Genomic DNA, 57,671 nt, shown 5'->3' on the forward strand with positions numbered 1-57,671 from the left:
TTCACCCTTCGGGAAGATTACCCGTAAAATATGGCTTTCGCCCCTTCTAAAACCTCAGGTGCGGCTAATTCCTCAAAGTTTGCAAAGGTTTTCCAATATTTCCTATTATTCCTTCCTGTTTGTCCCCCGAAAGTCCTTATATTTAAGTTTTTATCGGTAGAAGAAATATCAGTGACCTCTTTGATTGAGCTACTTTATTCATATGACTAATAATGTAATCCGCAACTGTTGGCTCTTCCGATGATTCAATTTGATCCCATTGTTCTATGATAATGTCAGCGAGACTTTTCGAGTAATACCCTGTGCTTTCCGCTACCCCTTCGCGTCTTCCGCCTCTAGTCATGTTCCGCCCTCTTTATGAAATATAATGTTTGAGTGAATCAAGTTACAGATTCATATGAGTGGTACGTAAACGATTGTTTATGAAACACTTTTTAAGTTACCGTATTTAACGTAATTATAGGTTAATATACGGTACGAAACTCATTCCAAAAACATATTTACGAAAAGGTTCGTTTATGATACCATGCTATAAGGATACATACCGAAAGGAACGATAGGAATGAGAATTGCATACGCACGGGTTTCGACAGCAGACCAGTCCCTTGATTTACAAATGGACGCTCTAAAGAAGTTCGGATATGACCGAATTTATATGGAGAAAGCCAGCGGCGGCAAGGATGATCGTCCCGAGTTAAAGAGGGCATTGGAAATGTTACGCGATGGGGATACTTTTATTGTTTACAAGCTTGACCGTTTAGCTCGTTCAACATTAAAGCTAATTGAGACTCTTGACCTGCTGAATAAAAAGGGTATTGAGTTCGTGAGCCTGTCCGATAACATTGATACGTCTACGGCGGCAGGAAAGGCTATGTTCGGTATGATGGCAGTCTTTGCGGAGTTTGAGAGGTCAATCATACGTGAACGTACCAAAGCAGGGTTGGAAGCGGCTAGAGCCCGTGGACGCATGGGGGGTCGTCCCATGACAGATAAAAAGAAGCTTGACAAAGCAATTAAGCTATACGAGAGTGGAGAATTTACAGTAACACAAATAGAAGAAATGACAGAAGTAAGCAAGGGTTCGCTTTACCGTGAACTTAACAGGAGGAAACAAGAAGTTTTCAAGGAATAATACGCTATTAATAAATAGACCCCTCCGGGTGTCGAATGAAATGTATATAGCTGAAGCAGCCCAGTTTACCGATATATTACCTGCATCAAATTTTTGTGAGTTCGTTGTACGCACAACTCATTTTATTTTTATGCGAATATATGTTCTGTTTATGATATAATTTTAGTGATTTTGATAGAGTATGAGGAGACAGATATTATGGCTAAAAAGATTAAAGAATATAATAGAATTCCTGACAAGATGAAAAAAATTATTAAGCCTCTGAATAATTTAAGTGGGTCTGAATGGACACAGTTAAGTAAAAGTGTAAATGTTTATGGAGGCAGCATTGCTCAAAAAAGAAAGGATCACGGAGCTGCGTTCCCACTTGAACTAGCAAAGCATTATATCAAAATATACACAAACGAGCATGATACGGTATTTGATCCATTTATGGGTGTTGGTACAACAGCAGATGCATGTAGTTTATTAAATCGAAATTGTGTTGGCTTTGAATTAAATCCAGATTATTTTTCCCATGCTACTCAAGGAATAGATCCGGTAGATTCAAAAGGAAATTTAATCTACGACATTAATAAGCAAATTTATAATGATAATTGCCTTAACCTTGATAATTACTTACAAGGGGAATGTATTGATCTAACGGTTACTAGCCCACCATATGCTGATCTATTGCACAAAGTAGCTCATAGTTTTGCAGGTTATAGTTATGATAAAAATATCTATAACGATCAAGGTAGAGACTTAGCAAAGCCCTATTCGGAAAATGAAGAGGACTTTGGGAATCTTTCTTTTGAAGAATATCAACACAAAATAACAGAACTAATGGGGAAAATTTATTCTGTAACTAATGAAGGTGGATACAACGTTTGGGTTGTAAAAGACTATAGAGATGTAGAAAATCATATTCCATATGTAAATTTGCATTCCAAGATAATTGACGCGGCTATTCGCAGTAATTGGATTTTAGTTGATGTAGTTATTTGGGATCAATCAGCACAGAGGAAACTAGTTAAGTTGGGTGGAATAAAATCGAGAAGATTTTATTTTAATATAGGCCACTCTTTCATTCTTGTATTTAGGAAAAATATAAAAGGAGAAAAATTCACTAATGAATAATACAATTCTAAACATTCCATATACGCACAGTTTCTTTCCATACCCCGCGAAGTTCCCGGCAGAGCCAATACGAGAACTTATTCTAAAATATAGTTCTATTGGTGATGTTATTTTAGATCCGTTTTGTGGTTCTGGTACTGTGTTAGTTGAGTCTATGCTTAATAATAGAAATGCAATTGGTATAGAACTTAATCCAGTATCAGCATTAGTATCTAAAGCAAAATCAAACAATTATAAAGAAGAAGATTTGTTAGAAGTTCAATCAATAATTAATGAGCTAATTAAAATAGAAAACAATCGAGACAATTGGCTTACAGAAACATTATTAAGTGCTGATGAAATTCCAACTTATAAGAATATTGATCATTGGTTTAAAGAAAATATGTTACATGAACTAACCGCATTAAGAAAAACGTTTATTTTTAATTATAAATATACCAACAAGTGCTTAGAAGATTTAGTATGGATGGCTTTTTTGAAAATTATCGTATCTGTTTCAAACCAAGATAATGACACGAGGTATGCAGCAGTTAATAAGCCAGAACTTATTAATGGTTTTGCTATTAAAAAATTTCGTGAGGTATTAGTAGACTATAATAAGCAGTTGATGAACAGCTCGAAATATATCTACGGGATCAATAGCAAAATCGAGGTTATTGAAGGTGATGTGACTGTTAAGTTTCATGAAATTGAAGATAACTCTGTTGATATGATAATCACTTCACCACCATATATAAACACATTTGATTACTACTTATATCATAAGCATAGAATTTTTTGGATGGATAAAGATCCTCAGATTATTCGAAGAAAAGAAATTGGATGTCATCACAGAATAGATACAATGTCTTTTGAAAAAGCAAAAAATGAATATTACACTTCTATGGACACCTTATTTAGTGTTGCAAAGGACAAACTAAAAAAAGGAAAGTATTTTGTGATGTTAATAGGAGATGGGATTGTTAAAGACGAAGTAGTAAAGGCTGACGAGCTAATAGAAGAAATTGCACTTCAAAATGGCTTTGTCGTTGAGGAACTTAATACAATTAACCTGAGGGAAGTATCGAAGGGATTTATTAAAGGTAGGTCATTAGATAGAAAAAATCATCACTCAATTGTGCTAAAGAGGTGCTAAAATGCCCAGACCAAATGAAAAAAAGATCCCAGATTATGAGTACTGGAGTTTTGTACAGAAAGATTGTACCCCAAACGATCTAGCAAATTTAGCTTCTAATATATGCAGCTTTGATAGCCAAGATTACAATGCTAATAAAGAAAACATTCTTTCGTTCTTACCCGGTAGCGCGGCGGATAAAGTAAAAGCATGGAGCGATTATTGGGTTACAATCATGCAGACTCTTGCGCTTGCCTACATTACACCTAGAGACAACTTACTCCATAAAACTGCACTTGCTCAGCATATAACGGATGGTAATCCGGTGGATGGTTTTTATTATTACTGGGCGCTTAGATTTCAATTTCCGTTTGCTCAAAGCAAACACAAAGGGTATAAAGAAAATCAGATTGTTGTTCAGCCAATAATATCCATTTTAGAGCATTTGGTTGGATTATTTGAAAAAGCAGTTGCTCTTAAATTAAATCCGTATGATCATTCATATCTTACATTTGAAGAGATAGTTTTAGTCTTAATGAAATCAGAGAGTAATAGCATCTATGAAGTGAAAAGAAATGTGAATAAAATACATCAAAATAGAGCTATCGGCTATACATATGATGATCTTAAAATAGATGGCTTCAACGAGATAATGAATAATTTCTCTTCAAGAGCGAGATTGTACTTTGAAAAATTCAATCTACTAATTTTTGATAGACGAAATGGGAAAGTAATTATATCCGATGATATTAACTATTCTAAGATTAAATCCTTTTTAGTGTTCAGGAAAAAAGCCCTTACACTCACGACTGATGAACAAACAAGACTAGATTTTTTTAATTCAGCCTTCTTAAAATTAAATCCTAACCCCAATAAATTATTAGAGGTGGTCAGTTCCGTGTCTGGTGTGATGGCACTGAGTGGACAAGAACTAGTAGGAAAATTAACAAAAAATCTTTCTGATAATGGTGTGTTTTTTGATGATGAATTTATTGAATCATTTTTATTAAGTCTTAAGACCAAACCATTCGTAATTTTATCTGGTATTTCTGGTGTAGGAAAAAGTATTCTTCCTCGAACAATAATGCAACTTTCCGGTAATAAAGAGTGTAGCCCTATTGCTGTTGCACCGGACTGGACAGATAATTCCGACATGTTGGGTTACTTTAACGTGGACGGTGATTTTATTCCAGGTGAGTTTACAAATCTGGTTTTAGAAGCAAATGATAACCCACATCTACCCTACTTTATTATTTTAGACGAGATGAATTTATCTAGGGTAGAGTATTATTTTGCTCAAGTTCTTAGTGTTCTTGAGTCACGATATTTTGACGAAGATATTAATCGTATTAGCTATCATGACTTCCTTTTTAACAAAGGTATCAGAGATAGATTACAAAGATATGCTGATAAAAATTCAGGTGATCCTGAGTTACATGACTACTTTAATAAACTAGCTCAACTGAAAATAAGTAGTAACGTATTTATTATAGGTACAGTAAATATTGATGAGTCAACATATCCGTTTTCTAAGAAAGTACTTGACAGATCAAATGTTCTGGAAATTAATGAAGTTAATCTAATGATTGGCGTAAATGATGATACTGGATTGAAATATATAGATGTTGCGACGGCTGAAGCTAACACTACTGATGTTGGAAATGCTGCTGAAGAAACGGGAGGTACGGTTACAACTGAAGAAACTGAGGGTACAGAAACAACCCAAGAAGCCGAAGGTACAGATACAACTCAAGAAGCTGAAGGTACAGATGCAAATCAGGCTCTAAGTGTTGCTGCTGCGCCTGTTGCCCCTGCTACTCCTGTAGCGCCTGCTTTAACAGAATTACAACAAGAAGAAGGAAAGGTATTCTTGTTTAATTATTTAATCGAAGGGAAAATCACTAATCTTATTGAACTAAAGCAGAATTGGATTCAAAATCAGGAAATAACACTTGAATTACATCAAACGTTATCAACTTGGATTGCACTTTTAGAAAATATCAATCGGCTATTAAAACCACTTAAACTGAATTTTGGATTCAGGGTTCGTGACGAGGTCTGTATCTATCTGTACCACGCAGCTTGCCAAAATTATGATACTTTAGCCGATGGAACATGGTGGAACAAGTATTTTGATAATCAGCTTGTTCAAAAGATTCTTCCTCGTTTGAGCGGAGAGCAAGGCGAAATAGATCAAGTAATTATTGATCTATATAATTTATGTACCCAAAACGGAAACTACGATGCAGACAAAATTTTACAAGATGACACTGAAAGCGATGACTTAAGATTTCCTAAGGCAGCCCGAAAGTTATACTTAATGCTTAAGGATTTATTAATATTTGATAAGCCTTCAACCTCATTTTGGAGTGTATAATATGTCTCTAACTGACCTTGTAGAATTAAAAACTGATGATTTTTTACTTTCCATAAAAGGAACTCCCCCTCATCAAAATAGTTTTACCCTGAGAAATTTTTCTGGCGGCCAAGATGATGAAGTGTCCAGAAATATTTTAAGACATATTAAACATAGTTCTGAATTTGGAGATACATCATTAATAAAAATTGAACGAAAAACAAGTAGATATTCAAATGAGAATACTCGTATTAAAGTGTGCACTAATTTTGAAAAAAATGGGCTAGAGTATTATTTGCCCATTTTTTTTGAGAATATTAACTATCATGTTCAACTAACATCATTTAATGATAAGAAATATACACTATGGCATGAGCATTCAAGTATTAATAACAATTTAGCGTATTTCGAACAGCATCAGTCGTTTTCTGGAACTATAAATTTTAGAAATAATGTAGGCCTAACACAATTATCCGTATTGGAAGATGGAAAATTAATTTTCCAAATTGATATTACGGTGTTTTCCATAAAAATTGATTTTTTAAAAGAACGTTTATCAATGATAAATGAACTATCGAATATTCATAACCATTTGGTTTTCGAAATGTTTAATCCAACAAAAAATGGAGGTTCGGGTGAAACGCAGTCAGCAACCGGATTAGAGTGGTTAGTTAATTTTTATAATCTTTCTGATCAGTTACTAGGAATTATTGAAAGAATAGAAAAAAAGGCGCATCAAAGATTAAATACTGAAAGCAAAACTTTTAATATTCGAAAAATCAAAAGAACTAATAGCTCATTGACAAAGAAGATTAATAAATATGGGAAGGATGAACTCTTCCAAAGAAATACTATTGATCTTAATGTCAAATCTTCAGATTTAAATACTCCTGAGAATAAATTTATAAAGTACTTAATGAAGCAAACTACGAAACAAATAAATAAGTGGAGGCATTATATTGATAACTCTACCTTAGAGAGTATTAAATCTATAAAAAATGAGCATTTTTATTTGAAGATCTTACACAATGAAAAAAAACTGAGGCGTAGAATTAATAATGAATTTTGGTTGCATATCGAAGATAGCAATAACGGATTGCAGAACAAAACAAATTTTTTATTTCATAACGAATTTGTTAAATTTGAGAAATTGATTAGGTTAATAAATAAAGGAATAAATATTCAAATAAAAGGATCAAAGTATATATATACACTTTCAATGGAAGATCTATATGAAGTATGGACATTCTGCAAATTGGTTCAGATAATAAGCGAGTTTGTTCATAATGATTCAAGTGCTTACACTCTAAAGATTAAAACTGACGCTTTTAGAACTGTGCTAAAAACGGGAAAATCTTCAAAAATAAGGGTAAATGATCAAATCACAATCGCTACAAATAGGTTGTTTAAAACATCTTTGACCTCAACCTACTTTACTCCTTTAGTTAACCAACAACCAGACCTAATATTTGAAATTGAGAATAAACAAGAGCTAAACATTTTAGATGCTAAATATAAAATTGAAGTTGCAGTTGTCGAATCTAATGATCTTAAAACGCTAAGTTACAAGGAATTGATATCTAAAGACATTTCGAATAAAGAAGTTAGATTTAAACCTAAAGATGAAGACATCAATACAATGCACAGATACAAAGACGCTATACAGACAAATAGAGTTATTGATGATACACCTGAAGTAATTAGAGCTGTAAAAAGGGGGATAATTTTATATCCTCATAAACCGCCTATATCGGATGCAGGTCAAATCGAAAACTATTTAACAAAGTTTGATAAGTTTAAAATAGGGGCCATTCCTTTTTCACCGGGTAACGTGGATGATAATTGGAAATCTGAGTTTACAACAGCGTTAATTGTTGAACCCCATGAATCCGTTGAACAAATTCGGATTTTGGCGAGAATAGTTCAAGATATACTTTCGGAATAAGGTGGGAAGGTCTATGAATCGAATAATGTTTGTTACAACCCCAAACAATTGGGAAAAATTAAAAAATGATTCTGAAAATATTTGGCCGTTAAGAGCTAAATTTGCGCACAGTAAAAATTTTGAAATTGAGAACGAAATATTGGTGTATCTATCCAAAAAGGCAGTTTTTGCAGGAGTAATAAAGGTAAAAGCAAAATTAGAAAGTTCAGACCCGTTTTTCTTTTCAGGTGATGTTTATGAGTGTAAATTACCTGTTGTATATGACAAAATACTTTCGTCAGATAAGCAAATACCAATAAGGGATATGCTTGAGCAACTTGAGATAACTAGAGGTAAAAGGAATTGGGGCTGCGTCTTTCAACGTTCAATGGTTAGATTGAAAGATGAAGATTTTAATTTCATTCGCAATAAAATAAATAATTGTTTAGTTTGAGAATATTGTTGGCAGAAGGACAAGCCTTAGATGCACGGCCTTTTGCGTCTGGTCTTGAACACGCGGAATAACTTGCTAAAATTCCTCTCGGACAGAAATATCAATTGCACCATTTCAAGCCCCTATGGAGGGGGTAGTAACACGGCTTCTAGCCGTGCCATGAATATTGTCATGGCAGTCGAATAGCGAGACTTAGGAATCTAATATTACTCCTTTTTAAGTTATTTGATTACCCATGCTAAGGAATGGAAAGCATTATTCAATCCTGATGTGTTTCATTTTACCCTCTCGGGCAAGAATGAGCCTAACTTCGTTGAATCTGGGCAGAGTGATTTATAATAGAGCAAACACATTCCTTCGGACACGTGCCATGTTGTTTTCACTGTCTACTCAACACATGTGGAATCGGTGGCGTTGTTGGTGAGGGATGTGTTGTAAGAACATAATCAAAGTCATCTCAGAGCCTAAAAAGGTCGTGTTACGAGCCGAGCGAGAAGCGGGGATCTTTTCCTGTTCTTTCTCGGCTTTTTTTTCGATCGCCTTTTTGCCAGTGTGCTCGTAGTCTAAAATATGAAATTTAATACTGACGTCACAGAATACTATTGCTTTTGGGCAATCCCCTATATAATATAAGAGGCTTACGGGAATTAATGTGACCCGGTAGATATATTTTTTCGGAATTTGCGAATACGGAAAGTTATTGTCACCCGGAAGGGAATCATAGTGTGGGCGGGCGGTTGACGTTTACAGAGGGTGAGTAGGGGACAAGCCCGTACCAACAAGCCTTTTCTCTGTTTTTTATATGGAGGGGGAGTTAATATGTCCTGGAGCAAATTGAAGCAGCAGTTGGAGAGCTTTCTCAGTCCTGCGTTACAGGGAAGGGTGGAATACCGCGCACCGGGTTATCGTTATTTACCGGATAAATCAGGGATTTGTTATATCTTGGTTGATAAGAAGAACATACTTAATATGAGTGATAAGACGAACCTCATCAGATGGTACCAAACGGAGCTGGAAATCAAGAATGATCCCGAACTTCAAATTCCGATCACAACTGACGACATTGAGGCGGTCAGAAAAGATACCAAGGGACCCGTGCCGGAGGATCGCTTAATCGTCATTGCTCGAAGTAGAAGAAGCTCTGAACAAGCAAAAGAGCTTCTATCCGCACAGACTAATTTAAGTAAATCTAATTTTATCGTGGTGGCTAATAAGTTCTTAACTACGTCGGTAGAGCAAAGTTTAGAGAGCCCCGATATCCTGCTGAATGTTCTAGCTTTGGTGGATCGAAGGGTTGGGAAAAAGCGGATCCTAAACCTGTCCGAAGAGATAAAGTTAAAGCATCCCATTGTGCAGTATTTTTATAAACTGCGGCGTAAGACGTTGTGAGAAATATGCACACCGATGGATATGGCGGCCGTCATGTGGGATTGAGCTTTTAACGGAAGAACAATACCGGGAATTGCAGAAGCTTGGAAAGTTTGATACGAAAACATCAAGTTGGGTGATAACCCCCGACAATATTAGAAAACTTGGCGGAGCCCGCTCTTGTAACCGGCGCTACGAGACGGTGTTTGCGTACCACAATGGCGCGGAATCCTACTATGCCGCCAAAGGGTTCCGCGTCTTACAGAGGGACTGAGTACTGGAGGTACTTAGGTTTCGGAAAGACCATTTCACTTTTAGGAGATGTCTCATAGAACATGCTAAAGAAAGAAGTCGCATATATACGCAAACAGTTTAAGCTGGATCACGAAAAGCTCCAAATTTACGATATTTTGAATGTGTATATTATGAAGGAAACGAACGAGATTTACCATTACGAGCGACAGCCTTTTGCACTGGTGGACAGGGAGAAGCAGGAGCTCTATATGGGGAATTTCAAAAAACTGCTGGCCGGGGAAATGGATCAAAAGCTGTTCGAGCTAAAGCTTCACGAGGAAGCGGAAGAACCGACGCGGGTGCTTCTCCATCAAGCTTTGGTGACCGGCGATGTGGAGGAATGGCATGATCTGATGATCCTGCTGGTCGAGAAAATGCTCGCGGATACCCATTATGAAAAGGATACAGTGATTACTTTCGTCCGCGGGCAATACTATCAGCCGACCAAAACCAGAAACGAAGAGGCCGAGGAAAGCGAAAATGACGAGGTGTTCACCAATCCGTTCATTCTGTGCAGCATCAATACTACGGAGCAGCAAAAGAAAACGCTCATGTTCGATTACGTGGAGAGAGAATTCAAATATAATGTGCTCGTGGATCCGATCATTAAGTTGAGTTCGCCGGAGCAGGGTTTTTTTTATCCCAGCGTGACAGATGGTTATTCTGACGTGAATCGGGTGCTGTATTGCTCGGGAAGAGCGAACGAACCGAATCAGCATTTCATCGAGGAAGTCTTGAATGCCGAGAAGACCGTGACGGCGTTGGAGGAGAGAGCTATTTTTGAGGAGATCGTGAAGGAAGTGGCGGGAGATCAGCTCGACGCTTCAACGATCGCCAGCGTATACGAGGAAATTTATCAGGTCATCGAGACCCATGAAGAGGAAGAACCGCCGAAGCTGGACTATAAAGATGTGGAACACATGCTGACGGTCAGCGGTGTGGAGAATGTGACGGCGGAAAAGGTGGAACGGGCGTTCGAAACGATCGTGGATGACAAGAACTACGAAATCAAAGCGAGCAGCGTCGTTCCGAAGTTCACTTCGAAATCGATTAAGATCGATACGAAGGTTGCTACCATTTCGGTCAGCCCACAGGATCTGAAGTACGTGAGACAGGTGAATTATCAAGGGAAACGATGCATTATGATCGAGGTAGACGAAGACGCTGTGATTGAAGGATTTACGCTTAATACGGAGACGTTGTAGGCCAGGAGAGTTCCGGTTCGTTTTATGATGGGGTCAACTTGGCAGGGGATTCTTGTTTTGCATTTCATAATAATTCGGTAATAGCATTCATCTTAACCGTCAGTTTCTGCTGGCGGTTTTTTTGTATTTTATCGCCTTTCTGGTTCGTCCAGGGAGGCGTGTTTGCTTTTTAAGCTCTTTTCTAATATGAGGGACACCGAGTCAGTATCGGAGAAGCTTCGCTGAAAGAATCCATAAACTTTAAGTCGGTATAGGTCGATTAAATAATTAAGGCTTACATATACATAAATTTTTATATAAAACATACCTAGCAGTGAACCTAAGCCTAGGCGTAGAAGCCGTATCTAAAAAAATAGACTTCATTACAGGAGGTAAGTTATGAGTAAGAGAGTAGGCATTAGATTTCTAGTTTTAATGATGATGATTTATGTATTTGCTTTTAATCTGGGCGGGGGAACTGTTAAGGCAGATTCCGTATATTATGTTTCTACAACGGGGAATGACATCACTGGTACCGGTACACTATCAAATCCATGGAAAACTATACAAAAGGCAGCAGATACCATGACGGCCGGAGATACCTGCATCATCCGAGGGGGTACATACCAGGAAACAGTAACCCTTCATACTTCCGGAACTTCTGCAAATCCCATAAACTTTAAGGCTTATACAGGAGAGAATGTAACGGTATCTGGTGCTGATCGGGTTACTGGCTGGCAAAATTACTCCGGTTCCATCTATTATGCGGAAATGCCGGGTTCCCTTGGAACAAAAGATCAGATATTTGTTAATAAGCAAATGCAACTTGAAGCCAGATGGCCCAATTCACCAACACTTGATCCCTTAAATTTGACATATGCAACAGTTGATTCCGGCTCCACTACAACCATCAAGGATAGAGACTTAACTCAGGCACCTGGATACTGGGTGGGCAAAACGGTCTGGAGTGTTCCGGGAACAGGCTATAAATCTTATAAAAGGACCATTACCGGATCAAGTGACGGCTCCATTACTTTTGATCCCATGGCTACTGCAGCGACAGGCGGTAACAGCTATTATATTACTGGCAATCTTGAAGATCTTGATAGTGAGGGAGAATGGTATTATGACAGCCTTACTGGCAGACTTTATTTATGGGCACCTGGTGGGGTTGATCCGAATACTTCGACCGTAGAAGCAAAAAGGCGGATTTATGCATTTGATTTAAGTTCCCGCTCTTACATAAGTATTACCGGAATTAATATCTTTGCCTCCAGCATTAAAATGTCTGATTCTAATGACTGTAAAGTTTCTAATATGATTGCGGAATATGTCAGTCATGATTCGGATGTTACCAGCCAATACAGTACAGGGATATTTATGTCCGGTACCAATAATGAGCTTAGAGACAGTACTTTGATCTACAGTTCCGGGAATCTGGTGAGTATACAGGGAACGGGAAATAAGGTGATTAATAATCTTATTCATGAAGCAAATTATTCGGCAGCGGATATTCCGGCAATCTATCTATTGGGGACAAACCATCTAATCAGTCATAATACGGTATATAACGCTGGGCGTCATCTGATATTTATGCCTACCCAGAACAGCCAGATACAATATAATAATCTGTACAATGCAGGAAAATTGACAAAGGACTGCGGAATACTCTACGAATTTGCCTGGGATGGGCAAGGGACGGCAATTCATCATAATTACATCCATGATAATCTGGCAAAGAATTATTCCGGCACGGGTATCTATCTGGATAACGGTAGCAAGGGCTATATTGTGCATCATAATGTGGTATGGGGAAACTATACAGGGATAAGATTGAATACACCCAGTAATTTTAACCTGATTTATAACAATACCACCTACGGTAACGGTAATGTGGGCTATTGGGGAAGTAATTTTCAGTCAGATATGTACGGCGACAGAATTTTCAACAATATCTTTACTACAGCCTTTACACTGCCTGGTACTCATATAGAGGGAAATAATATTACCTCAGAGACCAATCCGTTATTTGTGAATCCTACAGCATATGATTTCAGGTTGCAGTCTACTTCTCCAGCTATTCATGCAGGGGTTGTAATATCTGGCATCACGGATGATTATGTTGGTACGGCGCCGGATATTGGAGCATATGAGTTCGGTGGAACTGATTGGACTGCCGGGCATGATTTTTCTTCACCTCCGGACCCGGTTTTTGAGAGTGTCAGCTTACTATATATTAATAAAGTGAGGCAATCTGATTTCGAGAAAGGGATCATCTCACCATGGGCAGCAACATATTCAGGTACTGCTGCAAGTGTATCGGTACCAAGAAGCGGCTCTAAGAGTGTTAGATTGGGACCCGGAGAAGATGGTATCGAGCAGGTACTTACAGGGCTAAGTCCTAATACCAGCTACATCTGTACTGCCTGGGTTAAGGCAGACATCGGAGAGCAGATTCAGATTGGCGTGAGTGGCTTTGAAGGTACGGATGCATCCGTAACATCTGACAGTACATCCTGGACAATGGTAAATATCCCCTTTACAACCGGAGCAGGCGCTACCAGTGCAACAGTGTATGCTTATAAGAATCCTGGTACAGCATATGTTTATGTGGATGATTTTGGGGTAGTTGAGCAATAGATTATTTTACTGGTTTTGTGTTTGAAAAGGTTGGCAGAAAGTCAGAAGAACCAAGACTAGTAGCATATTCATAACGATCACCAGCACCAGCTACATAATGAAGTAAGTAAAGATTAGTGCTCTTTGGGTAACACACCCGACATATCGGGATAGCACTTCGCTGGCAGCGATACGGTCAGGGGCTCCTCTTCATATAAAAAAACAGACATCATTCTGGTGCAATATTTGCGAAAAATCGAATTACCGGTAAAGTGAGACAATCAAAAGCCCGTATGCTTGACTAACCCTTTGGTCGGCATACCGGCTATTTTTATTAGAAATAAGCGTATATTTTGTTTATAGGCTCTTTGACATTCCCCAATGATTTCTTCATGCAAGCCATTGTTAAATCATTTGCCGCCTGCATGCCGGGTGAGAGTAAATTTGATCATGCCACCGGGTATCCCCTTCAGGTAAGTGCCAACTCATTTGTGGCTCCCAAGGTTTAAGATTATATTTAGGATATATGTTAACAATTTTAATCCCAAAATATAAAAAAATCGTTCAAGGCTAACGGATTTCCTTCCGTTTTGTGCCCTGAGCGAAACGGAAGGAATGGGGATAAATATGCTAAAAAACGATATTAGTTGTAGACGACGATGAAGATATCGTAAAACTCATCACAAAGAGTTTAAGGTACGAGCAATTTGAAATACTTCCAGCATATTCCGGGAAAGAAGCCTTATCTGTATTGGAAGAAAACCACATTGATTTCATCGTTCTTGATATAGTGATGCCTGATATGGATGGACTTGATGTCTGCAGAAGTATCCGAGAATCTTATAATGTTCCAATTCTGTTTTTAAGCGCGCGTGATAAGGATATTGATAAAATCGTTGGGCTCGAAATAGGAGCAGACGATTACATGACCAAACCTTTCAGCATTCAGGAGCTTACCTCCAGGATCAAGGCCCACTTCAGAAAAGTTGACAGGCTGTTTAAAGAGTGGAATGAACTTAGTCCCAATAACGAAAAGGCGGATTCTCCGCTCATTTTGAACGATAAGACGTTTGAAGCATTCCTGAATAGCAAGAAGCTTGACTTATCAACGAAGGAATTTCAAATATTGTCCATCCTCATGCATCACCCCAATAATGTATTGACTCGTGAGCAGATATATGAAAATGTCTGGGGAGACGAATACGGAGAATTAAATACCGTAACGGTTCATATTAAAAATATCCGTAAGAAACTTGGTCCTGAATATGACTTTATTAAAACAATTTGGGGCATAGGATATAAATACACGGAAAGAGAGTAATAATATGAAACTGAAAATCAAGCTTCCCCTGCTGTTCCTGCTGATGTTTATAGTTTTTATGTTTTCAATTGGAATATACCTGAAGATTATCTTTGCAGCATATTCACCTATACGCAGTTCATTGCTGGACCCGCAATATATAGGATTACTTCTGCCCATATTCGCCATTGCTTGCTTCATATTTATTATTCTGATTATTTATATTCATTTTCGTATAGAAAAACCAATTCAGCTTCTTAATACCAGGTTGGAGAAAATAGATATTGTGCATCCAATGCCTCCACTTGCTCTAAGGAGTAATGATGAAATTGGAGACCTTTATAAACACTTTAATAAGATGGAAGAGAGGCTCCGACTAGCGCACAAAGAGCAAACCGATATGATTACGGCAATCGCCCACGACTTAAAAACGCCCTTAACATCTATTAATGGTTTTGCTGAACTTCTAGCTGCACGCAAGAATCTACCAGAAACTGAAAAGCAGGAATGTTATGAGTTGATTCAACGGAAGTCAAAATATATGGTCGAACTCATCAATGACTTCTCCAGCTTCACCAAAGAAAAACTGGATTTAGATTCAATGATAGTCAAACCTGTAGATGCATCAAAATTATTTGAAAACATTGCCCTAGAATATGAATATGAGTTGGCAGGACTTAACTGCGAGCTTACTTGCTGCCATTCATTCACGGGAAATATGTTGCTGACAGTCAATGAACCGATGATACGCCGGGTTTTCGGCAATCTCTTCAGCAATGCTGTAAGATATGGAGGGAAAAATGAGTTGAAAGTGTATATGACTGGATACCCACAAGGGCATTATGCTTATTTTCAAATTGAAGATAATGGAATTGGAGTGCCGGATAAGGATCTATCTTCTCTATTCCTTAAATTTTTCACTGTGGATAAATCGCGGCAAATCCAAAAGGGCGGGCTGGGGCTTGGCCTTGCAAGTTGTAAATCCATTATTGAACATCATGGGGGCAAAATTTATGCATATCCTTCCGAATACGGAGGTTTGGGGATAAAGTTCAGCCTCCCCCTCGTGGTATAACACTAATTTTATTTTGCAAATTTCTTTACAACAAAGTTAAAGGCCGCTGCCAGCTGTGAGCACTAAGGCAGTGGCCCTTTTTATTTTTCAGTGCTTTATAATTTTTTATATTTTCTTTACAAACATTTATTTTCCTTTTAGAGAAGCTTTATCTTTGTGTCGTAAAACTTACTTGTAGTCATTTTAGCGGCGCCGCCATAATTTTAGATCTATATAGAATGAACTAAAGAAATGAACGTTATAGGACAGTATTAGGCCGTGATAACAGAAAATCCAATGTAAAACTTTAGTTCAATCTATATAGAAGAGGAGGATATTGCAATGTCAATCGAATTCAGCCGTTGGCCCAATAACTACATGATGTCATACCAAGTCACCAAAGCTCTGGGTATGGCAAGCCTCGGTGCTGCGGACGTCACCGAGATCTACGAAGCCTGCAAAAAAATCGACCCAAATGAGAGGGACACGTGGCACAGGGAATGGCTCATAACTGCGCAAGCCCTAGAAAGGCACGGCAAGGAGGCTGAAGCGGTTGGAAACTGGTATACAGCGCGAAACTGCTATATTCGCGCCTGCAATTACTACCGAATCGCGGAATATGCGGTGATGGGTGATGACACCGAGAAAATTCGTCTATTTAGGAAAGTAAATGAACTCTTCGAAGCTGCCGGAAAGTACTTCGATGTCCCCCCGGAGAAGATCCAAGTCGATTACGAGGATGTCAAGCTGGATGGGTACTTCTTCTCCCCTCCCTGGATAAAAGGTCCGAAGCCGACAGTTTTTGCTCTCAACGGTGGCGACGAGTGGTCAATTGAGAACTATTTCTGGCTAGGTCCCGCCTTTATTTCGTGTGGATACAACTTCCTGGTCTATGACCAGCCTGGCACCGGCCTATCACTGTATGAAAAGGGGAAGGGGAGACGAGCTGACAGTGAGGCTTTCCATTCACGAGCCATCGACTTTCTTCTAACACGGCCGGAAGTCGATCCCGATAAGATTATCGTGCACGGTGAGAGTTTTGCGGCATACGACTCTCTGCGATTCGCTTCGTTCGACCACAGGATCGCTGCCGTCATCTCCGACGGCGGTACGCACGCATTCGACTGGGATGCAATGCTTAAATGGATGCCACCGAGTCTAGCCGCGCACGGCATGAGAATTCTGGGGGCAAAAAGCTTGGATGACTTTGCGGGCAATCCGCGTTTTGCCTACGATCTCGAGGGCGTGCTTCACCAGATAGAATGCCCGCTTCTTGTGATGCACGGTGCAGAAGAGATATTGGTTCAGCCAAATCCGCTAACACAAGCTTTGAAGAATTACGAGCAGGCTGGTTCGAAAAACAAGACGTTCTTCCCGATAGAGGATAGACGACTTGGCGGATTAGAACACTGTCAGGTAGACAACATCAATGTGCTACATGAGGTCGTGCTGAACTGGCTCTGCTCGATCGGGCTTGGGCCGGCCGCACCTCGCCTAAGTGATTGCTAGAAGATTTCTGATTGAGCTTGTTCAGGAGTTTCATACCTAGAGCCATGAGGAGTTGAAGACTACGAGTATGTTCTCAAAGCAAAAATCAGTGGAACAGCCGCAATATAATGAGTTTCTAAAAGATATAAATCCAAACTGGCGAAGAATCGGTTCTTTGAGACAGCACTTCAGGAAATACAAAGCAAGTTGAGTAGACCGTTTTTTGTCTATTTAGCTTACCTGAAACTTCTGAAAGCTGGGTAAAAGAAACAGATACTGAAACCCTATAAGACTGATAGTTAAGGTATATTGGCGTAAACAGCAACGGAGCGGGTAAAGTCCCGCTCCTTTTTTTGACCATATGGATTCCTGTAACACAAATATGAAATGGTCTAGCCCATACTTCTTCCTAATTACCCGATAACAAAAGTTTGGTAAAGCGGATTGTCTTCTCCAACGTGCTACCTGCTTTGTACATTTCGTTCTAGAAAAATACGTTTTGCTACAAAAATAGCATTTAGCACGCGTGGAAAGCCTGTGTAGGGAATACAATGAGTGATAGCCTCAACGATCTCTTGCGGGGAGAGTCCCACATTAAGAGCCGCGTTAATATGAACCTGAAGCTGTGGTTCGCATCCGCCTTGTGTAGTTAAAGAAGCAAGAGTGACAAGCTGCCTTTGCTTTAAGTCCAAGCCATCTCTGGAATAAATGTCTCCAAAAGCAAATTCAACAACATACCTTCCAAGGTCAGGAGCAATGTCTTGCAATGACTCTATAACCCGCTCTCCTCCTTCTCCATCAATTTCCATTAGCTTTTCCCAGCCGCGTTGATAGCGCTCTGCATTCATGTTTAGCCTCCTGTAAGTAAGTGATTAAGTAACTTCTTAAGTCATGCTACACTTTGGAGTGTACTCTAAGGCAATGCTTTTTCTGTTATAATCCATTCCATGGACAAACATTATACAATTCAACAGATTTCTCAAATAACCGGGTTGACCAGTCACACGTTACGTTACTATGAGAAAATTGGTTTGCTGGACGGTGTAGCGCGCAATGAATCCGGTTATCGTAAGTATCGGGAGTCTGATCTGTTATGGATAGATTTCCTGATCCGGTTACGAGAAACAAAAATGCCTATCAGCGAAATGAAACAGTTTTCTGATTTACGGAGTCAGGGGGAAGCTACAATAAAGGAAAGGAGAACATTGTTAGAACTGCATAAAAATAAAGTAATTAAACAAATTGAAGATCTAAAGGAGAATTTGCTCAAAATAGAGCATAAAATCACCTATTATAAAACGTTAGAGGAAGAGAACATTTGAATAGAATTAATAAGGGAAGGGCGGCTATTGACAGTCGTCCTTTGCTATGCTCGCCCAGACTAGCCTGAAATTTTGATAAATACTATCTGTATGCACAAAAAAAGCCCCTAGGCCGGATATTTATCTCGGGAGGAATAGGATAACTAAAGAGAGAATTTATTTAACTCCTTAAATATCTAGGTTGCAGCCATATTTGCGAAATGAAATTGCTGTGAAAGTACATTAAAGAAAGGAATAAAAGACAATGAATAAATCCGCGTACACCATTGCAGTAAGTGGACCTTCTGGCTCGGGCAAGAGTACGTTAACAAAGCAATTAAGAGATAAACTTGTCGATGCAATATCCTTCCACTTTGATGACTATGCTTCTACTAATAAATATCCAGATGATTTTATGGAATGGTTGAAAAAAGGTGCAGACCCTAAATTAGTTCAAAATCCAGATTTTGATAGAGACTTATATGAGTTGGTTCAAGGAAGGCCGATAAAATTACCTAACCATCAAATGATAAGGCCAGAGAAATATATTATCGTTGAAGAACCTTTTGGTAGAGGCCGGGAAGGGATGGCCGATTTAATTGATTTTGTAGTCTGTATTGATATTCCATTAGAAGTAGCACTAGCCCGCAGGATTTTAAGAGGGATACAAAATGCTGAATCCCCTCCAACTGAAACTTTAAAAAACTTCGAAGAATATTTATCTCAATATCTTATAGTTGTGAGAGATTTGTACCAAGCTATAAATTCAAAAGTTAAGGCCGAATGTGATTTCATTGTATCGGGTCTTGAACCCATTGATGTTATTACGTACAAAATAATAATAGAGCTTGAGCAACGAAATGTTAGGTAACTCTTCTCCTTTAATCCCTAAAATGTACCTGAACACGGTGGAGAATACTTTTCCTAATCCGATATATTCTCGTTGTAATAGCGCTCTCAGTCATTTGATATTTGACGGAAAGGGTGGCAATACTCATTTTATTTATGTAATAGTCACAGTAAATTTCGTACTCAAAAGGATGTAAATGGTCTAAGATTTCTTGGCTTAATAGGTCGAAATTTGTATCTTCTTCAAGAAGGTTCTCCAGTTGGGGATCCGTATAGTGGAAATCGATGGCTGTATTCTCATGCAAGGAGCTTTCTCGCTTTTGTTGTAAATACATACATCTAAACGAGTGATTGATCATATTTTTTGCGGTGCAGAAAAGCCATCCTCTGATATTAGGATGGCTTTTTAAATTGGAGAATTGTTTACAGGCTTCAAGAAAGGTGTTTTGTGTACATTCTTCAGCGAAGCTTAAAAGCTCTTTTTGACCGCGAATTAACTTCATACAGTATTTGTAAATGACTACATAGTATTCGTTACATAATTCCTCGATACAAGCACCTTCACTAATCCTTTCACTACACATAGAATCACCCTTTCTAGGTTCTACGCTTATGATTTTGGAAAAGAAGATAGACCAGAAACAAGAGTATGTATACAGACTGAACTAAAGTTTTACAATGAACTTTCTATATATAACGGCCTTATACCGCCCTCTAACATTCATTTCTTTAGTTCATTCTATGTAATTACTGTTTAATATTAACTTTTACTATAAGTATTTTCAAATACAAGTGTTCTTAGCGTCGGACTCGGATTAACTGTGAAATTATTAGAGTTTAAAAAAGCAGATACCCAAGATTTCATTCTAAAAAACTAAAACAATGTGATAGTAGGGGCTAATTGTAATGTTAGCGATGGAGAGGTTTTTACCAACAAGAATTTATAAGGAGGCAAAAGTCATGGATACGGATAACAAGGATTTTATTACTGACTTATATATTCAATATTATCCTCTGATGAAGAAAATAGCTTACAACGTCTGCCGGGAATACAGTGTGGTGGATGATCTGGTGAACGAAGCATTTATTAAAATTTTCAACAAGACTTCTGTAATTAAATCATTAGAGACAGGGCAAAGGGCCTCCTATCTTGTATCCACGATTAGAAATGTCTCGCTGAATTATTTAAGGCACCGCAGCATCACCACCAGCAAGGTGTTACCTGACTTCACAGATGACCATGCAGCATCCATCCCTGAAGATAAGTTATCTATCGAAGATTATTATTCCATCAAGGAACAGGTTAATGAACTCATTGCAGGCATAGGCAGCCTATCTGAAAGAGATCAGAAATTGCTATATCTTAAATACTACTATGAGTTAAATGCTAGAGAGATTGGGGACATTATGAATCTCCCGGCAAATCATGTTCGAGAGTACATTGTACGCGCCAGGCATAGGGCTATGAAGGTGAGTAGACGGCATGGTTAATTATTTTTCCAAAATAAATAAATTATGTGTTGCGCTTCCGAAAATGGAAGTGTCTTTATTTAATGAATGGGCATAAAGGACATGGCATAAGAAGGGAGGAGCTCGGTTGGGTATTCATATTAGTCATAGCAAAAGCCTGATTGGCAATCTTTACGCCATTGTTCACAGGTATAAATACTCAATTATGAAGTCTTTGCTCTTTAGCATCATAATATCCTCCCTCAGTGTGATCTCCCCTATCCTGAGTCAGAAGATCATCGACGAAGGTATTGTGAACAACAATGTTGCTGCACTAATAAGCTATGTTCTGATCATCATTTTATTGTTTATTACGGTCCAGGCAATCATCCATTTCCAGACGATCCTGCAATTGAAAGTACATAACAACCTGTCTCTATCCTTATCTTCAGAAGCCTTCTCCCATGCACTTAGACTAAGGGTCCGTCATCTCAAAGAAACCGGCCTCTACAAGTTGATTAATGATGCGAATTACCATATCCAAGCATTATGCAGAGTCGCAAGCGATGAGTTTTGGGGAGTAGCTATTGAGTTTTTTAAGATTATTGGGGTCTCCATCGGACTATTCTTTATCAGCTGGAAGTTAACTTTGTTTGTACTGGCTATCTTACCTATCAAGTTCTTATTGATCTGGATGATTGATAAGTGGAGAAGCAAATATGTTTTGGAACTGATCGAAGCGAATAGACAATTATCTCTATGGTTGAATGATATCTTCGAGGGAATCTACGAAGTTAAATTGTGGAACATGACCGAAGAGAAGGAACAGGAATACGCGGCACTACTAAGCCGAATTAACAGCATAGAATTAAAAAAATACAGAATAGATCGGATTAAGCAAGGAATCAATGCGATCCTCGAAAACTCCTTCTTGAATATTATCTATATTCTAGGCGGATTCCTGATATGGAGAGAGGAGTTTACGATAGGCGGAATTATTGCTTTTATATCCTATTCCAATTATCTCATAGAGCCCATGACGCTAACGCTGGAATTGAAGATTCTACTTAGTGAAATCAAACCCTCTTTGAAAGCCTATATTGACTTTATGAATTTAGAAGAAGAGGAGATTCCTAACGATTCAGAAGCAATAGAATACAGGGACCTGTCACCGGGCTTTATTGAATTCCGGGATGTCTCTTTCTCCTACCAGAACGACAACACCCTTCATCATATTGATCTGAAAATTCAAAAAGGAGAGAAGGTTGCCTTCATAGGCAGAAATGGCAGCGGCAAGACGACCTTAATCAATTTGTTGCTAAGATTTTACGAACCTAGCTCAGGGAATATATACATGGATCATCACAACATCAACCATATACCTCTTAAGGAATATCGCAATCTGTTCAGTGTGATGCAGCAGTCCTCCTTTTTGTTCAATACAAGTATTTGGGACAACTTAACGATGTTTGGCAAAGTAGAGCTGGAGAGAAATCAACTGGAGCTAGAGGATCAACAGAATCGCTTATTGGATTTCACTTCAAGACTGCCTCATCAATTTGAAACCAAGGTTGGCCTCAATGGTTCCATGCTGTCAGGCGGGGAGAAGCAAAAACTTATTTTCTCAAGAGCCATTCGGAAGAAAAGTAAAATCTTAATTCTTGATGAGGTCACTTCAAATTATGACTCGCATTCAGAGCGGCAGTTTGAAGAAATCATTGAGCATTGTACAGCCTTTGACTTCATGATTCTGATCACACACAGAGTGAATGTGCTGCAGAAGGTGGACCGGATCGTGCTGCTGGACGAAGGCAGGATTGTCTCTGTAGGGTCTTTCCAGGAATTATACCAAGAGCAGCCGATGTTTAGAGAAATTATTCATGAGAATTCAATACTGGTGAAGGGAGATTTTGCGCATGAGTATCATATACAAAACATTTAGAACTCCGAAAAACTATTATGTCTACGACAGAAACACCAATTCCGTCCTCCTGATCAATGAAGAGGAGTATGATGCTCTGAACCGTTTGGAGAGTGGCTTCGATACTACGGAGAGCATGGACACCATCAAAAAATACCAGGATAGCGGGTATCTAAAGGAAAATGTAGTTGTTGAAATTAAGCACCCTAGTACAGATCTTCTGGAACACCATATCACGCATAGAATGACACAAATCACGCTACAAGTAACCCAAAATTGTAATCTAAGATGCGGATATTGCGTCTATTCCGGGGATCATCAGAACCGTAGCCATACGAATAAAGTCATGACCTTTGAAACCGCCAAGAAGGCCATTGATCTGATTGCTTCACAATCTCTAGAGCTTGATGAAATTTCAGTAGCTTTCTATGGCGGGGAGCCCCTCCTGGAATTTGAACTCATCAAGAAGTGTGTGGACTATATTGAGGAAACGCTGGAAGGCAAGAACATTGTCTATGCCATCACAACAAATGGAACCTTGCTTACGCCTAAACTAGCAGACTACTTCGCTGAACATAATATCAATGTCACGATTAGTCTGGACGGTTCTAAGAACGAGCATGACGTTAACCGGAAATTCGCCAATGGCAAAGGCTCCTTTGACGTCATCATGTCGAACATTGAGAAAATTAAAAAGCATAATCCGGAATTCATTAAGAGGATAGCCATCAATACAGTGATCAACCCCAAGAGTGACTATTCTTGTGTGAAGGAATTTTTTGAAACAGATGAGATCATTAAGGATGCCAGCATAGGATTGAACTTGGTGGATTCAGGAGCAGGTAAGAACAGCTACAACGAGTACGCCGATGATTTCTGGATTGTAAGAAGATATGAATATTTTAAATTTTTGCTGGGACTGACCAAGAGAATAGATAAGAAATACAGTACAAAATTGCTCAGAACCCAGAAGAACATGATTGATCACTTCTATAGCACCCTTCAGCAAAGACATACCATTAGCACCATTCAGCATCATGGCGGACCATGCATACCTGGGGCGCGGAGATTGTTCGTCACTGTAGATGGTGACCTCTTTCCTTGCGAGCGGGTCAGTGAAGTGTCTGAAACCGTTCATCTAGGCAGCTTGTCAACTGGTATAGATGTCAAGAAGGCCGAAGAAATTCTGAATGTAGGGAAAGTTACAGAAGAGGAATGCCTTGACTGCTGGGCACTGCTGCACTGCTCAATGTGTGTAGCGCAATGCGATGACGGTGAGAAGATATGCAAGTGCACTAAGCTTAAGAACTGTGAGCAATCCAAGCGGAAGGTGCTGGATGATTTGATGGAGATCAGTGCTCTCAAAGAGTTCGGTTATGATTTCAAGGAGGGCGCCTTACATGGATAAACTACTCTTCTTTCCTTGCTGCTATGAGAATATCTCCATCGTTAGATACAGAGCCTTGCTAACCAACTATGAATTAGTGACCGCTATTGTCCCCAAGGGGAGGTATCTTAGCGGGAAGGATGCAAGCGCTATAGATGGAGGAGAACATACCGGCTTTGAATTATCGGATGATTTCGAGGGGAAAGTGGCCGAATGTGACACCGTACTCTTTCTTGAAGGATTATCTGAGAAGTATCTCAATTCCTATGTTAAGAAGATCGAATGGTCTCAGCAGCTGGGTAAGCGAGTCGTCATTTCAGAGGACCTAAATCATGTCTTAGAAAGTCATGGTTATATCTTCGATGGAATCCAGATATTAACTAACAATCACACAGATCATGTGGGTTACTTAAATCGAGGCACGACAGAAGGAATCTATCCGATCCATGTGCCGATTGTATCCATACTGGGTCTGGGGAGACACTGCAACAAGTTTAATATTCAGTTGGAGTTAGGCGCTTATTTCAAACAAACAGGCTATAAAGTTCTTCAATTGGGAACCAAAAAAATGAGCGAGCTATTTGGATTCAGGGCTCTTCCGGAATTTCTGTACAATAACTCTCTATCTGTTACGGATCGTGTGCTTGCCTTTAATCATTACGTCTATCAATTGTCTCAAACGGAGTCGCCAGATCTGATTATTGTTGGTTATCCAGGCGGAATTCTGCCGATTGATGATTTGCACCATAATGATTATGGAACCCTTCCGTTTATCCTATCCAATGCCCTGCAAACAGATATAGGCATATTAAGCTTGTATTATAATCCAGGCCTCACTGAAGCTTATTTCAAAGAATTTCAGCAATGCTGCAAATATAGGTTCAATATACCGGTCAATTACTTCCACATCTCCAATAGCAGGTATTTAATAGACGACAATAACAAGCAATTAAGCTTCTTGCACTTAAAGGACACCAATATTAAGGAGAAGATAAGCACGATACCGGATGTAAACCTATTTAATACGGTGCACAAGCTGAATAGTGAAAAAATATACAATACGATCCTAACTGAGTTAACGAGCAATTTAGAATTCGTGTAAAAAACACAGTGAGTTGAGATGGGAGGCCGAACATGGATCAAGAAAATTTGAAGAATATCATTGTTCAAACGATCTATGAGATAACAAATGTGGAAGTTACGGATCACCATATAAATTTGCTTAGCAATACTTACGGTATATCCCCTGTGGACCTTCTATATATCATTGATAGCCTAGAGGCTCAAGTGGATACCCCGTTGTTTGGGCTGTTTGAGAAAAATGATCATGGTGTTGTGACTGTATCTAATCTGTCACAACACATCTATCAGCTGCTACATTCCAAACAGCCTATCCTGTGAGTGACCCTCCAAAGTGTTAGATTATGTCTTATATCCAGAGCATAATCAGCAAAGTTTATAGGACATTCTCTATAGATTACAAACAAGACGGGAAAGCTTGAAAGGAGGTGAAACGAGATGAAGAAACTTAACAAGAGAGTTGAGGCTGTAAATAACACCATCGAAACTTATGGACTGATGGCACTTTGTGGCTGCCAATCCAGATGTTCGTGTGTTTGCCAAGGCAATCATGCTAACACTAATTCAACTACTAATGCTCTTGACGGAGCAGCTGCGAATGCAACAGCTAAGAGAAATGCTTAGTATATAGGTTTAAATAATAAAGACTACATTAGGGTCCTACCTAATGTAGTCTTTATGCTTCATTAGCTTAAACCAAGAAGGGAGGGGAAATGATGAAGCAAGCCGTGAAGGTTGCCATCATAGATGACGGGATTAGTCGCGGGATCTGCAGAAGCCAGGGCATTGTTGTGAACTGCTATGAATTAGTAGACCGGCAAGTAAGAAGGCTAGAAGAAGACGCAGATATTTCCTCCTTATCTCACGGTACGATCTGTACCTTAATTCTGGCCTCTTTCACTAAACATATGGAGATCTACAGCCTCAACATTATTCCGCAGGCAAGCCGGACTACGTCGGTATACGATCTGTGCATCGCGTTAGAGTGGTGTCTAGAAAACGATATAAAAATAGTAAATATGAGTCTGGGCACGACCTATTTTGCGGACTATTTTATTTTGGAGTCAATAATTCAGCAGCTGTATATGAACGGAACGATCATAGTTGCTGCATGTAATAATGATAATGTACTCACTTCGCCTGCTTCGATGCCTAATGTGATTGGAGTGAAGTGCGATTCTCAGGATGTGCTGAAGGAGGGTGAGTTTTTCTATAATGAAAAAGATATAAGGAACATACAGATTACAAGCTGCTGTATTTATAGTCCCTTAGAAGGTCTGCCTATTGAAATATGCAATAGCTATGCGGCTCCGTATATTACGGCATTAGTCATTAATTATACATACGAAGGACTGGACTCATATGAGCAAATGATAGAGAAGTTAAAGGAAGCCTCAACAAACCATCCTATTCTGGGAAGCTATAGCTATGATCTAAAGAGTATCGGTTCCTCAAATGATCCCGATGTGCCTCATATCGGACTGTGGAATGGTTGCGAGAGTGAGCACGATCACCTTATGGACAAAATCTGCAGCATCTTTCAAGGCGCTGGATACAATGGTGTTGTGATTTCGGATGCTTGCAGCGATCATTATAACTTCTTCAAGCTGGAAAATTACTGGACCCCTCCTGTAGTGGACGTTATTCAAATCTGCGAAATGATAAAAAGAGTGAGCCAGCCGGATATACTACTTATCGAGCTTGCTGTTGGAAATCCCAAGTATGAGCCTTTGATGAAAGAGAAGTTAATAGACAAGCTAGTAGTGCTTATGGACTCAAGGGAGTATACCGATACCGCATCTCCGCTTAGCGCTTCATTTCCGAATGAGGATATCATTATGGTGGATCTCGCGGGGTTGAAGGATGACCAGGAAATTGCAGAGCAAATATATGCTCAGATCTTGAATATATATGCTTAAGCTGCTTTAGAAAAAAGGAGTGTCCAATGCTTATTGGGAAAAAACAGGAGTATTTTTTTATTAAAAAAGGAAAGTATTGAAAAGTAATGACTATTGGAGTAGTATAAGGGTATGACTAACGTGGTAGTCAGATGGAGGTGAAAAAGATGAAGTTATTCGATGCGGAGCTCAAGGTGATGGAAGTGCTGTGGGATCAAGGTCCCTTGGCAGCAGGGCAATTGGCGAAGATCCTAAGGGACGATACTGGCTGGAATCGGAACACGACCTACACGGTCATTAAGAAGCTGGTCGATAAGGGAGCTGTCCAAAGAACCGATCCCCAGTTCATCTGTGAAGCCTTGATTACAAGAGAACAAGTGCAGGAGCAGGAGACGCTCGGACTCATTCAGAAGATGTATAAGGGTTCTACGGAGCTGTTCTTCTCGGCCTTTATCAACAAGAAGAATCTAAGCGATTCGGAGATCGAGAAATTAAAAAAAATCGTTGAGGACCTGAAATGAGGTGTGGACATGAATTTAATTGAGCGAAGCATCTCTGCAGGGATTTTCATCATCGTCATCGTGGGTTTGAGGGCGCTTCTAATGAACAAGATGCCGAAGAGAGTGTTCCTGATTCTCTGGGGAGCTGCTGTATTCAGACTGCTGGTTCCTTACTCTATATTGTCCAGCTGGAGCATCTTCTCGGTACTTGGCGATATGTCCTCACGGATCGCGCAAGAATCGGTAAGGCCATTACCGGCCACAAATGGGTCGTTTGTAATGGCTGAGGAGAATCTTAGTCCTCTGGGTGGCTCTATTTCCCTTGCTCCGAAGACCTCTTCGCTGGATTCTATCACTGTTATTTGGCTGCTTGGAGCGATTTCGCTGGGCATCTTCTTTGCCGTAACCTTCTATAAGAGCAATAAGGAATTGAGGACTGCGCTGCCTGTACGCAACCAGCCTTTTATTGATGAATGGCTCGGGAAGCAGAAGACCGTCCGGCGAATCCGGGTGATGACTTCGGATCAAGTGCTGTCCCCGATCGCTTGCGGCTTCCTAAGGCCAAGAATTATTTTGCCGAAAACGCTGAATTTCCGCAATGAAGAGCTGTTAAAGCACATCCTCACCCATGAGAAGCTGCATATCAAGCATTTAGATATTCTATGGAAATTCGTCTTAGCGTTCGTCCTGTGCCTGCATTGGTTCAATCCACTGGTATGGCTAATGTTTGTCCTTGTTAACCGGGACCTGGAGCTTACCTGTGATGAGAGGGTGCTGCGGACCTTGGGAGAGCAGGAGAAGTCCGGCTACGCCTTATCCCTTATTCATATGGCAGAGCGAAATGCAAAGCTGGCCGCTTTCAACCAGGGGTTTAGTAAAAATTCCACGAAAGAAAGGATTCTGTCTATTATGAAATATAAACAGACCACTGCGCTGACGCTGTGTTTATCGGCCGTTTTGATTGCGGGGACCGTAACGGTATTTGCAACCAATGCCAGTCAAGCGGATACTGGTTATCAAATCTCTGGAGAAGCTGCAGGAGCTGTAGAGAACGGGAACAGCACGAGCGGACCTGTTACACCTGTAGATGAGCTTATATCGCACATCACGGATCATGACGTGTTTATTAAGGATGTCTCCGAACCTGAGGACCGTACAGGTCTGGTGAGTTACTCGTATGAAGAGTACAAAGCTGAAATGGAGAACATTAAGAAAGCCGGGGAAGAGCTGGTCCGTAAAGGCAAGATGAGCCAAGACAAGCTCGCTGAAATTCTGGATAGCATGCAAAACACACTGAATGAGATCAAGAAGGGTGAAGTCGCCGTCTACAAACCGATTGAGATGTCAGAGTCAACAGAAGGGGAATCCCAAGATAAAGACTCCTCCGGGCTATTCTTAAGCGGGACCAAATGGTAATCGCATCCTAGATGAACTCCATAGATTGAACAGATTAGCTGTGGCTTAATCATCTGACCATATGGAGGTTGAATAGAGAAGTGCCGATCAAACAAGTAAATCAAATGATGATCGTCGTATTATGTATACTTCTTACGGGATGCACTATCAGCAGTTCTACTAAGGAACAACAAACAAGGCACCTCAAAGTGTTGTATTCCAGTGAGGAATATTTCTATCAGGATTATGGTGATTTGTTTCAGGCGAAGTACCCGGATACCGAGATTGAAGTGGTTGAAACCCAGAATCTCGATCTTGAATCCGGCAAAGATGCCCTCAAATCGACCATTGAGAAGACGAAGCCGGATCTTCTGCTGTTGACTTCGCAGCAATATGAACAGTATGCTGCAGACGGCATGCTCACAGACCTGGATGCTCAGATTAAGAAAGACAAATACGAACTGGATGATATCAACCCTTCGATCATTGAATGCTTAAAGGAGAAGGGAAATGGGAAGCTGTATGGACTGAGTCCGAGATTTTATGCAACAGCTTTATTTTATAATCTGGATTTATTTAAAAAATACGGTGTTGAACCTCCGCATGACAATATGACCTGGGAGGAAATCCTGAACCTGGCACAGCGTTTTCCTGCGGCTGCGAACACTGCGAACGAGAAGGATCGAGTCTATGGATTTGGAACTCCTTTGGCTGAGAACAGTGTAGGCATTGCCCATCGAATCGCCTATACCCAAGGGCTGAGTACGGTGAATGCTCAGACGATGAAGGTGAACCTCACTTCAGACTCATGGAAAGAGGTCTGGAACACAGCCCTGAGGAGCGCAAGCTCAGGGGCCATATACCTTCCTGATTCCTCTAAATCGGCCGCATCGTTAGAAGATTATTATAGAAGCAACCCCTTTTTGATGGGCAAAATGGCCATGACAATTGACGACTCAAGCCTGCTGCAAAATATAAAGGGCGCAAAAAAGAGCGTGAAGGACTTCAAGGACTTCACCTTAGGCGTGGCTGCGGGACCTGTGGACCCGTTAAACCGAAATGCATCTAGAGATATGGAACTTTCGGAGATCTTCGCCATCCGTTCAGGGGCATCCGATATGAACGCGGCCTGGGATTTCATCAAGTTTGTGAATGGAAAAGAATACGCGAAGATCAAATTCAGAGTCATGAACGGAAATTTACCGGCCAGAATGGACTCTGTTCCAGGCTATGGAGAAAGTGACATCAAAGCCTTCTATACGCTTCGTCCCATTGTGGTGAAGCATGATCCCAAGCATAGAATCCCAGTCAAGGCCGATGCTAAGATTAAGGAGCTAGAACAGCTTGAAATTCAGAAGGTCGAAGAGAAACAGATTCCTTTGGATAAAGCTCTTCAGCAGATCGAGTCTGAGGGACAATTTATCCTTGACCAGGAATTGAAAAAAGCAAATCCTCTGTGAAGAGGAAAATAACCATGCCTGGATTGCCCAAGGACTCTGTCAGTATGTGCTGATGAAGTCCTTTTTTAACGTAATTGACAATATAACCCAACGTATAATATGATACCAACATACCCATTGGTATGTTGATGATAATAATTTTAAAGTTAGGCCTCGAGGTGAAGGATTTGACAGTACGGGATAAAGTTTTTCAGGCAGCCGAGCAATTAGTGAAGACGACGTCTTGTGACAGCGTTACATTTGCAGAAATAGCTAGAGCCGCTGATGTGCATTGGACGGCGGTCCGGAGGCATTTTGGCAGCAAGGAGAGAATGAGAGCATGGTTCAAGGAAAGACAACCGGTCTTTGATGCGAATCATGCGGATACGAAGTCACGTGTGCTCGAAGCCGCCGCACAGGTATTCTCAGCTCATGGTTATACGAATTCCTCGTTGGATAAGGTAGCTGAACACGCAGGGCTCAGCAAGGGGGCCGTATATTGGCACTTTGCCAGCAAGCAGGACTTGTTTCTAGCGATTTTGGAACGGAGCTATGAGCAGCAGCTTCGCTTACTGCCCGGCCAGATGCAGCAGATCCTGTCATCTGAGGATCCGATGTTCTCACTAGTAGGCTGGCTTGAATCACAATTTACTTGCCTTCAGTCTGGTGATGAGCAGTCCAAATTGTTTTTAGAGTTTTTGGTATCCGGGCGAGAGCAGGAAATAGGGGAGCGGCTGCAGTTGCTGCACAGGAACTTGATGACAGATATTGGCGTGTTCCTGCAACAAATGCAGTCTAGAGGATATCTTGCAGCCGATGTGGATTCCTACTCCTTAGCGTTGATGCTGGATGCGCTTTTAAAAGGTGTGCTTGTGGAATGGATCATGGACCCGCGTCCGGATACTTTGCAGAAGCTCATTCAGACGATTTCCAGAATTTTATGGAATGGAATTGCAGCTAAGCCGTGAGCAGCGCTGCGACAGCCCGCGATTTCTTGTGTATACAACATACTATATAGTACGTGAATGACATATTATTAGAATGTTGTTTTTGCTAAATTCATGTAAGGAGGCTCAATAAATAATAAATAGGCTTATACTCAGGAGGAGGAAGTGGATGATCGCATTATTTCTGATTGCAGCGGTGATAGCGGCACTTTACCTGTATGGGCAGTATCGGTTCCGGGCGCAAGAGGAGCAGTATCCGCCTACGGGGCAATTTGTTACGGCGGAAGGGACGAAGCTGCATTATATAAGCAAGGGGGCTGGGAGGCCGATTGTATTTCTGCATGGGGGAGTGCTTGATGGGCATGATTTTGATCATGTGCTGGAGAGGGCGGCTTCCAGCGGCTTTCGCGGAATTGCCTTCGATCGGCCTGGTTATGGTTATAGCGAGAGGCCACAGAATGAACGCGTCACCCCGATGACCCAAGCGAGGCTGCTGCATCAGGCTTTAAGCGTATTAGACATCGAGAAGCCCATCCTGGTCGCCCACTCCTGGAGTGGTGTCCTGGTCATGGCCTATGCGCTTGAATACCCGGAAGAGGTATCAGGGATTGTAACCCTAGGCGCCGGTCTTTATCCGGAAGGGTATCCTGCCGAGCAGGGAGACCCGATTTCTTCCTTGGTTACAACCCCTGTGCTGGGCAGTGCGGTGATGAATACAATGCTGGCCGTATTAGGTCCTCCTCTGGCAAATAACATGCTTAAAGAAACTTTCAAGCCTGAAGAAGTTCCCGAAGGGTATAGAGAAGCAGTACATGCTCTTTGGCTCCGCCCATCGCAATTCAGGGCGAACCGGGAGGACGTTCTAGCGTTTGTACCTGCAGCCAAGGCATTGATGGGCAGGTATAAAGAGATCAGAGTTCCTCTAGTTATTGTGATAGGAGCAGAAGATCCGTTTGAGACTAAGGAACATAGCTTCCGGCTGCACCAGGAGCTTCCCCATTCAAGGCTCATCGTGCTGCCGCAGGCTGCACATATGATTCCGCACAATCATCCGGATGCGGTGATGCGAGCCGTGCAGGAGGTAGTGGCCTCTGATTCAGATTCATCCGGTTAAAATAAATGGATAAAAAAACAATATAAATTGTTCTATACCAAATGCAGTGCCGAAGAGATGGTACTATATTGCTGATAAACCATGGAAAATTAGATAGGTGAACGGTGGTGTTTTTAAGATGAGCGAAACAGCAGTTCGGAATTTTACCCAGGATGATTTTCAGCAGCTGGGAGACTTGTACCATGCCGTGACGTCTAGCGGTAACGCCGTGTTCTGGTGGGTTGGAGAAGAGGAGAATTGGCCGAATGGGTTTGTAGCGATTGAGGGGGCACACATAGTGGCTAAAGGGCAGGTTAGTTATTATTAACGCGATTTCAGCAGGAAGTCCCCAAGAGAGCAAACACTATATTTATCTTAATTTAAAAACAATTCCTCAAAGAGAGCGCGACTACGCCCTGTATGATCTTCTATACGAGTGTTTGCTGAATCGGGCCTATGAGTTACGAGACACATTATCTCCAACTTACAGAACAATGATAGGGATAGGGAGTCAGTCAACTGAAGACGCTGGAAGATGGACTCCGAGGATCACCTGAAGGAATACTTAGAAATAGACGCAGAGATTTGGCCCGAAGCGCCAATTGGGCCTGAGAGGCTGATCCAAGTCCAGAAGAACTCTTCGTGGACTGCTTTTATCGTCAGAGACAATAATAACGCCTTGCTTGGAAGTGTTATGGCCTGGGTAGTGAAGAAGGCGATGCAAGGCGGGCTGAGCGCTATTTCTCGGTCAGAACACTACTGACATGCTGTTGTCAGTAGTGTTCTTGTATGCTTCTTCATAAGAGTTGCAAGTGAACTGCAATAGAAATGAAGAAGGAAGAGATGCTAATGATACCAAGTGAAAAAATACAGCAAACTCGCTACTGGATTGGCGTTGTATCTGCTTCTCATGTAAAACGGGGGGTACAGGGCGGATTTGCTCAGCTTTGCCATGGCAAAGCAGCACCTTTGCGCCGGATGAAGCCCGGGGATTGGCTAATCTACTATTCTCCACGCACGGATTTATTGAAGGGAGAGCCGCTTCAAGCCTTTACTGCCATTGGACAGGTTGAAGATGACCGGGTCTACGAATATCCCATGTCGGAATCCTTTGTTCCTTTCCGCCGGAATATCCGTTACCTCCCGTGCCGTGAAGTAAAGATTGCCGTGTTATTGGACGAACTTAACCTTACACGGGGCAAGCGAAGCTGGGGATATGCCTTCCGCTATGGCCAGGTTGAGATTGAGGAAGAGGATTTTCTGACGATTGCTCGTTCGATGCTGGGCGATACGGTGATTCCAGTGAAATGAAATCGCGATGTCACGAAAGTAAGACTATGGCGTATGTGAGCCAGAATGTCAGGTGAGGAACGAATTCGTCATTCTGCGGGCTGGTTACCATCCTGCGGACTCTTCAGTTCGAACATTTCTTCTTTAAACAGATGACCCCTAATAAACCCTTTATAGGCATACTCTAGGCGTTCTATGTAGAGCGAAAGGTCCTCAATCGGAAGATGAGAAATCGTGTACAGGTCCGTCGGATGAAAGTTCCATATGAAACTTTTCAGAATATAGTCATAGGTATGGCAGACCATTTCGGCAAGGTCCCTATCTAACGCTCCGTGGTCCTTAGTTAGACGGGTTAACTCGATGAGCGAATTGTAATAATCCCAGAAGGCAGGTTCGCTGAACTCTGACCTTTCATGAAGACTATAGATAAAGCTGCCCTCACGGCCGTGGAAGTTGTCTAGTAGTACTTGGGGAACTGACTGCAAGATTCACACCTGCCTCACTTTGCTGAATTTCATTGATCGCTGGATCGTATGTATTATAACATGGATTATGATAGACAGACGTATTGCAGTTCTGGAGGAGGAGATGAGGATTAGCCCCCTTTTAAGTTGATTGGACCAATGCACAAAGGGGCGATCCAAGGTATGATTTTGCCTGGTCATGGTTTCTGAAGAAGCTCTATGTTTCGGAAGAGCATGCCGAAGTGTTTCGTTCTGCATATCTAATGACACATACTTATGAGCAGAGAGAGCTTGAGTCATTTGAAGCGCTGGCTTGCCTGCGCTGGATGATGCTGCAGAGGAGAGGTGGCGTTCCGCTGGAGCCTGGCATGAGGGAGAAGGTGAAGGCTTTTATAGGGAATCACTCAATCTTACGGGAAGCCGGACTATTTACGAATTTATAAATAAATCAACCTCCCAATCAACCGGATGGTTGATTTTTTTGTGCTGTCTTTCAGGGTAGCATGGAGTCAGGGAGATGATTGATTTGGAAAAGATACTTACTGTGCGCGGGCTGACCAAGAGCTTCAAAGAACACAAGGTGCTCAAAGGGATTAGCTTTGAGGTGGGCCGCGGGGAAATCTTATGTTTCCTTGGACCGAACGGGGCCGGGAAGAGCACTACGATTCATATCTTGACGGCGGCCTTACAAAGCGACGAGGGGGAGGTGCTCTACAAGGGCCAGGATATCGGCAAGCAGCTGCGCAGCTACAAGAAGCAGCTTGGTGTAGTACCGCAGGAAATCGCGCTTTATGAGGAACTGTCTGCCGAGCGGAATGTGCTCTTCTTCGCTTCGCTGTATGGACTGCGTGGCCAGGAACTCGCAAGGGCAGCCGAAGAGGCACTGGAACTAGCCGGGTTAACAGATCGGCGGCATGACAAGGTTAAGACCTTCTCGGGGGGGATGAAGCGCCGGCTGAACATTGCTTGTGCTGTCGCTCATAAGCCAGAACTAGTCATTATGGATGAACCTACTGTTGGCATTGATCCTCAGTCCCGTAACCATATTCTAGATTGCATACAAAGGCTTAGGCATAACGGAATGACGGTGCTTTATACAACGCACTACATGGAGGAAGTAGAGGCCATATCGACCCGTATTATCATTATGGATCACGGCGCTATTATTGCCGAGGGAACCAAGGAATCGCTTAAGGAAGACATCCGGGATGAACAGAGATATTTCATTGAGGTTGAAGAGATAAATGCGGTACAGGAAGATGAATTTTACAGCATTGAGGGCGTCAAGTCGATCCATATCAAGGACCATGTCATTGAGGTCGTGTCTCTCAAGAATATTGAGAATTTGGACAGTGTGATCGCTCTCTTCTCCGATAAAAAGGTCAAAATCCGCAATATTGCTACAGCGTCGGCAAGCCTGGAAACGGTGTTCTTAAAGCTTACTGGACGTAAGCTGCGGGATTGAGACGAGAGGAAAAGGGGGAGAACAATGAGCGGTTTTATTCAGATTTTTAAAATGGATATGAAGAACATGGTCAGGAATCCGGTTCTAGTTAGCCTCAATACCGTATTTAATATTCTGCTGATTCTGATCATGGGCTTTCTTACAAGCGGCGCTTATGCGAAGGCTTCGGACGCGTATAACTATTATGCGGTAAGCCTTCTGATCTACGCCATGTTGAACGGGGCGATGACGGCAACCAATGCTTTTATGGAACGGGATATCAAAAAGCCGAATCTGCGGATCATTCATTCACCGGTCGGCAAATTCCCTATTTATTTCTCCAAAATCGCGGCATCCAGTCTGTTCAATTATATTTGCCATCTGCTTGTCTTGGGTACGGTGATCCCTCTGCTCCAGCTTGATATCGGCGGGCGCAATATCGGGTTTATCCTCCTATTAATGGCCCCGATTGAGTTTGCGGCTTGTGCATTTGGCATCATGCTTTGCTGCGTTTTCAAATCAGAAGAAGGGGCAAGTACGCTGGTTAGCAGTGCTCTTAACATTTTAGCTTTTCTAGGGGGAACCTTTTTTTCCTGGGATGGGATGGGCGGAGCGATGGCCTGGATTTCCCGATTATCGCCCGTGAAGTGGCTGGCGGACGCCTTTTTTGCAATTATATTTGATGCGAATCTTAGTGTGGTATGGCCTGTGCTTACGGGAAGTGTGATATTGTCCCTTCTGTTCGTGCTAGGCTGTATGAAGCTGTTTAAAGCGGAGGACTACTTATGCTAACTGTATTAATTAATAATTATTGCCGCATGCTCAAGCGCCTCCCAATGATATTAACCATGATCGGGATGATGCTGGCGATGATCGTTCTGGCTATTTATGTAACCAGCGAGCAGCAGGTCAAAGCGCATATTGTGTATATTCATCCAACAGATAATGCGCCCACAAGCTCCGACGATTTAGATATTACCGTTATGGAACAGGAGCCGCCGTTATCCGCCTTGGTCCGGCACCAATATGATGCTTATGTCGTCAACCGTGGGGAGGGGCAGTACGAAATTACAACCCTTAAGAATGAGAAGTTTAAGGCGATGCTGCTGAGCCTCTTACAACATCGGGATCCTGGCAAAGCGGGTGCTGAAGGAGAAAGGGGAATCGGCGAGAATATTATCGGTTTTTTGATGATGTTTTTGCTGGTAGGTTCCTTTATGTATTTGTTCACTTTTGCAGAGGATAAAGAAAAGGGACAGTTATCCCGGGTGACCGCATCGCCGATTTCCCTAGCGAGCTACCTCTTAGCTCACTGCATCTATTGCCTGACGATGTTCTTGCCGATCTATGCGGGGCTGGTAATGATGAAGCTGGTAGCGGGAGTTGATATTGGCTTTAATCTCTTGCAGTACGGTTTACTTATTTTCATCATGAGCATCCTGGGGATCTCCTTTGCTCTATTACTCAATATGCTATTTAACAAGCCGGATAATGCCATGATGCTGGGAAATAGTATTCTGGCGCTGACTTCGGTCCTGGCGGGCAGCTTCTATGCCTTCAGCAGGGATAATCCGATCCTGGACCGCATCATTTCTATTTTGCCTCAAAGGCAGTTGTTGATATTCGCTGAAGGTATGGCCAATCACAGGGCTTGGACACATGTGGGTTCGTTAATTTATGTTGTCCTGATTGCGGTAATCTTCTTTGTCATCTCGGTGTTGAAGCTGCAGAAGCAATATGTTAGAAGGCACTAATGCTCTTGTAAATGCTGCAATCAAGGCCTACAATCAAGTTAAAAATTGCTAAGAAGGGTCATTATACATCCCTATGAAATATGAAGATACACATGACTTGGTGCTGCTATCCACAAAACTGAAAATGCCCGCCCCGCGTAGGAATTATATTGCAAGACATGAATTGTTTGCACAGCTTCAGAGTTCCCGTGAAATGAAGGTCATCTATATTATGGGGGCCGCAGGCATGGGCAAGACGACACTGATCTCCTCGTTTATTACGGAGCAGGCTCCTCAGCATACAGCTTGGCTGTCGCTCGATGAGGGAAATAACCATGTGTTTTCCTTCTGGCATTATTTTATAGCAGCGGTTGGGGAATTCCTTGGGGAGGAGCTGGAGGATATTTTATCTCTGCTGCGCTCGAGCATTGACAAAGCACATGTGGAGAGTCTGCTCACCCTCGTCATTAATCGCCTTTGCTGTGACCAGGATTATTACGTGGTGCTGGATGACATGCATTGTATTCACAATAAGGCACTTCTTGATAGTCTGGAGTTTTTCTTGAAATCCATGCCGGATAATCTTCATCTAATTATGCTGTCCAGAGAGAACCCTGTATTTTATTTGGGAGAGTTCGCAGTTTCAGGACAGCTGCTTTTTATAGATGGAAGCAAACTGCGTTTGTCCCATGAGGAAGGCCTTCGCTTTCTCAAAGAGACCCTGCAGCTCTCTGCTAGTGATGAGGAGCTTCATCAAATGAATGATGCTGCCGAAGGTTGGGTAGGCGGCTTGCAGCTTGTAGCCGCAGCAGGCGGGGCCTGCAAGGGTCTGCTGCACGCGGCGGGCAGCGGCATCACAGCCGATTACCTTACGCGTGAGGTGTTCAGGCTGCTGACAGAGGAAGAGCGTAATTTTCTGACGACAACCTGTATTTTAGCGTATTTTGACGAGGAGCTATGCAGGCATTTGCAAGTTGGGGCGGATTTTCATAACATGGTCCAAATCCTGAGCGATAAGAATCTGTTTATTACTTGTATTAACGAGGAGAAAGGGATCTATCGCTATCATAATATTCTGGGCGAATATTTAATGCAGCAATTTATGACCCTTCCTAAGCCGGTTCAAGTAGAGCTCCATCAAGCAGCCTCAGAGATTCTGGAGCGTAGAGGCGACAAAGGAGAAGCTCTTCGTCATCTGTTCATCGCGGAGGAATTTGAGCGGGCTAAGCAGATCTTATGCAGGATGGAAGAAACGGTGGAGACGTGGTTTTGGATAGATAAGCTGCCGCTTCATGTTCTGATCTCTAATATTAATCTGGCAGTCCAGTGTCTGATGTATAACATTAGCAGCCTCCAGCTTGCCCGCAGCCGTGAGATTTGCAGTGCGCTTGAGGAGAAATACAAGGGGGACGAGATATTAAAGGGACTGCAAAATATTAGTCTGTACATCGGTGACGGAAGAAATGATCCTACCCTGGCCATCTTATTGACGCTTCAGCAAATTGAAGACTTGGAGCTCAGCCCGGTAACGCAGTCACTGCTGCTGATTGAGAATGCCAATATTTCTCTAACGCAGCATAATTACACACAATGTGAGGAATTTGCGGATCGTGCTCTGGAAATCGGGGGCAGGGCCAACATCTGTATGGATTACTATGCACTGTCTTCCAAAGCGCAGCTCATGGAGGAGATGGGCAGATTCAATGAGAGCTTAGCCACTTATGCCCGGATGGAGAGTCTGCTGCACTCTTCCACGATGATGGATGCCTTGGGCTACAATTACTATATAGGAAGTATTGGCGTGTATCATAAGCGCATGGACGAAGCTCGGGCGAAAGAGGCTCTGGAAGCGACAAGCCGAATCATAAGCAGCCGCGTTGTTCCGTCTTTTATGGTGGAACTGGGTTATGAATACCATCAGGCTGAATATGAGCTGCTATTTGGCAATGCACAGAAGGGTGCGCGAGTAGTGGATAAAATGCTGGAGGGTTATTTTTCAAAGGACATTTTACAGCTTGATCGATTGTTAAGCCTCTTATATACGATGGGTTTACTGAAAACAGAAGTGGCTGAATGGTTTATACAGGAATTTAGGCTTCAGGGTGCCGAGAAAGGGACGCTCGGTGCGCAGTTGTTATTTGCCCGAATGTTAGCCGACAAAGGTGAAATGGAGACGGCCATGCAGCATATAGACCATGTGCTTGCTTTCTCAAGGGCTCATAAGAATCGGCTCCGCCTGGTTGAAGCCAGTTTATTGAAAATCAGGCTGCTGGTCACAAGCGGCTGCGGCAAAACGCGAACGATCGAAAATTATCTCCAGGAGGCCCTGCACTATGCCCGGGACAACGAGATTCTTCAGCCCTTCTTCTTGGAGCGAACGGTATTAAGTTCACTTCTTCCCATCATCAATTCATCCACGGCCGTGGATCTGAATGAAGGTGAACAGCAGTTCCTGAAGGATGTGACCAGGATTTGTACAATTCCTCACCAGACAAATACCAAGGAAATAGTAAGTGCAAGAGAACTTGAGGTACTCGCCGAGCTTGCCGCCGGGTTAACGAATTCTGAAATCGCAAATCGGCTGTGTATCTCCCTTGCTACGGTAAAAACCCATATCGTTAATATATTCGGCAAGCTTGAAGTTTCCAACCGGCTGGCCGCGGTGCAGGAAGCTAAAAGAAAAGGCCTGATATGATGTAATTAGACTATAAGGTTGCGACAGAAGATGGAGGTGAATGAAGTGTTAGCTCCGAATACAGAGAAAAGCTTGAGCAAGCTGATGACCAAGCTGCTTAGGCATACGCCGGAGGAGTTTGGTATTGTCCTAGACCCTGAGGACGGGTCATGCCGGATGGAGGAGCTGTTAGAGGCTCTTCAGAAGGAGCGGAAGTGGGCATGGCTTCAGCGGGAGGATGTGGAAGAGGTGGTCCGGAACTCCGACAAGCAGCGCTTCGAGATTAGGGGCGACCGCATCAGAGCCAGATATGGCCACAGTCACGGGTAAGGTAAGATATGCTCCGGCCGAGCCGCAGAGGAGAACTAGCGATGCTCAAGATCGATGCGTTAAGTGCGAAGCAGTCGGGCGTTACCTTTTATTATGCGGGGAACGAGGAGTAAAATGGGTGCATGGCTAGTTCTATGCATTATGGAGGCTACAGGCTGACTGGCCCTGGGCCTCTATGTTATATTAATAGGGAGCGACTAATGCTCTATCTACTGCTTGCTAAAGAGGTGTGACTTACAATGATCATCAAATTCATTCGTTTACGTTAATGAGAGGTACAGTTAATTAGGCTCAAGTCATTTTTTTTGTTATGGTGACATGGGTTTATTTCACTGTGCCTTTTTCATTTGCTATTCTAACGAATGAATGAGGTGATTAGGATGACTAATATAGATAAGATGTGCCTGATCTCGGAGTATGCGCACATGTTTGTATGCCCTATATGCAGAACTCCGATGAAGGCTGATGAAGACAACAGCTTGGTCTGCAGCGAGCGCCACTGCTTTGATATCGCCAAGCGGGGATATGTGAACCTGCTGCCCCATGCGGCGAAGACGAAATATGACAAGGCATTGTTCAAATCACGCAGAAGGCTGAGTGAAGCGGGCTGCTTTGATATTTTAACGGCGGAAATCGCTGAGATGGTCATGGAGCATGGCCTTGCTGAAGCTGAAGAAGGACCGGCAGTCGTCATGGACGCCGGGTGCGGAGAAGGCGCGCTGTTACGAAATATCCAGCAAAGACTCTTAGCACAAGGGCAATACGGCAGTATGCTGGGGATTGGCGTGGATATATCTAAGGAAGGCATAACTATGGCTGCTGGGGGTAATCCCCAGATGCTGTGGTGCGTTGCTGATCTCGCCAAGTGTCCCATAGCGGACAAGCGGATTCATCTTTTGCTGAATATTCTATCGCCGTCCAACTATGCAGAATTTCATAGAATGCTTGCAGATCGTGGCATGATTCTTAAAGTGATTCCCGGCAGCAAGTATCTGCAAGAGCTTAGAGATATATTTTATAAACAGACAGACAGGGCGGTATATTCTAATCAGAGAACGCTGGATCTGTTTCAGCGCAGCTTTGAGCTGGAGGAGATTCGTCCAGTCAGGTACACTCTTGTTTTAGAGAATCAGCATTTGGAAGCGCTGATCCATATGACTCCGCTATCCTGGGGCGTGTCGCCTGAGCTTGTGCAGCAGGTGGTGATGCGGCGCCAATTTGAGGTGACTTTCGATTACCTGATCCTGCTCGGGAGAAAGAAGAAGAATTAATATGATTTAGATAAATAGACATAAAGGACTCTGCTAAACAAAATTTAGCAGGGTCCTTTTGATGTCGAGCCTGTATTTATAGTACAAAAGAAATCCACTTAAATTTTATTTAAAAACTAGTTTACTTTTCTGGGATGAAAAGGTAGGATGATAGTGTACTATAAACCAATATTTGGGAGGTAGCTTAATGAAAAAGATTTCTGCTCTTACTCTTTCCGTTCTGCTGATCTTCACGGTTCTGGCGTCCAGTGCAAGTGCTGCCACAAGGCTTTGGTCCTTCAATACGACCATAGGGGCTAAAGAAAGCATAGATTCCGGCTATATTAGCATAGATTCTAGTACGGTTAAAACGTATATTACGCAAATGAATTATCCTAATGGCCCAGGTCTGGTGCCGATCGTTGAATTTAAGCTTTATAAGAAAGGACTTTTCTTTGATACGCTTGTGGATAGCTTTAGTCTGAACCAGGAGCTGAACCACGGCACTTTAATCAAGACCTTGAAGACAGATGGAAGCGGCAAGTATAAATTTGTTGTAACGAACGGTAACCCTGCAAATAAGACATTCGCCATCAATGGTTACTTGCAGACCGGGGATTGATTCATTTGAAATAAACACAGACAAGCTTACGCGCCTTTTTTAAAGGCCTGCGTGGGCTTTTTTTTGTTAACTGGAAAGTTTGGTTACACTATAGGCCAGGAAATCCCTAAAGATTTCTGTTGTAATTCCAACTGCTTTATCATACAATTTTCCTAACTTGCTTTGACGCAATGAAACGTCAATGCGCATAAGTGACGTGACAAGAATAGGAAGAAAAGCTTCCTGATCTTAATAATCATGAAGATAACTAAGAGGAGGAGCTTCTTGTGGAGTCCAAGCAATTAACTAGAGGGTTGAAGCCAAGGCATATTGAGCTGATCGCGCTCGGAGGCACGATTGGTGTAGGGTTGTTCATGGGGTCAGCAAGCACGATTAAGTGGGCAGGTCCATCAGTGCTGCTGGCTTATCTCCTAGCCGGAATCATCATGTTTTTCGTGATGCGCACCATGGGAGAGATGCTGCTCCTTGAGCCGGTAACCGGGTCCTTTGCAACGTTCGCCCATAAGTACATCAGCCCGCTCGCGGGTTTCCTGACGGCCTGGAGTTATTGGTTCCTGTGGGTTACGGTTGGCATGGCCGAAGTGACGGCAATCGGCATCTATGTAGGGTATTGGTTCCCGGATATTCCGCAGTGGTTGCCGGCTTTAGCTGGGGTAGGAATTATTGCCGCTGCCAACCTGGCTGCGGTCAAGTTCTACGGTGAATTTGAGTTCTGGTTCGCATTGGTTAAGATTGTAGCTATTGTTGTGATGCTGGTGCTGGGAACCGGAATGATCTTCTTCGGTCTTGGTAACGGTTGGGAACCTATCGGCTTATCTAATCTTTACAGCCATGGCGGCTTCTTTGCAGGGGGACTCAAGGGATTTCTCTTTGCTCTCTGTATTGTAACGGCCGCCTATCAGGGCATTGAGATGGTAGGTATTACAGCTGGCGAGGCGGACGAGCCCAAGCAAACCCTTCGTAAGGCGATTAAAAATATTATCTGGCGCATTCTGATTTTCTATGTTGGAGCCATCTTTGTGATCGTGACGATTTATCCATGGAACCAGGTGGGTGAGATCGGAAGCCCGTTTGTGCTTACCTTTTCTAAGGTCGGCATCCTTGCTGCAGCGGGGATCATCAATTTCGTGGTCCTTACAGCTGCCATGTCAGGCTGCAACAGCGGGATTTACAGTGCAGGCAGAATGCTGTTCACCCTAGCCAAGAATGGACAGGCTCCGAAGTTCTTTGGCAAGGTTTCAAAGAGCGGTGTGCCTCGGAACAGCATCCTTACGACCATTGCCCTGCTGCTGATCGGCGTGCTGTTCAACTATATTGCGCCTGATTCAAAGCTGTTCCTGTATATTTACAGTGCGAGCATCCTTCCAGGCATGGTGCCTTGGTTTGCTCTTGTGATCAGTCAGTTCAAGTTCAGAAGAAGATGGAAGGATCAGATGGACGCGCATCCGTTCAAATCCCGATTTTTCCCGGTCAGCAACTATATCACCATCGTGTTTTTGGCTTTCGTCATTCTCGGCATGTGGTTCAACCCGGACACTCGATTGTCTTTAATTGTCGGAGCTTCCTTTATGGCGATTGTCATCGTGGGATATTTTGTTTTTGGATTATACAAACGACCGTATAATAAGGACGAACAACAAACGGAATAAAGACAAACCATTGATTCTTGGGCGACTTCAGGGCAATCCTGGAGCCGCTTATTTTTTACATGCTAATCAGCGCAATGTGAATTAACAATTAATAGAATTTAAGGGCTGAATGGGGCAAAATTTAGTTCGAATGTAGGATTTAGAAGTTAGCATCATAATTCGTCTACTCCTTAACGAAGCAGTTATGTTAACATGATGAATATTCTTAGGCGTCGGGGGACGATCATGTTGAATCTCTTTTCCTTTGTGCAAAAGTGGTTTGGTCAGCTTCATTTTAAGAGTAAGGTTATTGTCCTGTTTCTTCCGCTCATTATCCTCTCACTGCTGATTCTCGGCATCTGGTCCAGCCAGATCTTCAGCCGCTCCTTGATCGAGCGAACGACCAGTAATGTTGCGGATGAATCTCAGCTCATTTTGTCGCGGACCGATTATATTTTCAGCAGCGTGGAGACGGCATCGAACATTATGGTCACTAACATCAACCGGCTTTACGAATCAAGCAGCCTATCATCTCAAGACTCTTCTGTTGCGAGGATTCGGTTCGGCAATCTCATGCAGAGCCGTCTATCCATCGATGTATCGATTTTCCGAGAAGTCGATGGCGCAGTATTTGTCGATACGGAAGGAACCATTTATTCTTCGTACGATGAGAAAGGGGACAAGCACCGGATATGGAATAAGGTGTTATTGAATAAAGACACGGATAGTTATGGAACCGCTTCCTGGATGGGGATGGAGCAGAGGGATTATCTTACGCCGGATCAGAACTCTCCGATTTTGACTTTACGGAAGACCGTCATTAACATCGATACGGGTGAACCCTACGGCACGCTGTTCCTTATGGTGAAAGAGAAACGATTGTCAGCTTATTTGCATTCCGGCGATTCATCGGCCCCGAAGGCGTATTATTTTCTTGATCATGACAACCAGATTGTAGTTGCAGCAGATCGGGACACATTAATGCGGCCTGCAGATGCTGGTCTCGCTGAAGCGATGCAGCAGTGCAGGTTGGAATTGTCGCAGAGTACTTGCTCAATCAAGGATAACGGTAATTTGATTACTGTAATGAATTATGATCGAATGGGCTGGAAATTGGTGAACGTGGTTTCGCTCAGCTTGCTTACGGCTGATGTGCGGCAAAATGTCAGATTGATGATATGGATCGGCCTGTTCTGTCTTGTATTCTCTCTGTTTGGAGCAAGCTTCCTCTCCCGAATGGTCGTGAGCCCGCTCGAACAGTTGGCGAGGGCCATGCGTAAGGTCGTTAATGGGGATATTCACACGGTTGCACCTGTGCGAACGAAGGATGAGATTGGCATGATTGGCGAAGCCTTTAATTTTATGGTAGGACGGGTTCGGGAGCTGCTGGATGCTGTCAGGCAAGAGCAGAACCACAAGCGGGAGTATGAACTCGCACTGATGAGCGCTCAGATCAAGCCGCATTTTCTATACAATACGCTGGATACGATCTATGCACTGAACGAACTGGAACGATATGATGAGGCCAAGGATACGACCAAAGCGCTTGCGGACTTTTATAGAATGGCGCTGAATAAAGGAAGAGAGCTGGTCATTTTAGAGCAGGAGGTCCGGATAACTGATGATTACTTGTCCATTCTGCAGGTTCGTTATCCGGATGTATTTCGTTATGAGATAGATATTCCGCCGGAGCTTACCGGAACGCCGATCCCTAAGCTGTCCCTTCAGCCTATAGTCGAGAACGCGATTTACCACGGTCTGAAGGAGAAAGGGGTCAAAGGGATTATTCGAATCTCTGCCTTTACTCAGGACTACAAGGTGATCGTGCGTGTGGAGGACAATGGAGTAGGAATGAACGAGGAGAAGGTGAAAGCCATTATGTCGAGGCATCTGCATGAGGAAGGGGCACGCTCGATCGGAACTTATAGTGTGCAGAGGCGGCTTAGCCTGTATTTTGGCGAGGAATATGGGCTTACGGTATATAGTGCTGTAGGAGAAGGAACACGGGTGGACCTGTCTCTGCCCATGCAGAACATAGGGAGTGAACCAGAAGATGTATCGAGTAATGATTGTTGATGATGAGCCGCTGTTCCGCGACTTTCTTCGGATTAAGATGGATTGGGAAAGCCTAGGCTTTCAGGTGTGCTGCGAAGCAAGGAATGGTCAAGAGGCTCTGTTGGAAGCTGAGAAGCATAAGCCGCATTTGGCGCTGGTTGACATTAACATGCCGTTTATGGATGGAATTGAGCTTGCGCAGAAGCTGAAGGTAAGATTCGAGCGTACAGTGATTGTATTTGTCTCCGGCCATAATGAATTTGAATATCTGCAGCAGGCGGTACGTACTGGGGTTAAAGATTATCTGCTTAAGCCGTTTGACGCGGAAGAGCTGGTCGCTATGTTGAACCGGATTAAGCCGGAGCTGCCCAATCTTCCTCAAGAAGGACTAAGCGATCAGGAAGAGCAAGCGGAGGGAACTTGGCCTAGCAGATCGGCAGCCCCTGCAGCCCCAGACCTTGGCAGCTTACGGGATGCGGTCATTATGGGGCTCCGCATGAGGGACAGCGAGGCGCTGGACGAGGTGCGCAAGGCGGTTCGTCAGCTGCGCGGATATCCTTGGAGGGATGAATACGCGGATGCGATGCTGATAGGAATACTATCCCTGGCTATGTCTTTTGCAAGTGAGCGGGGGATTCCCTATGATCAGCTCTGGGATGGGGCAGATACCACGTCTCCTTACCATCTACTGCGCGGATTGAATAACTGGGAAGAGGCCGAAGAATGGGTGGTCTCCTTGTACCGCAGACTGATCCTGTTGATGGATGATCTTCGTCCTACTAAGGCATCCCAACTGTTTGCAGCAGCGATTGCTTACATTGAGGAGCATTACTCGGACCCCGGGCTTTCTGCGGAGCAGGTTTCGAATGGAGTCTTTGTAGATCCGAGCTATCTAAGGCGTGTCTTCCGGAAGGAGTCGGGCTATTCGATCGTAGAGCATATCACGCATATTCGTCTGAAGAAGGCTAAGGAGCTGATGCTAACCGGCAATCGAAAGCTATCGGAGGTTGCTGAATTAGTTGGCTATAGCGATCCAAATTACTTCAGCAAGTCTTTTAAAAAGCGCTTTGGCATGACGCCGACAGAGTATGAGCAGCTGAAGAAAAAATACTAAGAACGGATTCCTGCGCGGAATCTGTTTATTTTTGTCCCGTTTTTTACAGAAAGAGCCCGTTTTGTTCCTTAAAGAAGGACATCGTTGTTGATTATACTAAGGACATGGTTGTGAAAGCGCAATCAAAGAGATGAATACAAGGGGGACAACACCATGAAGATGAACCGAAATCGATTCAGTGCAATATTGCTAACGCTTACACTGTCTATCGGGTTAACCGCTTGCGGAAGCAATAACTCGGCCTCTTCGGGATCGGGCAATTCAGAAGGGAATGCAGGCAATAGCACGATCAAGCTTAAGGTATACGCACAGCATTTTGATGAAGACACGTCTAAGCCCTTCGATTATGCAGTAGAGCAGTTGAAGAAGGAAATGCCGAATGTACAGATTGAGTTGGACCCTGCTGTTCAGGACGGTTATCAGAAGCTGAAAACCTATGCGGCCACGGGGAATATGCCCGACATTTATTTCACTGACTGGCCAACGCTCCAAACTCTGTCCAAGTCAAAGAACGTAGAATTGCTGGATGATTATGAAACGACAAGCGAGTTCAAGAAGAGCCTCAATCCGGGCGTGGATTCCCGCCTGGTTGCTCCGGACAATCATGTGTACGCTTACCCGGACACCGGAATTGAGTTCCAGATTATTTACTACAATAAATCGATCTTCGACAAGGTGGGGATCCAGACTCCGATCAAGACATTTGATCAGATGGCAGATGCCGCCAAGAAGCTGAAGGATGATGGTTACGTTCCAATGTCTATCTTCGCCAAGGAAAAGTGGATCACTACCGCATTCTATAACGGTCTTGTCACCCGTGAGCAGCCTGAAGGCTTTGGCGCTGTTGACCAGAAGGGTGTAAAGGAGCTGCCGGAGGCGTTCGTAACAGCGGCCCAGCAGATGAAGAAACTGCAGGAAGCCGGATTGTTCGATGCGAATGCGACCAACACCAACTATGACCAAGCTTCTTCCTTGTTCTATCAGGGGAAAGCTGGAATGTTCGTAAACGGACAATGGGAAATTTACAGCTCTCAGGAGAAGCTGGGGGACCAAGTGGATTGGATGTACTGGCCTGCCAAGGATGAGGCGACGTACGAGCAATCCAAGTACTTCATTAACGGTGCCGGTTCTCCGGCAGGCTATGCTGTATCCCCAAGCAGCAAGAATAAAGAGACGGCTGTGAAAGTGGCGGCCTTCCTGGCTTCAAAATCTGCCGAATATCGCTATTCTCAGCTTGGCAGTCCAATCGTAGCACCGAAGGTGGATAAGCCGATCCCGGCAAACGTTCCGGCTATGATGCAGAGGATCGTCAATGAGCTTCTTCCAAATGCTCAGAAGTATGCGCTCTTGCTAAATAACACTGCCATCCAAAATGCCATTAACGACAATACGCAGAACCTGCTTGTCGGCGGTTTCTCTGCGGATGACTTTGTGAAAAACTTGAATCGCGCCCTGGATAAGGAAAACTGATCATTAGAAATTGAACCGGAAGCAATCCTTAGCGGGCCCGCATAGTCCGCTAAGGACTGCACTTACGAAAAAAAGGGGGGAAGAGCAAGCAATGAATAATTACTTAGGCAACAAAAAGGCATTGGCAATTTTTTTGCTCCCGGCGCTGATCATATACAGCGTTGTTTTAATTTATCCTGTCCTTCAGACCGTTTTTCGCAGCTTCTATGACTGGGATGGACTCAGCACCCCGGTTTTCTCGGGGCTTAGCAATTATAAGGAATTGTTCGGTGACCCGCTTCTGGGAACCTCACTAAAGAATGGCGCGATCTTCGCCCTAGTATTGGTTGTTTTTCAGATCGGTCTTGGCACAGTGCTTGCCTTGATCTGCGCAGATCCTCGTACACGCGGCCGGAAGCTCCTGAAGACAGCCTATTTTGTTCCGGTAGTGCTGTCGGTTACCGTGGTCTGCCAGCTATGGATTGCCATGTATGATCCGACGAACGGACTTATTAATCGTTTATTTAGCCTGCTGCACATTCCATATGAGCAGAATTGGCTTAATTCTCCGACCCAATCTATCATTGCCATTGCCTTTGTCAATGCATGGCAGTTCATGGGTTATCAATTCGCCCTCCTCTATGCAGGGGTGAAGGCGATCCCCGAGGATTATTTTGAAGCAGCAACCATTGACGGCTGCAGCAAATGGAGAGCTCATCTGCATGTGACGCTGCCGCTCATGAGAGAAACCTTTAAATTCTGCTTTGTGATTGCCATTACATCTGGTATTGGTGCTTTCGTGCAGATGCTGATTATGACCAATGGCGGTCCCGGTACTACCAACTATACCTTGACCTTCATGATCTATCGTTACGCCTTTATGGAGAGTAACTACGGCTATGCTTGTGCCGTATCTGTGCTGCTGGTACTGATCTCGCTGCTCGCAACGCTCGTCATCAATAAGGTGTTCGACCGTGGACAACAGGCCTAACTGGCTAGGAATGAAAAGGAGAACAAAATGAGTAGAACGGCTCTGCGCAAAGTTGGACAAACCGTGCTTCAAATTCCCTTGTGGCTGTATCTGGTTGTTTCCATTTATCCATTGTTCTGGATGGTTTCCTACTCCTTGAAGAACAATGATGAGATTTTCGTCACGAATCCGTTTGGATTTCCGACACATTTTCGCTTTGAAAACTACGTCAATGCCTGGAAACAATTCAATGTGCCGCGATATTTTCTTAATAGCTTTGTTGTATCTATCGTGTCAACGGTACTGATCCTGCTCCTGGCCTTGATGTTTGCATTCGCCGTAGCGCGTATGAAATGGCGGTTCCGCTCAGCAGTACGAACCTATATGATTATCGGCATGTTTATGCCGCTACAGGTTATCATGATTCCGCTTGCGCTTCTGGTCCGGGATTTCCACCTGACCAATACGTATGGAGCGCTCATTCTTCCATACGTTGCCATCGGTCTTCCTTTTTCGACGATGGTATTTTACGGATTCCTCGTAGGGATTCCCAAAGAGATTGAGGAAGCAGCCTGTATGGACGGGTCCAGCATTTATGGCCTGTTCCTTAAAATTATTCTGCCGCTTGCGCTGCCTGCTATCGCTACAGTAGCTATTTTCCAATTTCTAAACAACTGGAATGAGTTCACGCTAGCCTATATTTTGATCTCTGAGGAGACGATGAAGACGCTGCCGCTCGGTCTTCTATTCTTCCAAGGCTCGTACAGCACGGATTGGGGAGCTATGGGCGCGGTGATGACGATCGCCTCGCTGCCGATGGTGCTTGTCTATCTGTTCCTGAGTGAGCAGGTAGAGCGGGCGATGACTGTAGGCTCTGCGGTGAAGGGCTAAACTGAGGAGGTTGTCATTTGAAGATCGATCAGTTGCATCTCAAAGCGCCAGGGAGCTGGATCAACGATCCCAACGGCTTTATTTATTATCAGGGTGAATATCATTTGTTCTATCAATACTTCCCATACGACACGATGTGGGGAACCATGCACTGGGGCCATGCCGTAAGCCAGGACCTGATAGACTGGGAACATCGGGGCATTGCGCTGTTTCCGAGCAAAGGGTACGATCGCAACGGCTGCTTTTCGGGGTCTGCCATCGAAGCAGAGGGCAAGCTGTATCTCTATTACACCGGGGTAAAATATGAGGCTTTCAATGAAGAAAATGTGCATCTCATTGTAGATCAGAGGTTTGAATCGAGCCAGGCTTTACTGGTTTCGGAAGACGGGATGACTTTTGATAATTTGAATAAGAAGCGTATGATCCTGCCACCCATTCTAGATCCGCAGCAGGGCGATCGGGCCCACACAAGAGATCCGAAGGTGTGGAAGAGTGAGAAGGGGTACTACATGGTCCTGGGTACACGTTCTGAGGGGCAGGGGAAGCTCTTATTCTACAGGAGTGAGGACTTACTCCATTGGCATTATGTGAACAGCTATTCAAGGCCCGACCTAGGCCATATGTGGGAGTGCCCGGATTTATTTCCCCTTACCGATCAAGAGGGTCAGGAGCATACTATACTCTTGATGTCACCGGAGGGAGTTCACGAGGGAGCGCTCTATTCGAGTCATGCCCTTTGCAGTTTGGTTTCTTTCCAGGAGGAGAATGCGCAACTAGAGATCACGAAGCCGTTCCAAATGGTGGACTACGGGCAGGATCTCTATGCGCCTCAGACCAATCTTGACGCGGAGGGCCGCAGAGTTATGATCGCCTGGATGCGTATGCCGAAGAGGGTGGAATCTGCTGGGGAGAAGCCATGGATCGGGATGATGTGTCTTCCCCGAGTCATAGAGGTCACGCGCGGCCATATTTATTTTAGAGTACATCCTCAGGTAATGCAGAGCTTTAAGAGGGAGCTGTCCTCTCTTCAGGAGCTTGACTACAGCAAGCCGTTTCATATTAGCGTGTCCTTCGCTACAGGGGATGCTATGAATATTGGTGGTTACCGGATTGCGCTTGAACAAGGCGCCCTTTGTACAGATCGCTCCAAAGTTTTTGAGGGGCTGGAAGGAAGCGGAATGCAATTTCATACTCCTGAGATTGGTTCAGCATGCAAGCTGGATATCTTTGTGGAGCCTAATCTGATTGAAATCTTCGTTAACGAGGGCGAGTATGTGCTCAGCAATATCGTGTATGGCTTGCGAAGCACGCTGAGCAGCACCACTTTCTTTAAAGTGTGGGTACAGTAATTTCAAGATCAAAGGCCTTTCCTGATGGAGCGGAAGATGCAGTCCGGTCCGTTGGGAAAGGTTTTTTAATGCATCTATAGGTGCGAGTACGAATGGGTATTTCTGAGCGAGGCTGTGCTTGCTTGGCATTGTTTAAATTCGGGGATTGAAGGTTACATAAAATAGAGCTGAAGCACTAACCCTATTATTAATAATATAACCTTAAGAGGAGGAGAAGCAGATGGCTGATCAATACACCATGCAGGACCCTTCCGTACAATATCCGAAGGCAGGACCCGAATGGAAGCAGAAGCAGGAGGCGCCGGGGATTCAGCAGGAGATGCAGCCGGTTCCAGACTGCGGGGAGCAAAGCTACCGCGGCACGGGCCGATTAATCGGGCGCAAAGCGATCGTAACTGGGGCTGACAGCGGCATTGGCCGGGCAGTGGCTATAGCCTTCGCTCGTGAAGGTGCGGATGTTGTGCTGTCCTATTTGCCAGAGGAAGAGGCGGATGCCCAGCAGGTCGTGAAGCTGGTACAGGAAGCAGGGCGCACTGCGGTAGCTGTGCCGGGTGATCTGCAGGATGAGCAGTACTGCCAGCAGCTTGTAAATACGGCTGTGGAGAAGCTTGGCGGACTCGACATTCTTGCTAACGTTGCCGGTATGCAGCAGTTTGTGGAGGATATTGCCGACCTTACGACAGAGCAGTTTGACGCCACTTTTAAGACTAATGTCTACTCCTTGTTCTGGATCTGTAAAGCCGCGATCCCGCATATGAAGCCGGGCAGCACGATCATCAACACTTCCTCGATCCAGGCTTATAAGCCTTCGCCAATTCTGCTGGACTATGCCACAACCAAGTCGGCGATCAACACATTCAGCAAGGCTCTGGCCGGACAAGTAGCCAGCAAGGGAATCCGGGTGAATGTGGTGGCTCCGGGACCGGTATGGACTCCGCTACAGGTGTCCGGCGGTCAACCGCAGGAGAAGCTTGCGCAGTTCGGGGAGCAGACCCCGCTGGGCCGTCCAGGCCAGCCTGTAGAGATGGCTCCGGCTTATGTGTATCTAGCCAGCCCGGAATCAAGCTATGTAAGCGGCGAAACGCTCAATGCGAACGGCGGTACGCCAACACCGTAAGGATATATACGAAGTAGATATGCCTGCTGCCCAGTTCGGTTTAGCCGCTACAAGAAGGGCGTCTGGAACCTTGCCGCAGTAGAGGTTTTGCTAACGTTTGCTGCCTGATATAACCGCAGGCAGGAAGAACCTGCTGTCACACTGAATTGTGGCAGCAGGTTTTTTTGTATTTTGGTTAATAGACATGTAAAATTTCTTCTTTTTCTACCGATAAAAATGAAAGATGAACGATGGCTTTAACGCAAAAAAGCCATGATGCTATAAGGTGTTAAAGTAATCGGCCGCATCTATGATCTTAAGAAGGAGAAATGCGAGTATGACAGCCAAGAACAACTCTCACAAAATGAAAGATGAGGTCGTGATTGATCCGGTCAAGAAACTGATCCATATTACTCTTGAAGGGTACCCGGATTTAGCAGAAACCCAAAGAGGTACCAATGAGCTGGAGAAGAACGTAAATCTGATGCCCGATGTAGCCGAATGGGCGATCATTGTAGATTCGACAGCTCTGAGTACTTTTTCACCGGATTTGCTGCCGATTCTCAAGCATTGCTACAAAGCGATTTATGAGAGGTTCAGAGTAGCAGTTATTGTGAATCCAACCCAGACGGTAGCTAATATGCAGCTAAAGCGGATTGCTCGTGAGACCAACTTCAGCGGTAAATTTGTTGCAACAAATGAAGAGGCTATGAAGGTTTGCTTCGGATAAGATAAACTTGCAAGAAGAGAGTAGACTAAATCGACTGTCACTTCTTGTTCTTCTGTTTCGGCATCATACAGAAGTTCCCCACAACTTGACTAACTAAGATTTATTAACATCCCTAGATCATGTCGAAAAAGAGGAGGCAGCTCGCTAAATGAGCTATGTTGCTATTAAAAGTACGGCGATTTATCATCCGGAGGACCGGGTAACACTCGAAGAGATGATCGAAGAGTTTCGAGGGCAAGGCAAAGAAATCGAGCGCTTGCTTGAGGCGATCGGCCGAAAGGATAGATATCTGGATAAGTCAGGTACACAGACCCCGATCACGATGGCGATTGAAGCCTCTCGCAAGGCTCTGGCTCAATCAGGAATTACAGGACAAGATCTGGATATGATCTGCTTCTCAACGGCAACACCAGAGTATCTCGTCCCGCCGAATGCCGCCTTCGTGCATAAGGCACTGAATGGGAAGCATGAGGCCATGGTCTATGATATCAACGCAGCCTGTGTAGGCATGGTGGTGGCCATCGAGCAGGCGACCCGTTACTTGCAGTCTCATCCTTCAATGAAATACGCTCTTGTTGTCGGTTCAGAACAAATGAATCGGTATGGGGCGGAGACGGACGAACTGGTCAAATCCATCTTTGGTGATGCGGCCTGTGCTGTCCTGCTGGAGAAGACGGAGGAGAAAGCCGGTGTTATTGATTCTATCTTCTACACCAACACCGAGCAGATCGGAGGGATGGCTTTCCCTAAGAGCGGGCTGTCCAGAATGTATGCCGACCAGGATACGGCAGGGAATATGCTGCATGCCGATCCCGATTATGATCCCCTCAAATTGGCTCCCGTAGCGGCCGAGAATATTCAGAGACTTCTAGTGAAGAACCAATTTACCAAAGCCGATATCAGCAGGTATTTTCTGTCCCAGGCGAATTATCGCTCCCTGCCGATGTTTGCGGAGATGCTGCATGAGGAGATGGATAAGTTCGTGTTCATTGGCTTTGAATATGCTTATACAGGCACAACATCTCCGTTCCTGGCCCTGCATACGGCAATTGAGCGGGGAGAACTGCAGAGGGGAGATTTGTTCATCCTGTGGTCGATTGGGGCCGGAGATGTCACCTGTGCAGTCCTTTGCCGTTATTAGTTATAATTTTGAATAGGTAGAAGGCAAGAGAATCGAAATAGACTTCCTCTAAGGGGCTGCTGATGCAGTCCTTTTTTTATGCCGGAATGGGGAGAGTAGCTGCACTTCTGATGATTAACACTAAATGGGGGGATATGTATGTAGATTGATGGTGGGGATTTTTCTGGCTTCTGGCTGGAATGGCTCTGTTACTTCGAGAGAGCCCACCTGGTGACTCGAAAGCCAGCAGGTGAGTCCTTACAGCTAACATCTGATATTATCCGCGTTGACGCTGTCTGCGCCGCGCTCTCTGCCACTTGGCCATCTTAATCCCAATAAATAGGACCAGAAGGGCTCCTGCGGAAAGGCAGAAGTATAAGAAGAACTTCTCAATCCAGGCGAATACAGCCTGCCAGTGGTCCCCGAACAGGTAGCCGATGCTGAAGAACACCAGCACCCAGAGGGCAGAACCTATATAAGCGTACAGCGCAAATTTGCGGAAGGGAATTCCAATTATACCTGATGCGTAGCCGATAACCTGGCGGACGCCAGGAATGAAGGGGCCAAGCACTAGCAGCTTGCTGCCGTACTTTTTATAATAATCCCGGGTCTTGGTGATTGCAGCCGGCTTAAGGAAGATCCATTTCCCATAACGTTCAATCAGCGGATTCCCCAATTTGAGTCCAATCCAATAGGTAATGGTAATCCCGATCAGCGCTCCGGCATATGCCGACAGCAATGCAGGGACAAGGCCCATCATGTTCTCATAAACCATATAGCCTGTATAAGCAAGTGTCGTATTACCAGGGGGAATCGGCAGTGCAATCGCGTCAACAGGCAGCCCGAGAATAAGGAGCAAATAACCATATTCAGCAAACAGCCGTTCCACCAGTTTTATTACGTCCATAGATCTAATCTCCTGCTTCTCTGTTCCATGTAGAACGGCCCAGTATATTCCTTCAAAATTATAATCCTTTCCGCTATAAATTGCATCTTTCCCTAGGATATCCGCTTTTTTGGATGTTTTTTGCATTAGAATTACTTTTAAGTCACAGAAAGAAAAACATCATACGATATGATTTACATGAGCGTGAAGTAATTAAGAGAGGAGCTGATTCTATGGGACAGCGTGCCAACCTGGCCCTTGTTCAAGACAAAAGTTATGAGCTGTACTACACTCACTGGGGAGCGAGTGATCTGCCCAGGAGTATCTTCTGGGGAGCTCGGCTCCCGGCAGCGAGAGCGCAGCTTGGTTCGCGCAGGCAATGAGCGATAAGGGGTACGAGGTAGAGGTTAATCCAAGAGCTGTGGTTAGAGAGCAGGGGGCAGAACGATCTGCGGATTTGAAAATACATAAAATAAGGTCTGCGATCCGGGCGTTAGGCGAGAAATCTCTCTAACAGCCGTGAACGCAGACCCCTATGTCTTAAACCGCTTATCCTTCTGTGCTTACCGTCCGGTCACCGAGCGGCTGAACAGGGCGGTGATTGTCCGGGAAGAGCGCTGCAAATTTGGCGATTTGTTCTTTGGACATCTGAATCGGATGATCCAGCACCGTCCAGCTAACATCCTCGCTGCAAGGCGGGGTGGTTAGAGAGCCGGTGTAGCGGACAGAGTGAAGGTTCGCCGGAAGCAGATCGGTAAGTGCAATTTGCTCCTTCAGCTCGTTAGCGGTCTCCGAGCTTTTTGCCGGCAGATGGCTCCAAACTTGCTTGAAGGCGGCGTTCTCCGTTCCAGATTTGATCAGAACGCCGAGCACAGCACTTCGGCCATCATCGCTTTTATGAACAAAATGCAGCTCAATCTCTGCGTTCTTGCCGTCCAGCTGATGCTCGCTGGGATGGTGGAAATGGAACTGTGCCAGCGTGTATTTGGTACCATCCAGCAGGATATAGTTATCCTTGTCCTGAAGGGCCACCTGGATGGTATGGCCGTTATTCTGGATGGTTGCTTTGGCCTTATGATAATGGATCTCCACAGGTTTCAAGTTCGTTTGCTTCGTGAGTTGACTGTGGTCAATATTGATAGGGGACTGTTTGCTGCCTTTCTTGCAGGTCTCGAAATCTGTCGAGAGCGCCCCCCAATACTCGGGGCCGGTCTCGCCTTCATAGGACCAATGGGGATCATGAGAAGCAGTGTGCGCTGGGGGAGAAGTTGTGCTCGCAGACTGTGTATCCGCAGTCCCGGAGGAAGCTGAGTCTGAGGGTGAGTTCGCATTCGAGCATCCGGCCGCTAGAACTAGAAGTAAAGCTAACAGGCCATTTTTCCATAAGGAAGACATAAGAAGCAACCTTCTTTCGTTAATGATGTGAATATGTTCACATTTTAAAGATACTTCTTGTCCTGCTCAAGTGAATAATGAACCATTTTTTGTAAATTAGTCACAGACTGCTGCTGGACTGGCTTCAGCCTCCGCAGGGGTCACTCCATATCGTCCCAGCGATTTGGTTGCTGCTTCCAGCATCCGTTTCTGCAAATAATCTCCCTGAACAACCTTTACACGCTTCCCGAGAAAACGAAGTTTGGAGAGCAAATACTCCTGTTCATCCGCCATCAGGCACACGGTAACTGTATACATGTCCCGTTCGGCATCGTATTCCACATCCTTCTCAAAGCTGGAGAGGGCATATAGAATCCGGGACAGCTCCCGGTTGTACTCCGGGACGACCTCAATGACAGCTTCACTTTTGCGCGCTTCCAGCGTCTCGCTGATGAGACTAAGGAGGCTCTCTGCCCTGGCTGCACTCATCCCTGCAGGCTCCGCGGCAGTTATCTTCTCCAGTTTGGTCCGCATGAA

General features: G+C 43.7%; 54 protein-coding genes and 1 pseudogene (1 of these 55 cut by a window edge). 49 read left to right on the forward strand and 6 right to left on the reverse strand.

Features of this window, described 5'->3' with window-relative positions:
• Window positions 1–562 precede the first annotated feature (562 nt).
• The 13 genes and pseudogenes from DCC85_RS03785 to DCC85_RS03845 all read left to right on the forward strand — a co-directional run bounded on the left by DCC85_RS03785 (window position 563) and on the right by DCC85_RS03845 (window position 17,427).
• The gene (locus DCC85_RS03785; RefSeq protein WP_108464372.1) at window positions 563–1,132 is read left to right on the forward strand and encodes a recombinase family protein; all 570 of its coding nucleotides are present in this window, start codon (window positions 563–565) and stop codon (window positions 1,130–1,132) included.
• Between the two features lie 198 nt (window positions 1,133–1,330).
• Complete coding sequence (locus tag DCC85_RS03790) at window positions 1,331–2,251, forward strand: site-specific DNA-methyltransferase (protein WP_108464373.1); 921 nt, start codon at window positions 1,331–1,333, stop codon at window positions 2,249–2,251.
• Window positions 2,244–3,386: a DNA methyltransferase gene (locus DCC85_RS03795; RefSeq protein WP_108464374.1), complete on the forward strand. Its 1,143-nt coding sequence runs from the start codon at window positions 2,244–2,246 to the stop codon at window positions 3,384–3,386. The genes DCC85_RS03790 and DCC85_RS03795 overlap by 8 nt, the downstream gene beginning before the upstream one ends.
• A 1-nt stretch (window position 3,387) precedes the next feature.
• Entirely contained in the window at window positions 3,388–5,742 is a 2,355-nt protein-coding gene (locus tag DCC85_RS03800; protein ID WP_108464375.1) for an McrB family protein, read from the forward strand.
• Between the two features lies 1 nt (window position 5,743).
• Window positions 5,744–7,666 carry a DUF2357 domain-containing protein gene (locus DCC85_RS03805; RefSeq protein WP_108464376.1) on the forward strand — a complete coding sequence of 641 codons (1,923 nt, stop codon included), beginning with the start codon at window positions 5,744–5,746 and terminating at the stop codon, window positions 7,664–7,666.
• A 13-nt stretch (window positions 7,667–7,679) separates the two neighbouring features.
• Window positions 7,680–8,099 (forward strand): EVE domain-containing protein, encoded by a 420-nt coding sequence (locus tag DCC85_RS03810; protein ID WP_108464377.1) that lies wholly within the window; start codon window positions 7,680–7,682, stop codon window positions 8,097–8,099.
• Window positions 8,100–8,918: 819 nt separating this feature from the next.
• On the forward strand, window positions 8,919–9,488 hold the full coding sequence (locus DCC85_RS03815; protein WP_108464378.1) for an SF0329 family protein: 570 nt from the start codon (window positions 8,919–8,921) through the stop codon (window positions 9,486–9,488).
• Window positions 9,489–9,525: 37 nt separating this feature from the next.
• A pseudogene (locus tag DCC85_RS03820) lies at window positions 9,526–9,741 on the forward strand (DUF4256 domain-containing protein); the annotation flags it as partial.
• A gap of 61 nt (window positions 9,742–9,802) precedes the next feature.
• Window positions 9,803–10,966 carry a DUF4317 domain-containing protein gene (locus tag DCC85_RS03825; protein WP_108464379.1) on the forward strand — a complete coding sequence of 388 codons (1,164 nt, stop codon included), beginning with the start codon at window positions 9,803–9,805 and terminating at the stop codon, window positions 10,964–10,966.
• A 378-nt stretch (window positions 10,967–11,344) separates the two neighbouring features.
• A complete protein-coding gene (locus DCC85_RS03830) occupies window positions 11,345–13,585 on the forward strand; it encodes a right-handed parallel beta-helix repeat-containing protein (protein ID WP_108464380.1) in 2,241 nt (746 codons plus the stop codon).
• A gap of 619 nt (window positions 13,586–14,204) precedes the next feature.
• Complete coding sequence (locus DCC85_RS03835) at window positions 14,205–14,885, forward strand: response regulator transcription factor (RefSeq protein ID WP_108464381.1); 681 nt, start codon at window positions 14,205–14,207, stop codon at window positions 14,883–14,885.
• A 4-nt stretch (window positions 14,886–14,889) separates the two neighbouring features.
• Complete coding sequence (locus DCC85_RS03840; protein ID WP_108464382.1) at window positions 14,890–15,939, forward strand: HAMP domain-containing sensor histidine kinase; 1,050 nt, start codon at window positions 14,890–14,892, stop codon at window positions 15,937–15,939.
• A 321-nt stretch (window positions 15,940–16,260) separates the two neighbouring features.
• Window positions 16,261–17,427, forward strand: a complete 1,167-nt coding sequence (locus DCC85_RS03845; RefSeq protein WP_108464383.1) for an alpha/beta hydrolase — start codon at window positions 16,261–16,263, stop codon at window positions 17,425–17,427.
• A gap of 440 nt (window positions 17,428–17,867) precedes the next feature.
• Here DCC85_RS03845 and DCC85_RS03850 read toward each other — a convergent pair whose 3' ends face one another.
• A complete protein-coding gene (locus DCC85_RS03850) occupies window positions 17,868–18,254 on the reverse strand; it encodes a carboxymuconolactone decarboxylase family protein (RefSeq protein WP_108464384.1) in 387 nt (128 codons plus the stop codon).
• Window positions 18,255–18,353: 99 nt separating this feature from the next.
• Here DCC85_RS03850 and DCC85_RS03855 point away from each other — a divergent pair, with 99 nt between their 5' ends.
• Window positions 18,354–18,728: a MerR family transcriptional regulator gene (locus DCC85_RS03855; RefSeq protein ID WP_108464385.1), complete on the forward strand. Its 375-nt coding sequence runs from the start codon at window positions 18,354–18,356 to the stop codon at window positions 18,726–18,728.
• Window positions 18,729–18,972: 244 nt separating this feature from the next.
• Window positions 18,973–19,578: a nucleoside/nucleotide kinase family protein gene (locus tag DCC85_RS03860; RefSeq protein WP_108464386.1), complete on the forward strand. Its 606-nt coding sequence runs from the start codon at window positions 18,973–18,975 to the stop codon at window positions 19,576–19,578.
• Between the two features lie 10 nt (window positions 19,579–19,588).
• Here DCC85_RS03860 and DCC85_RS03865 read toward each other — a convergent pair whose 3' ends face one another.
• A complete protein-coding gene (locus tag DCC85_RS03865; protein WP_108464387.1) occupies window positions 19,589–20,140 on the reverse strand; it encodes an RNA polymerase sigma factor in 552 nt (183 codons plus the stop codon).
• Window positions 20,141–20,516: 376 nt separating this feature from the next.
• On the opposite strand from DCC85_RS03865, the gene DCC85_RS03870 reads away from it, so the two are divergent.
• The 15 genes from DCC85_RS03870 (at window position 20,517) to DCC85_RS03940 (ending at window position 33,976) form a co-directional block, all read left to right on the forward strand.
• Window positions 20,517–21,047: an RNA polymerase sigma factor gene (locus tag DCC85_RS03870; protein WP_159081769.1), complete on the forward strand. Its 531-nt coding sequence runs from the start codon at window positions 20,517–20,519 to the stop codon at window positions 21,045–21,047.
• A 106-nt stretch (window positions 21,048–21,153) separates the two neighbouring features.
• Window positions 21,154–22,947, forward strand: a complete 1,794-nt coding sequence (locus DCC85_RS03875) for an ABC transporter ATP-binding protein (protein ID WP_108464389.1) — start codon at window positions 21,154–21,156, stop codon at window positions 22,945–22,947.
• On the forward strand, window positions 22,922–24,334 hold the full coding sequence (ccpM, locus tag DCC85_RS03880) for a Cys-rich peptide radical SAM maturase CcpM (protein ID WP_108464390.1): 1,413 nt from the start codon (window positions 22,922–22,924) through the stop codon (window positions 24,332–24,334). The genes DCC85_RS03875 and ccpM overlap by 26 nt, the downstream gene beginning before the upstream one ends.
• Window positions 24,327–25,415, forward strand: a complete 1,089-nt coding sequence (locus DCC85_RS03885; protein WP_159081770.1) for a TIGR04066 family peptide maturation system protein — start codon at window positions 24,327–24,329, stop codon at window positions 25,413–25,415. Before ccpM ends, DCC85_RS03885 begins: the two co-directional genes overlap by 8 nt.
• Window positions 25,416–25,447: 32 nt before the next feature.
• A complete protein-coding gene (locus DCC85_RS03890) occupies window positions 25,448–25,714 on the forward strand; it encodes a hypothetical protein (RefSeq protein WP_108464392.1) in 267 nt (88 codons plus the stop codon).
• Between the two features lie 117 nt (window positions 25,715–25,831).
• Window positions 25,832–26,017, forward strand: coding sequence for a CLI_3235 family bacteriocin precursor (locus DCC85_RS03895; RefSeq protein WP_108464393.1), 186 nt, complete (start codon window positions 25,832–25,834; stop codon window positions 26,015–26,017).
• Window positions 26,018–26,106: 89 nt separating this feature from the next.
• On the forward strand, window positions 26,107–27,312 hold the full coding sequence (locus DCC85_RS03900; RefSeq protein ID WP_108464394.1) for a S8 family serine peptidase: 1,206 nt from the start codon (window positions 26,107–26,109) through the stop codon (window positions 27,310–27,312).
• A 146-nt stretch (window positions 27,313–27,458) separates the two neighbouring features.
• Window positions 27,459–27,812: a BlaI/MecI/CopY family transcriptional regulator gene (locus DCC85_RS03905; RefSeq protein WP_234414333.1), complete on the forward strand. Its 354-nt coding sequence runs from the start codon at window positions 27,459–27,461 to the stop codon at window positions 27,810–27,812.
• Between the two features lie 9 nt (window positions 27,813–27,821).
• A complete protein-coding gene (locus DCC85_RS03910; RefSeq protein WP_108464396.1) occupies window positions 27,822–29,207 on the forward strand; it encodes a M56 family metallopeptidase in 1,386 nt (461 codons plus the stop codon).
• Window positions 29,208–29,287: 80 nt separating this feature from the next.
• Window positions 29,288–30,646 carry an ABC transporter substrate-binding protein gene (locus DCC85_RS03915; RefSeq protein ID WP_108464397.1) on the forward strand — a complete coding sequence of 453 codons (1,359 nt, stop codon included), beginning with the start codon at window positions 29,288–29,290 and terminating at the stop codon, window positions 30,644–30,646.
• Window positions 30,647–30,813: 167 nt separating this feature from the next.
• Window positions 30,814–31,593, forward strand: coding sequence for a TetR/AcrR family transcriptional regulator (locus DCC85_RS03920; protein ID WP_234414334.1), 780 nt, complete (start codon window positions 30,814–30,816; stop codon window positions 31,591–31,593).
• 148 nt (window positions 31,594–31,741) lie between these two features.
• Window positions 31,742–32,686, forward strand: a complete 945-nt coding sequence (locus DCC85_RS03925) for an alpha/beta fold hydrolase (protein ID WP_108464399.1) — start codon at window positions 31,742–31,744, stop codon at window positions 32,684–32,686.
• Window positions 32,687–32,804: 118 nt separating this feature from the next.
• Entirely contained in the window at window positions 32,805–32,993 is a 189-nt protein-coding gene (locus DCC85_RS03930; RefSeq protein ID WP_159081772.1) for a hypothetical protein, read from the forward strand.
• A 207-nt stretch (window positions 32,994–33,200) separates the two neighbouring features.
• Entirely contained in the window at window positions 33,201–33,428 is a 228-nt protein-coding gene (locus tag DCC85_RS03935; protein WP_108464401.1) for a hypothetical protein, read from the forward strand.
• A gap of 86 nt (window positions 33,429–33,514) precedes the next feature.
• Entirely contained in the window at window positions 33,515–33,976 is a 462-nt protein-coding gene (locus DCC85_RS03940) for an EVE domain-containing protein (protein WP_108464402.1), read from the forward strand.
• A gap of 68 nt (window positions 33,977–34,044) precedes the next feature.
• Here the strand turns inward: DCC85_RS03940 and DCC85_RS03945 are convergent, their stop codons facing one another.
• Window positions 34,045–34,440 (reverse strand): Imm41 family immunity protein, encoded by a 396-nt coding sequence (locus DCC85_RS03945; protein WP_159081773.1) that lies wholly within the window; start codon window positions 34,438–34,440, stop codon window positions 34,045–34,047.
• Window positions 34,441–34,682: 242 nt separating this feature from the next.
• On the opposite strand from DCC85_RS03945, the gene DCC85_RS03950 reads away from it, so the two are divergent.
• The 18 genes from DCC85_RS03950 to DCC85_RS04035 all read left to right on the forward strand — a co-directional run bounded on the left by DCC85_RS03950 (window position 34,683) and on the right by DCC85_RS04035 (window position 54,895).
• On the forward strand, window positions 34,683–34,862 hold the full coding sequence (locus DCC85_RS03950; protein WP_159081774.1) for a hypothetical protein: 180 nt from the start codon (window positions 34,683–34,685) through the stop codon (window positions 34,860–34,862).
• Window positions 34,863–34,936: 74 nt separating this feature from the next.
• Window positions 34,937–35,884, forward strand: a complete 948-nt coding sequence (locus DCC85_RS03955; protein WP_199909971.1) for an ABC transporter ATP-binding protein — start codon at window positions 34,937–34,939, stop codon at window positions 35,882–35,884.
• Between the two features lie 24 nt (window positions 35,885–35,908).
• A complete protein-coding gene (locus DCC85_RS03960) occupies window positions 35,909–36,655 on the forward strand; it encodes an ABC transporter permease (protein WP_108464405.1) in 747 nt (248 codons plus the stop codon).
• Window positions 36,649–37,617 (forward strand): ABC transporter permease, encoded by a 969-nt coding sequence (locus DCC85_RS03965; RefSeq protein WP_108464406.1) that lies wholly within the window; start codon window positions 36,649–36,651, stop codon window positions 37,615–37,617. The genes DCC85_RS03960 and DCC85_RS03965 overlap by 7 nt, the downstream gene beginning before the upstream one ends.
• Window positions 37,618–37,690: 73 nt before the next feature.
• Window positions 37,691–40,291 carry a winged helix-turn-helix domain-containing protein gene (locus tag DCC85_RS03970; protein WP_108464407.1) on the forward strand — a complete coding sequence of 867 codons (2,601 nt, stop codon included), beginning with the start codon at window positions 37,691–37,693 and terminating at the stop codon, window positions 40,289–40,291.
• A gap of 45 nt (window positions 40,292–40,336) precedes the next feature.
• Window positions 40,337–40,600 (forward strand): RNA 2'-phosphotransferase, encoded by a 264-nt coding sequence (locus DCC85_RS03975; RefSeq protein WP_234414335.1) that lies wholly within the window; start codon window positions 40,337–40,339, stop codon window positions 40,598–40,600.
• A 380-nt stretch (window positions 40,601–40,980) separates the two neighbouring features.
• Window positions 40,981–41,871 carry a putative RNA methyltransferase gene (locus DCC85_RS03980; protein ID WP_234414336.1) on the forward strand — a complete coding sequence of 297 codons (891 nt, stop codon included), beginning with the start codon at window positions 40,981–40,983 and terminating at the stop codon, window positions 41,869–41,871.
• Window positions 41,872–42,058: 187 nt separating this feature from the next.
• Window positions 42,059–42,472, forward strand: a complete 414-nt coding sequence (locus DCC85_RS03985) for a hypothetical protein (RefSeq protein ID WP_108464408.1) — start codon at window positions 42,059–42,061, stop codon at window positions 42,470–42,472.
• Window positions 42,473–42,738: 266 nt separating this feature from the next.
• Window positions 42,739–44,121, forward strand: coding sequence for an amino acid permease (locus DCC85_RS03990; protein WP_108464409.1), 1,383 nt, complete (start codon window positions 42,739–42,741; stop codon window positions 44,119–44,121).
• Window positions 44,122–44,346: 225 nt separating this feature from the next.
• Entirely contained in the window at window positions 44,347–46,176 is a 1,830-nt protein-coding gene (locus DCC85_RS03995) for a sensor histidine kinase (protein ID WP_234414337.1), read from the forward strand.
• Window positions 46,154–47,269 (forward strand): response regulator transcription factor, encoded by a 1,116-nt coding sequence (locus tag DCC85_RS04000; RefSeq protein WP_108464410.1) that lies wholly within the window; start codon window positions 46,154–46,156, stop codon window positions 47,267–47,269. The genes DCC85_RS03995 and DCC85_RS04000 overlap by 23 nt, the downstream gene beginning before the upstream one ends.
• 153 nt (window positions 47,270–47,422) lie before the next feature.
• Window positions 47,423–48,739 carry an ABC transporter substrate-binding protein gene (locus DCC85_RS04005; RefSeq protein WP_108464411.1) on the forward strand — a complete coding sequence of 439 codons (1,317 nt, stop codon included), beginning with the start codon at window positions 47,423–47,425 and terminating at the stop codon, window positions 48,737–48,739.
• A gap of 91 nt (window positions 48,740–48,830) precedes the next feature.
• Window positions 48,831–49,709 (forward strand): carbohydrate ABC transporter permease, encoded by an 879-nt coding sequence (locus DCC85_RS04010; RefSeq protein WP_108464412.1) that lies wholly within the window; start codon window positions 48,831–48,833, stop codon window positions 49,707–49,709.
• 27 nt (window positions 49,710–49,736) lie between these two features.
• The gene (locus tag DCC85_RS04015; RefSeq protein WP_108464413.1) at window positions 49,737–50,579 is read left to right on the forward strand and encodes a carbohydrate ABC transporter permease; all 843 of its coding nucleotides are present in this window, start codon (window positions 49,737–49,739) and stop codon (window positions 50,577–50,579) included.
• 17 nt (window positions 50,580–50,596) lie between these two features.
• Window positions 50,597–51,928 carry a glycoside hydrolase family 32 protein gene (locus tag DCC85_RS04020; protein WP_108464414.1) on the forward strand — a complete coding sequence of 444 codons (1,332 nt, stop codon included), beginning with the start codon at window positions 50,597–50,599 and terminating at the stop codon, window positions 51,926–51,928.
• 220 nt (window positions 51,929–52,148) lie between these two features.
• Window positions 52,149–53,045 (forward strand): SDR family oxidoreductase, encoded by an 897-nt coding sequence (locus DCC85_RS04025; protein WP_108464415.1) that lies wholly within the window; start codon window positions 52,149–52,151, stop codon window positions 53,043–53,045.
• Window positions 53,046–53,361: 316 nt separating this feature from the next.
• The gene (locus DCC85_RS04030) at window positions 53,362–53,754 is read left to right on the forward strand and encodes a hypothetical protein (protein WP_108464416.1); all 393 of its coding nucleotides are present in this window, start codon (window positions 53,362–53,364) and stop codon (window positions 53,752–53,754) included.
• Between the two features lie 148 nt (window positions 53,755–53,902).
• Window positions 53,903–54,895, forward strand: coding sequence for a ketoacyl-ACP synthase III (locus DCC85_RS04035; protein WP_108464417.1), 993 nt, complete (start codon window positions 53,903–53,905; stop codon window positions 54,893–54,895).
• A 256-nt stretch (window positions 54,896–55,151) separates the two neighbouring features.
• On the opposite strand, the gene DCC85_RS04040 is transcribed toward DCC85_RS04035, so the two are convergent.
• Entirely contained in the window at window positions 55,152–55,781 is a 630-nt protein-coding gene (locus DCC85_RS04040; protein WP_108467715.1) for a DedA family protein, read from the reverse strand.
• 212 nt (window positions 55,782–55,993) lie between these two features.
• Here DCC85_RS04040 and DCC85_RS23265 point away from each other — a divergent pair, with 212 nt between their 5' ends.
• Window positions 55,994–56,143, forward strand: a complete 150-nt coding sequence (locus DCC85_RS23265; RefSeq protein ID WP_234414338.1) for a hypothetical protein — start codon at window positions 55,994–55,996, stop codon at window positions 56,141–56,143.
• A 166-nt stretch (window positions 56,144–56,309) separates the two neighbouring features.
• Here the strand turns inward: DCC85_RS23265 and DCC85_RS04050 are convergent, their stop codons facing one another.
• Both DCC85_RS04050 and DCC85_RS04055 read right to left on the reverse strand, forming a co-directional pair.
• Window positions 56,310–57,155, reverse strand: coding sequence for a carbonic anhydrase (locus DCC85_RS04050; RefSeq protein WP_108464419.1), 846 nt, complete (start codon window positions 57,153–57,155; stop codon window positions 56,310–56,312).
• Between the two features lie 96 nt (window positions 57,156–57,251).
• Window positions 57,252–57,671: the 3' end of a WYL domain-containing protein gene (locus DCC85_RS04055; RefSeq protein WP_108464420.1), read on the reverse strand. Its footprint extends 420 nt past the window's final position; only the last 420 of its 840 coding nucleotides appear in the window; the start codon falls outside the window, past its right edge; the stop codon is at window positions 57,252–57,254.

It is taken from the genome of Paenibacillus sp. CAA11 (genome assembly GCF_003060825.1).
Taxonomy (GTDB): Bacteria; Bacillota; Bacilli; order Paenibacillales; family Paenibacillaceae; genus Fontibacillus.

What these genes read in the sequence shown, in the direction of transcription:
- DCC85_RS03785 (WP_108464372.1), top strand. Translation starts at nt 563, where the DNA reads ATGAGAATTGCATACGCACGGGTTTCGACAGCAGACCAGTCCCTTGAT.
- DCC85_RS03790 (WP_108464373.1), top strand. Translation starts at nt 1,331, where the DNA reads ATGGCTAAAAAGATTAAAGAATATAATAGAATTCCTGACAAGATGAAA.
- DCC85_RS03795 (WP_108464374.1), top strand. Translation starts at nt 2,244, where the DNA reads ATGAATAATACAATTCTAAACATTCCATATACGCACAGTTTCTTTCCA.
- DCC85_RS03800 (WP_108464375.1), top strand. Translation starts at nt 3,388, where the DNA reads ATGCCCAGACCAAATGAAAAAAAGATCCCAGATTATGAGTACTGGAGT.
- DCC85_RS03805 (WP_108464376.1), top strand. Translation starts at nt 5,744, where the DNA reads ATGTCTCTAACTGACCTTGTAGAATTAAAAACTGATGATTTTTTACTT.
- DCC85_RS03810 (WP_108464377.1), top strand. Translation starts at nt 7,680, where the DNA reads ATGAATCGAATAATGTTTGTTACAACCCCAAACAATTGGGAAAAATTA.
- DCC85_RS03815 (WP_108464378.1), top strand. Translation starts at nt 8,919, where the DNA reads ATGTCCTGGAGCAAATTGAAGCAGCAGTTGGAGAGCTTTCTCAGTCCT.
- DCC85_RS03825 (WP_108464379.1), top strand. Translation starts at nt 9,803, where the DNA reads ATGCTAAAGAAAGAAGTCGCATATATACGCAAACAGTTTAAGCTGGAT.
- DCC85_RS03830 (WP_108464380.1), top strand. Translation starts at nt 11,345, where the DNA reads ATGAGTAAGAGAGTAGGCATTAGATTTCTAGTTTTAATGATGATGATT.
- DCC85_RS03840 (WP_108464382.1), top strand. Translation starts at nt 14,890, where the DNA reads ATGAAACTGAAAATCAAGCTTCCCCTGCTGTTCCTGCTGATGTTTATA.
- DCC85_RS03845 (WP_108464383.1), top strand. Translation starts at nt 16,261, where the DNA reads ATGTCAATCGAATTCAGCCGTTGGCCCAATAACTACATGATGTCATAC.
- DCC85_RS03850 (WP_108464384.1), bottom strand. Translation starts at nt 18,254, where the DNA reads ATGAATGCAGAGCGCTATCAACGCGGCTGGGAAAAGCTAATGGAAATT.
- DCC85_RS03855 (WP_108464385.1), top strand. Translation starts at nt 18,354, where the DNA reads ATGGACAAACATTATACAATTCAACAGATTTCTCAAATAACCGGGTTG.
- DCC85_RS03860 (WP_108464386.1), top strand. Translation starts at nt 18,973, where the DNA reads ATGAATAAATCCGCGTACACCATTGCAGTAAGTGGACCTTCTGGCTCG.
- DCC85_RS03865 (WP_108464387.1), bottom strand. Translation starts at nt 20,140, where the DNA reads ATGTGTAGTGAAAGGATTAGTGAAGGTGCTTGTATCGAGGAATTATGT.
- DCC85_RS03870 (WP_159081769.1), top strand. Translation starts at nt 20,517, where the DNA reads ATGGATACGGATAACAAGGATTTTATTACTGACTTATATATTCAATAT.
- ccpM (WP_108464390.1), top strand. Translation starts at nt 22,922, where the DNA reads ATGAGTATCATATACAAAACATTTAGAACTCCGAAAAACTATTATGTC.
- DCC85_RS03885 (WP_159081770.1), top strand. Translation starts at nt 24,327, where the DNA reads ATGGATAAACTACTCTTCTTTCCTTGCTGCTATGAGAATATCTCCATC.
- DCC85_RS03890 (WP_108464392.1), top strand. Translation starts at nt 25,448, where the DNA reads ATGGATCAAGAAAATTTGAAGAATATCATTGTTCAAACGATCTATGAG.
- DCC85_RS03895 (WP_108464393.1), top strand. Translation starts at nt 25,832, where the DNA reads ATGAAGAAACTTAACAAGAGAGTTGAGGCTGTAAATAACACCATCGAA.
- DCC85_RS03900 (WP_108464394.1), top strand. Translation starts at nt 26,107, where the DNA reads ATGATGAAGCAAGCCGTGAAGGTTGCCATCATAGATGACGGGATTAGT.
- DCC85_RS03905 (WP_234414333.1), top strand. Translation starts at nt 27,459, where the DNA reads ATGAAGTTATTCGATGCGGAGCTCAAGGTGATGGAAGTGCTGTGGGAT.
- DCC85_RS03910 (WP_108464396.1), top strand. Translation starts at nt 27,822, where the DNA reads ATGAATTTAATTGAGCGAAGCATCTCTGCAGGGATTTTCATCATCGTC.
- DCC85_RS03925 (WP_108464399.1), top strand. Translation starts at nt 31,742, where the DNA reads ATGATCGCATTATTTCTGATTGCAGCGGTGATAGCGGCACTTTACCTG.
- DCC85_RS03930 (WP_159081772.1), top strand. Translation starts at nt 32,805, where the DNA reads ATGAGCGAAACAGCAGTTCGGAATTTTACCCAGGATGATTTTCAGCAG.
- DCC85_RS03935 (WP_108464401.1), top strand. Translation starts at nt 33,201, where the DNA reads ATGGACTCCGAGGATCACCTGAAGGAATACTTAGAAATAGACGCAGAG.
- DCC85_RS03940 (WP_108464402.1), top strand. Translation starts at nt 33,515, where the DNA reads ATGATACCAAGTGAAAAAATACAGCAAACTCGCTACTGGATTGGCGTT.
- DCC85_RS03950 (WP_159081774.1), top strand. Translation starts at nt 34,683, where the DNA reads ATGACACATACTTATGAGCAGAGAGAGCTTGAGTCATTTGAAGCGCTG.
- DCC85_RS03955 (WP_199909971.1), top strand. Translation starts at nt 34,937, where the DNA reads ATGATTGATTTGGAAAAGATACTTACTGTGCGCGGGCTGACCAAGAGC.
- DCC85_RS03960 (WP_108464405.1), top strand. Translation starts at nt 35,909, where the DNA reads ATGAGCGGTTTTATTCAGATTTTTAAAATGGATATGAAGAACATGGTC.
- DCC85_RS03965 (WP_108464406.1), top strand. Translation starts at nt 36,649, where the DNA reads ATGCTAACTGTATTAATTAATAATTATTGCCGCATGCTCAAGCGCCTC.
- DCC85_RS03970 (WP_108464407.1), top strand. Translation starts at nt 37,691, where the DNA reads ATGAAATATGAAGATACACATGACTTGGTGCTGCTATCCACAAAACTG.
- DCC85_RS03980 (WP_234414336.1), top strand. Translation starts at nt 40,981, where the DNA reads ATGACTAATATAGATAAGATGTGCCTGATCTCGGAGTATGCGCACATG.
- DCC85_RS03985 (WP_108464408.1), top strand. Translation starts at nt 42,059, where the DNA reads ATGAAAAAGATTTCTGCTCTTACTCTTTCCGTTCTGCTGATCTTCACG.
- DCC85_RS03995 (WP_234414337.1), top strand. Translation starts at nt 44,347, where the DNA reads ATGTTGAATCTCTTTTCCTTTGTGCAAAAGTGGTTTGGTCAGCTTCAT.
- DCC85_RS04000 (WP_108464410.1), top strand. Translation starts at nt 46,154, where the DNA reads ATGTATCGAGTAATGATTGTTGATGATGAGCCGCTGTTCCGCGACTTT.
- DCC85_RS04005 (WP_108464411.1), top strand. Translation starts at nt 47,423, where the DNA reads ATGAAGATGAACCGAAATCGATTCAGTGCAATATTGCTAACGCTTACA.
- DCC85_RS04010 (WP_108464412.1), top strand. Translation starts at nt 48,831, where the DNA reads ATGAATAATTACTTAGGCAACAAAAAGGCATTGGCAATTTTTTTGCTC.
- DCC85_RS04015 (WP_108464413.1), top strand. Translation starts at nt 49,737, where the DNA reads ATGAGTAGAACGGCTCTGCGCAAAGTTGGACAAACCGTGCTTCAAATT.
- DCC85_RS04025 (WP_108464415.1), top strand. Translation starts at nt 52,149, where the DNA reads ATGGCTGATCAATACACCATGCAGGACCCTTCCGTACAATATCCGAAG.
- DCC85_RS04030 (WP_108464416.1), top strand. Translation starts at nt 53,362, where the DNA reads ATGACAGCCAAGAACAACTCTCACAAAATGAAAGATGAGGTCGTGATT.
- DCC85_RS04035 (WP_108464417.1), top strand. Translation starts at nt 53,903, where the DNA reads ATGAGCTATGTTGCTATTAAAAGTACGGCGATTTATCATCCGGAGGAC.
- DCC85_RS04040 (WP_108467715.1), bottom strand. Translation starts at nt 55,781, where the DNA reads ATGGACGTAATAAAACTGGTGGAACGGCTGTTTGCTGAATATGGTTAT.
- DCC85_RS23265 (WP_234414338.1), top strand. Translation starts at nt 55,994, where the DNA reads ATGGGACAGCGTGCCAACCTGGCCCTTGTTCAAGACAAAAGTTATGAG.
- DCC85_RS04050 (WP_108464419.1), bottom strand. Translation starts at nt 57,155, where the DNA reads ATGTCTTCCTTATGGAAAAATGGCCTGTTAGCTTTACTTCTAGTTCTA.